Here is a 57,671-nt window from a genome sequence, read left to right as displayed (position 1 = left end):
TAGGCGATGCGCCAGGCAGCGGGGCCATCAGGGCGTTGGTGCCCATCCACAAAATCATACAGATGGCAACAATCACGGTAGGCGTGGCCAACAGTGTGGCGCGCGTCACCGGTATTGATGGCGCACGCTGTGCTTGCTTGCCCTGATGTGCCAGTTCGCGGCGTCCGACTCGTGCCCAGTGGAGACTGGGCGCGTGGTACACGCTGACCGGGTCGATGACGCTGAATGCCCGCAGCGCCTCCCGGAAGCGTCCGGAAAGTGCCAGTTGAATAGCAGCGTGATACTGCGCTTCGAAGTGCTGCTGTCGCTCAATCGCGTCGCACTTGTGGCGTGCGCCGGGGAAATCTGGGGCGAGGTCGAGAACGCGGCCGAACTTATGGTAGGCGTCGGCGCAGTTGCCGATCGCCAACTGGCGGGATGCTTCGTCATAGAGCTGCGAAGCCAGGCGGCGCTGTTGTAGAGAACGATTCGTCATACTCGTCAGTGATGTCGGTTCTCGTCCGCTGATTGGCATCCCAAGCCCGGCTCTGGGCTTCATATGATGGACTGGAAGACTCGCGCGCGGCCCGGTCCTGGCCGAGCCGCAAGACGGTGGTCGCGAGCGTGTCCCCACCGACCTGCGCGGCCCCATTGTATCACGAAAGAGCGGCGGGTGTCTAGTGCAATACCAGGCGAGCGATGACCATGCGTTGCACTTCGGATGTGCCCTCGCCAATCGCCATGAGTCGCTGATCGCGATAGATGCGCTCTACGGGATACGCGCTCGAATAGCCATACCCGCCGTGAATCTGCATCGCTTTGTAGCACACGCGTTCGGATGCTTCGCTGGCGAATAGTTTGGCAATGGCGGCCTGGCGCGTGTACGGCTGACCCTGCTGGCGCACCCAGGCGGCCTGGTATACGAGCAGCCTGGCGGCCTCGATGTCCGTGGCCATGTCGGCCAGCATGTGCTGGATTGCCTGGTGCTGGGCAATCGCCGTGCCGAACGTATGCCGCTCGCGCGCGTAGGAAAGCGCCTCGTCGTATGCGGCCTGCGCCAGTCCAACACACAACGCGCCGATGCCGATGCGCCCACCGTCGAGCACAGCCAGCGTCTGCTGCAGGCCGCGCCCGGCGGTTCCGAGCAGATTCTCGCGCGGCACGTGCACATGATCGAAGCGGACCGCATGTGTGGGGGAGCCGCGCAGCCCCATCTTGGCTTCGGCCGGGCCAATCGTGATGCCTGTTGCCGAAGTAGGCACGATGATCTGGCTGAAGCCACCGCGTCCCGCCGACCGAACCAGCACGACGATGAGGTCCGCGATCGACGCATTGGTCGTCCACATCTTGGCGCCGTCGACGATCCAGTCGTCGCCATCCAGCATGGCGGTCGTCGAAATTGCGGAAAGGTCCGAGCCTGCGCCCGGTTCTGTCAGCGCCAACGCGCCCAGTCGCCCCGTGCCCGTCGCCAGCGGGCGCAAGAAACGTTCCTTTTGCTCCGGGGTTCCAAACAGCGCGATAGGCGCGCTGGCCAGTCCGTTGTGGGCGGCAATCGCCAACGCCGTGCTGCCGCAGCCCCAGCCCATCTCCTCGATAGCGATGGCGGCGCTCACAGCGTCAATGCCCGCGCCGCCGTACTCTTCCGGCGCATTCAAGCCGAGGAGTCCAAGCGGCCCCATCTTGCGCACGGCAGCCCAGTTGAACTGTGCGGTCCGGTCGGTTTCGGCGGCGCGCGCCTTGAGTTCAATGGCCGAAAACTCATGTACCGTGTGCCGGAACAGTCGTTGCGTTTCGTCGAGCGTAAAGTCCATAGTCTATGCGAAGCGTGCGAGGAAGACGCCGACTTCGTACAGGATGATGATCGGCAGCGCAACGATCGCCTGGTTCAGCGGGTCCGGTGTCGGCGTAATCAGCGCGGCGATCACGAAGCCGCCCACAATGGCAAAACGGCGAAACGCTTTGAGTTGGGCCAATTTAACGACCCGCGTCTTGGCCAGGAAAAAGATGATCAGCGGCGTCTCAAAGGTCAGGCCGACCCAAAACAAGAGACTGCTTACGAAGTTGATGTAGTCATTGATCGACGGCAGCGGCTGCGCGATATCGAGGTTGAAGCTAAACAGGAACCCGACGGCCACCGGCAGAACCAGCAGGTAGCAGAAGACGACGCCAATGACGAATAACAATGTCATGCCCGGCAGCAGTAGATACACATACCGCTTTTCGTGCGGTAGCAGCGCCGGCATCAGGAACGCCACGAATTGGTAAATGATGAACGGGATGGCCAGCCCCAGTCCCGCGTAGACGTCGACCATGAAGGTCGTAATAAACAACTCGGTCGGCTTGGTGAAGATTGGACGCAGCTTCTCGCACGGCTTGAGATACGTGACGGGCAGAATGGTGCCAGCGGGTAAAATGACCGTCGTGCTCACTGGCGTGCTATCCGTGCCGATCCGAACTGTCGTGGTGATTGGCACATCTTGTGACAACTGCAGCGTGCTCACGAGCGTCTCGGTCTGCACGCACGCGACGTTGTCGAGCGGACGCAAAAGCAAACGGAACAGGTTATCGGAAAAGACAAAAACGAGCAGCGTGCAAATCGCGACGGCGATCAGCGCCTTGAACATGCGCGAGCGCATCTCCTGCAGATGCTCCGACGCGGCGTACAACAACTGGATGCCGTTGAAGAACGGGCTTTGCTCGCTGCGCCAGCGCTGGCGCGCCTGGTCCAGCGTAATCGGCGCGCCGCCGTGCTGGCTGCGCTGGAAGTTGCTCCAGGTGAGCCACAGCGCCTCAACGCCTTCCGGCAACTTCCGCGGTCCGATCAATAGGATCGCCAGCAAGATCAGCAGGACTATCGAGATAATGTCGCCCATGAGGGGGAGTTAACGCTCGCTTTGGGCGCGCTGGGCAAAGTCATTGAAGTGCTCGACCAGCGTGCCGAGTGCGCCGTTCACGAAGCGGGCGCTGTTATCGCCGCCGTACAACTTGGCCAGCTCGATGGCCTCGTTGATGGCAACTTTTCGGGGTGTTTCCGACGTGTACAGCAATTCGTAGGCGGCCAGCCGCAATACGTTGCGATCGACTATGGCGACCTGGTCGAGCGGCCATTCGGGTGCAATCTTCTGCACCACATCGTCCAGCGCCGACCGGCGCGCCGTCACACCGGCCAGCAACTCCAGGGCGAACTCCTCGGCGTCCCGCGGCAGCGGCTCTTCGGCCACGCGCTGCTCGAACGCGGTCAACGCGTCGTGCCCGGTCTGATCCAGTTCATACAGGCACTGCAGGACCGTGATGCGCGCGCGGCGGCGTGGTTGCATCGAACAGATCAGAGCGCCTGTGGCGCCGCCGGCTCGTCGCCGACATCCTCGACGTGCACGTTCACTTCGCGCACGGTCATGCCAACCGTGTCATGGATGGCGCGCGCCACCTCGGCCTGCACCGAGCGGCTCGTCTCCAGCATGTTCACATTGCGGTCAAGCACCAGGTACAGGTCGACCACGACGCCGTCGGCGTCGATGGCGATCGCCACGCCCGGCTCGACCGCAACACGCCGCAGCAAGCGCTCCATGGTCACCGGGCGCGTTGCGCTCACGCGCAGCACGCCGGGAACCGCCAACGCGGCGCCGCCGGCGACGGTGGTCAGCACCTGGGGTGCAATACGGACGGTACCTGCTTTTCTGTCTTCCATACCTCGCGCTCCCGCTGGCGTGCTAGAAGGCCATGCCTCCGTCGACGCGCAGCACCTGCCCGGTGATAAAGCCGGCCTCGTCGGACGCCAGAAACGCGACGGCATGGGCCACATCGTCGGCCGTGCCGAAGCGCCCCAGCGGCGTCAATTTGATCATCTGTTCCTTCAATTCCGGCGGCAGCGTGCTGGTCAGGTCGGTCGGGATGAAGCCCGGCGCGACCGCATTGACGGTGATGTTCTTGGCGCCGTACTCTTTGGCCATCGAGTAGGTGAAACCGATCATGCCCGCCTTGGCGGCCGAATAGTTGGCCTGGCCGGCATTGCCCGACACGCCCGCTATCGACGTGATGTTGATGACGCGCCCGAACTTCTGCCGCATCATGGGCCGCAAAACGGCCTTGGACATGTTAAACACGCTCTTGAGGTTGGTCGTCAGGATGAAGTCCCAATCTTCTTCCTTCATCAGCGCCAGCAGGTTGTCGCGTGTCGTGCCGGCGTTGTTGACGAGGATGTCCAGCCGGCCGAAGGTATCGGTCGTGAACTTGACGACCCGCGCCGCGTCGTCGCTGCGGCTCACATCGCCGCGTACCGCGGCGGCTGCGCCGGCGCCGCCCGCTGTGATCGTCTCGACGACTTCCTGCGCCGCGGACTCGTTGCTATTGAAGTTGACGACCACTTTCGCGCCGAGCGCGCCGAGCTTGATCGCGATCGCGCGCCCGATGCCGCGCGAGCCGCCGGTCACCAGCGCCACTTTGCCCGTCAGGTTGATCATCTGTCCCGTGTCCTCTGTGGCACTTATGTCCCGGCCGACTGGATGCTGGCCAGGTCTCCGAAGTTCACCAACCGCGCGCCGCGCGCAATACGCTTGTTCAGGCCGCTCAGCACCTTGCCGGCGCCCACCTCGGCGATCGTGTCGACGCCGTGGGCGGCCATGCTCTCGATGGTGCGCGTCCACTGAACCGAGGCCGTCAGTTGCCCAACGAGTTCCGCGCGCACAGCCTCGACGCTTTCGAGTGGTTGCGCCGTGATATTGGCCACCACCGGTATGCGCGGCGCGTGGAACGGCGTGGCGTTCACGGCGCTGGTAAAATCGGCCACCGCCGGCCGCATCAATTCAGAGTGAGCGGCGATGCTGACATCGAGCGCCGTGACGAGCTTGGCCTTCCGCTGTTTGGCAGCGGTCATCACCGCCGCCACGCCCTCGCGGGTTCCAGAAATGACGACCTGCCCCGGTGAGTTGTAATTGGCGACCTGCACCCCGCCGGCTGCCGCGCACAGTTCGTTTATCGCGGCGTCGTCCAGCCCGATGATGGCCGCCATCCCGCCCGGATTGGAAGCGCCGGCGGCCTTCATCAGCCGCCCGCGTTCGCGAACGAGCCGCAGGCCATCCGGCAGCGAGAGCGCCCCGGCCGCGTATAGCGCAGCGTACTCGCCGAGGCTGTGACCGGCGACGAAGGCCGGCGACTGCGCCGGCAGGCAGGCCAGCACGGCGGCGCTCATCGCAAACAACGCCGGCTGCGTATTGACCGTGTCGTCCAGTTCTTCCTTGGGGCCGTCAAACATGACCCGCGATAGCGCGAAACCGAGGATCCGGTCAGCCTCTTCGAACACCGCCCGCGCCGGGTCGAACGCCAGCAGATCCTTGCCCATGCCGACAAACTGCGAGCCTTGTCCGGGGAATACCAGCGCAATAGTCATGAGCGAGAGTCCAGAGTCAATAAATAAGCCGTGCAGTCTGCATGTTGCATGAAAGCACGGCTTAGTTGCAGCAGACCGGAAACTACTTGGCCTTCTGCTCTTCCATCTCGAGCACTTCGACGCCATCATATGTGCCGCAATTCAGGCAGACGTGATGCGGCAGCCGGAATTCATTGCAGCGCTGGCAGCGCACAAGCTGTGGGCTTTTGAGCGCCAGGTGGCTGCGGCGGCGGTCGCGTCGTCCCTGCGATAATTTTCGCTTTGGGTGCGGGGTCATTCGCGATCAACTCCTTTCCGATGTGTTTCGCGTTCGCTTTGTTAATTTGCGTTTAGCGCAGCAGGTCACGCAGGGCCTCCCAGCGCGGATCCGTGCCTTCGACACGGCAGCGGCAGGCGCCCTCATTCCGGTTCTGGCCGCAGGTCGGGCACAGCCCGCGACAAGCCGGACGGCAGACCGGATGCAACGGCAGGTTCAACAGAATACGCTGCCGGATAACTTCGGTCAGATCGAGTATATGATGGTCATCGATCAGGTTGTCCTGATCAAAGGGATCCACCGGCACGCTTGCGCCGCTGACAATATCGATGCTCGGCTTGAACTCGTCTTCGAGTTCGAACTCCACGACCTGGGCGAACTCGTCCAGGCAGCGGTCACAGGTCAGCATCACCTGCGTCGTCATCGCTCCGGTGACCAGCACGCCCTCAACCGTGCGCAGCAACTTGACAACCCCTGCCAGGTCGTCGATGGCGCCGGTTTCGCGGTCAAGCTCCGCGGCAGGCACCCTGATGGACTGCTTGCGCGCGGCGCCGGTGTGCTCTTTCATCAGTTGAGCGACATTGAATAGCATGAAACCTCCTTCCGGCGACAGGCACTTGATTATTATATGAAAGAGTGCGGCGTGTGTCAAAACACGGTTGCCGTAACAAGTGAACCAGCCGCGGCGGCGGCGCGGCCGCAGGCGGAAATGCAGGCGGGCGAGGCATCGCGCCTCGCCCGCCTGCCGCCTGCTTGTCCGGGTTAGTTGCGCAGGCAGGGTGCTGGCTGCGTTCCGCCATCGCGCCAGCCGCACCACTCGAAGGTCGTATTGTAGTTGCCCTGGAATCGGGTGGCATTATAGTCGTTCAGGAAGAAGCGAATCGAACCTGTGGAACCGCCGACGGTCCAGGTGCCGTTGAGGACCACATTGGTGGGTGGATACGATACGGTGCCGTTTATCGTGCCGTTCGCGGTGCCATTATTATAGGTGCCGCTCACGGTGTTGTCGCCACGTTGGACGAGCGTCATCGTGCGCGTGCCGCCCGACAGGCGAATGCTCCACGGTCCGGAGAAGCCGCACCCGGGCGGAAGCGTGGCGGTGCTTGTGTGCTTTGCGCCGCACCAATCGGTGGTCCCATTGAACTTACCCGTGAATGACGCCCCGTCGGCGCCCATGTTGAACTGGATCGATCCGGTGCCGCCTGAGATCGACCAGGTGCCGTTAAACGTATTGGCCGTCACTGTGCCGGCGATCGTGCCGCCCTGTCCCAAGAAACCATTGTAATACGTGCCGGTGATCGACGGGCCGCCCTGATTAAGATGCATGCTGCCGAAGTTCGTCGTCCAGTCACCGCTGAAGTTGGCGACGAAGATGGCCGGAGGCAGTGTGGGCATCGGCGTCGCGGTGGCCGGCTTCGGCGTCGCCGTCGGCGCGGCCGGCGCGGCGGTGGGGGCGGCCGGACAGTTGAGCGTTGCGGATGCCTGGTTGGAATCGGGCGATGGCGGCGCGGTGATCTTGACGTGACCGCCAACCACGCCGTTGGTATTGAACGACTTGGAGGTGTTGACCGTCTGCTTGCCGGCCGCACCGAAGTTCAGGGTGCTGGGCGTGGTGCTCGATCCGTCGCTGAACTCCCATACATACGTAATACTGCCGACCTGTGAAACTTCGATCTCCGCTGAGAAGCTCAGAGTGGTGGGGCAGCTATTGGCCGACGCTGGCGACACTTTCGCCGTGACACCCTTGATGGCGAACGGCACCGGGATCAGCGTCGGGGTCGGAATCGGCGTGATGGTCGGCGTCGGGGTGAACGGCGCAAACGTCACCAGCGGCAGCGGCGTGGGCGCCGCCTGCAGAAACTTTGCGATCTCCCGCTGCCGGTCCGATAGCCAGCCGCCAATGGTCGGCAGCGTGAGCGCCGCGACGCCGACGCACACGACGAGCGCGGCCAGCAGCAGGATGATCGGAATCAGCCGCGCAAAGTTGAACCCGCCGACCTGCACGAGCGTGCCTTTGGCCTGCGCGGTCTGCTCCAGACCGGGGACATGCAGCTCGACCGTAAACTCGTTCGGGCGGCGCGCCTCGCCGGCCAACAGCTTCGTGGTTGGGCGCGCTGTGACCCTGGCTTGCGCCGAGCCGTTCGGCGGCAGCCGCAACTGTGCCGTACTCAGCCTTAGCTCGACCAGGTTGGCGGCATCAAAAGCGCGCAACTCAACATCGAGGGCCGTGGGGCGCGTGTTAGTCGCCTGCACATTAAACGTTGCCGCGCCGGTCGACGACTGGCTGCCTGGCGCCAGCCGAATGGATGGCAGGATGGTCTGGGTCTGCACATACTTCCCGCTGGCCTGCGCGCCGGTCAGCAGACTTCCGCTCGGCTCCGCACTCACGGTGAAGTTGTTGATGATCGATCCCGGCTCGGCCGTCAGCTTCTGCGGCGTGACGAGCAGGCTGGCCTGCGCTTCGCCGCCGGCCGGCACGGCCACGGCCGGCGGATTGATCAGGTAGCGGCACGCGTTGTTGCCGTCGGCGGCCACGAGCCGCACATTGGTCTGAATGGCGCTCGGATTCTTGACGCGGATCGTGTACGTTGCCCTGTCGGGCGCGGTTACTTCGGCCGGGGCGATGACGAGTCCGATCGTGGGCGTGCGCTGCTGCACGAAAAGCCCGGAGGCCGTCGCGGCGCGGGCCGTGCCTTCCGCCGCCGTCGCCGTGACAGTAAACTGGAAGTTCTGCGTTTCGACGCCCACCAGCCCTTTCGACGCGCGCACGCTCAATTCGCTGGTTGCGTCGCCGGATGGCGGCACGTAGATCGTCGCCGGATTGAATGTATATGCGAGTGCCGCATCCGGATCGGAGGCAAAGAACGACACATTCAGCGGCGTCGTGCCGCTCTGCGTTGCACGCACGCGATAGGTGGCGCCGTCCTGGCCCGCCGCTTGCGGCGGAACGATTTCCAACGTTACGCCACCGGCCTCACCGACCTCAAGCACGAGGTCGATGTTGGCAGCCATGCCCGGGGTATTGCGCTCGGTGCCGACGAGCGTGATCGGGTAGCTGCCGGTCGGCGCCTCGGAGGGCGGTGAGATCGTAACGCGGCCCGGCACGGTGCTCGTCTTTGGCAGATCGAAGGCAGCCGGCTCCAGCCGGATCCAGGCCGGCGGCAGGCCCTGCAGCTCCGCGTCGATAGCCAGGGCGGTACCGCCGGTGTTTCGCCAGATGACGTTGATCGACTGGCTGCCGGAGGGCAGGACGGTAATACTGTCGCGGTCAATCGACAATTCGAGCTGGCCGGCACCCGGCGAGGCCGCGCGCCGGGCGGGCACGCCGGTGAATGCCGCGACCGGCGGTGGGGGCGCAGTCCGGCGCGACTCGGGCATGCCGGTTGGCGGCGGGTTGCCTGCGCCCGTCGCGACAAAACCTGGCGTGCCGCCTGGCTGGCTGCCGGGAGCGGCGGTGACGTTGAGGCGCAGCAGCGCGCGTGCTTCATCGGACGTGTCGCTCTGATTGATCACGCGCACGACCGTCGGGTACGTGGCCGGAATGACGCTGGCGGGCAAACTCAAGCGTATGGTGGCGTTGGCCGTGCTGCCCGGAAACGCAGCCACCTGATCCGGCTCGAACGTGACCCACGAGGCATCGGCGCCGGCCAGCGACAGTTGATACTGGCCGACAAAATCGCTGCGGTTCTCCACGGCAACACGTACAGTCGCCTGGCTGCCTGCCTGCACGGAGACGAGGGGCGGATCAACAGTCACGACGGTAGTGGGCATGAACTTTCCTCAACTTGGGAGGGTATCCGCTATCGCGGCATGTTATTGACAATCACGATGGCGAACGCAAAGCATGCAATCAGGGCTAGTGTGAGCAGGCCGATGATCAGCGCCCACGGTACCGGCTTGACTGGCGCAATCTGCACGAATTGCGCCGAAGCCGCACCTGGCTCAGCCAGGCCGTCAGTCGCGGCGGCCGCAACCCGAAAATCGTAGCTGTGCGCTGCGCCGCCGGCGGCCAGCATGCCGGCCGCACGTACGCTCAGCGACACGGGGCGCTCGGACTGCGGCGCCAGCACGACCTGCTCCGGATTGAAGCGGAACGAGAGTCCTTCAGCGGCTTCACTGACGGCCAGCCGGGCGTTCACCGGAATCGGTCCCGGATTCCCAACGCGCACCTGGAATATGCCCGTGAGCGGCGCACGCATTTGGGCCGGTGCCACCGAGACGATCAGGGTGGCCAGCGCGCCCTGCGCAAACTGGCCCGCGACGTCGCGCGGCGCCGCGTCGACGGCGTTACCGTCGCGTAACGTATATGTGCCGGTGGTCGCCACGTTGAAGGCGACCGCGCGCTGGGCGACGGTCATCTGCTTGGCGCGCGCCGTGACGACGAGTGTGCCTTCGCCGCCAGGCGGGACCGTAAGCTGAAACGGCTCGAACTTGTACCAGAAATCGCCGTTGCGGTCCTGGCCGCTCGGGTGCACCAGCAGCACAGCGTTGGCGCCGTTGATGACGCGCAGCGGATAACGCCGCTCCTGCGGCAGGTCGCCCGCTTGCGGCGTCGTGAGACGCAACTGATAGTCGCCAACCAACTGCACGTCGAGCGTGACGTTCGTCACGGCGCTTTCGCCCGGCCGTTCCTGCGATACGCCGGCCACTTGCACGCCGTAACTGCCGGCCATCGCCTCGGCCGGGTGTGCGGGTGGCGAGATGATCACGCGTGCCGAGGCAGTGCCTTGTGCGAAGACCGGCAGAACCGGCGGAACCATCTGCACCCAGCGGCTATCGATGCCTTCGACGCGCAATGTCACCTGATCGACAAGCGTCGTCAGGTTCTGGATGGTTACGACGAACTCGACGCTCGAGCCGGGCGCGACGCTGACACGATCGTGATTCGCAGACAGGAGAACCGATGCCATGCAACCGTATCCTTGCGGCGAGATGGGTGCGCCGTGTGGCGCGCACCAGAACTAGTAAAAGACGTAGGTTGGCGTTAATGACACCGGACATGGCGCCGTAATCGCCGACAGGCTATTGGCTGCGTAGTTGGCCACGTATACGGTGTCCGTCGGCGCAAAGTACGCGATACCCTGACCGCCTTCACCGACGGACTGCTTTCCGACCGCATAAGAGCGTACGGCCGTGGATAGCGTGTTGTCCAGCGCGTACAAACGATCCTCGGCCGGCACCATCACGCCGACGCAGCGGCCCATGTACTCAAGCCCATACGGCGCGTTCCTGAACGGATAGCTCCGGCCGGCGATGCGCGCAAACCCGTATACCCGTTTGCTCTCCAATGCCGAAACGTAGCCGTAAGCCGCATTATCGGACATGCTCAGGTCGAACAGGCTGGCGTCGGCGAACTTATCGGAACCGCCGCCATCTACACAGTACAGGCGCACCACCTGCCCGTCGCGACTGACGCCGTAGACCGCATCCGTCTGCGCATTATAATGCACGTGCGCGGGTTGGCCGAAACCGATCGGGATGGAAGCGACCTGGCCCGTATCGACCCGAATGCACGAGTACAGATTCGAGCCAAAGTTGGCGACAAACACGACGCCGCTGTTTTCGTCGACTGCAAGACCCCACGGCAGTGCGCCGACCGCGTAGGTCCGGCGCACGCGTTTGGAATTCAGGTCAATCTCCGTCACTGTCGCCTGCTCGCGGTTACTTACGTATGCCAGCCCGGCCGCCTGCCAGATGGCGATGCCGTTCGGGCTGGGGATGTCGGCGATGCGGGTCAGCACGCGCGACACGTTGCGGCCGTCCACCTCCGCCACCGAGTTGTCCATGCGGTTTGTGACCCATACGTTGCCGCTTTTCGCGTATACCGCGATATTCTGCGGCGTTCGCAGATAGGGGGTCGCGGTGGGCGTGTTGGTCGGTGTGGCCGTCTGGGTCGGCGTTTTGGTCGGCGTCCGCGTCGCCGTGTTCGTCGGCGTCTGTGTTGCGGTGGGCGTGTTTGTCGGCGTCGACGTGAAGGTTGGCGTGGGCTGCAACGTCCCGGTTGGCGTATTGGTTGGCGTATTGGTCGGCGTGGACGTCGGCGTTGGCATGGGCGTGTCAGTCGGTAGCGGCGTTTCGGTCGCCGCCGCCGCGGCGAACTGCGTCACGGTGGCTGGGGGCACAGTCGGCGCCGGTTGCGGCCCCAGCGCGAGAAACGATCCCAGCATGCAGACGATGCATGCGAAGATGGCCATAAGCAAGCCACCGAGCATGCGCATGTTCGGGCTTTTGGGCAGCGAGTTGCTAATTTGGTCGAACATGGATCCTCGTCAATTTCGCGTGCAGCAACTCTACGGTTTCGGGGTGCCGTAGACCGGCGTGACATTGGGCGGGCAGGGATTCTTGATCGCCGTCAGGCTGTTGGCGCCGAAGTTGGCCACGTACACCGTGTCGGCCGGCGCAAAGTAGGCGAGGCCCTGGCCGCCTTCGCCCACCGTCTGTTTGCCGAGATTGAACGTGCGTACTACCCCGCTTAGCCACTGATCGAGCACGTATAGCTTGTCTTCGGCCGGCACGACGGCGCCGACGCACGTCTTGATCGCTTCCACGGCGTACGGTTCGTTCGCAAACGGATAACTATTGGCCCCCATCGAACCGACGAAAAACCATTGAACGCGCTGACTGCCGTTGGTGGTAACGAATACATGGTTGCTGTTTTCGCTTGAGGCGATGTCGAATAGGGTGCTATCGGCAAACGACTTAACGATCTGGCTGCTTCCGCAGGTCAACTGCACCACCTGCCCGTCGCGGCTGACACCGTAGATGGCATCGACCCGCGCGTTGTAGGTCACATGGGCTGGCTGCGTGATCTTGCTGGCAATCGCCAGCACGTCCCGCGTGGCCGGGCGGATGCACGAGTAGCTGTTGGAGCCAAAATTGGCGACATACACCGCGCCATGGCTCTCATCCACGGCGATGCCCCACGGCAGGCTGCCGACTGCAAACGTCTGCCGCACCTGCTTTCGATTCAGGTCGATCTCCGTGACGGTCGATTGATCGCGGTTCGTTACGTAGGCCAAGCCGGCCGCCTGATAAATGGCGATACCGTTCGGGCTCGGCACGTTGGCGATCCGTGTCAGCACGCGCGAGACGTTGCCGCCATCGACCTCGGCGAGCGAGTTGTCGGTCCGGTTCGTCACCCACACATTGCCCGTCTTTGCGTACACCGCCAGGTTCTGCGGACCGCGCAGGTAGGGTAACGCGGTGGGCACGGTGGTCGGCGTCCACGTGCTCGTCGGCGTTCTGGTCGGCGTGCGGGTCGCCGTCGGCGTGACGGTTGGAGTGGCCGTGGTCGTCGCCGTCGGTGGTTGGGTCCCGGTCGGTGTGGTCGTCGGGGAAGGCGATGGCGTCGACGTCGCTGTCGGCGCTGGCGTGTCTGTGCTGGTGGGCGACGGTGTTTCGCTGTCCAGGGCGGCCGGCGTCGCGCTCGACGGCGCGACCGTGGCCGCTGGTTGCGGGCCGATGGCTATGTACGAAGCCAGCATGCAGCCCAGGCAGGCGAAGATGGCCAGCAGCAGGCCGCCGAGCATGCGCATGTTTGGGCTGCGAGGCAATGCGGTGCCGAGTTGGTTGAACATGAGAACCTACGCCGCAGGTCATCGCGAAATCCATCCGGCCGCCGTCATGGCAACTGCCCTTCGATAGGCTCGTCCGGCGCCGTGCCGGCAAATCAAATTGTGACTAATGCGGAAACAACACCTGGTCGACGAGATAGCGCATGAAGTCGGCGATGGCGCGCGACAGGCCGCCAAACGGCGAGATCTCGATCAGCGTTCTGACAAATGCCGGGTTGATCACCGAAGTCAGCAACGCAACCAGGCGTTCGTTGCGCACCGGCGGCTTCTCAATCACTTCGATGCCGGCCAGCACGAGCGTCGCAAGGAACGAGATGAAGATGAAGAACAGCAGCCAGCGCGCGAACCAAAGGAAGAGCTTAAAGCCGCCGCCGGTGAACCCGCTCAGGTCGACGCCCGGAATCTGCGCAAGCGTGCCGTTGACGACCGGCGGCACGGCCGCGCCTTCCACCGTGCCGGTCACCGCGAATTTGTGCACGCGGCGTTGCTCGCCCTTCATCAGGCTGTCCTTGGGCTTCGCCGTGATGGTGGCGCTGCCCTCCGAACCCGGCGCGAGGTTGATCTCGCTCGGGCTGAACGAGAACGACAGCGCGTCGGCTTCGTCGGTCGCCGCCAGCAAGACCTGGACCGCCTTTGGGCGCGGGTTACTGGCTTTCACGACGAACTGCGCCGAGCCGGTGCTGCTGATCTGCGCCGGAATCAGCGCCAGCTTGACCGGCTTGAGCGTCTGCTGAACGAACTTGCCCGTGGCGGTCGCCACCGGCACCAGTTCACCGGCGCGCGTGGCGTTTACCGTGAACGCATACTCCTTACTACCTTCGCCCTCGAAGTTGGCCCGCGCGCGCGCGCGCAGCGTAACCTGTGCCTCTGCGCCTGGCGGCAGCACCACGCGCGGCGGCTGGAACGTGTACTCGCAGCCCAGTTCCGGATCCTCGCCGGAGAAGACCAGCGTCGTCTCGACACCCGACGGGTTGACGGCCAGCACGGTGTAGCTGGCATCCAGTTCGGCGCTATTGACCTGCGGGCGCAGGACGACGCGGAGCGGCGACGCGCCAACCTGAGTCAGGCGGGCGTCGGCGACTTGCGGCGGCACGCGGCCGTCGCGCTCGGTCGCCGTGACACGGAAGGCGATCATCTTTCGCTCGCCGGGATTGAGCACCGCGCGCGGGCGCACGCGCAAAATGCCCGCCACGGCTTGCTTGGCCGGCACGAACACCTGCGCTTGCTCGAACACATAGTCGCACGCGCCATCCGGGTCGGCGGCCGACAGGTTCAGCCATAAATCCGTGTTGCTCGTCGGCGTGCTGCTCAGCACCACGCGGAAATCGCGCTGTCCCTGCGCCTCGATATCTTTCGGGTCGATCGCCATCTGAAACCCGGCGCTGGTCGTGACGTCGACCTTCAGCGGCAGATCGGTGCGCTGGTTCAGGTTCAGATAAGAGAATGTGCGCAGGACAAATGGGTACGAACCGGCCGCCGTGTCCTGCGGCGGTGTGACCGTCAATGTCGCGTTGCCGGTCTCATCCGGGTTCAGCGTGACCTGCGCCGGCTGCAACTTGACCCAGGCCGGTTTGATGCCGGCGATGCTGAAGGCAAACGTATCGAGCACCGTGCCTGCATTGTGCAGCGCCAGCTTCCATTGAACGGCCGGTGGGGGCGCACCTTTGATTGGCTCGGCGACGACTTCAATCTGTGCGGCCGTCTGCGTGCGCTGTGCGCTGCTGTCCGCCGACGAGGTCGCGGGCGGTGCCGCCGGCGGGGGCGTGAATGGCTGCCGCGGACGGGACTCGGGCATCGACTTTGGCGGTGACGCGGTCGGCGCGCGCCGCGCCGACGATTCCGGCGCGGTGGTTGGCGGAGGAGGGGGCACCGATCGCTGCGGCGGTGCAGGCGGCACGAATGTCGCCGGCACGTCCACGTCCAGTTGCGTTACGCCGCCCGATCCGCTTTGCGTTGCGGCGCGCACCTGCACGTGATACACGGCGCCGGTTGCGTCGGCTGGCGGGTTCACGCTAATGTCAGCCTGAATGTCCTGCATCGGAAACGCCGACACCTGTTCGGGGGAGGCCGATACCCATCCGGCGGGCACGCCCTCGATCGTGATGGTGTAGTTTCCGACTTCCTCAGTGCGATTGCGGACGGTCAGCCGGACCGTGGCCGATGCGCCCGGTTTGACCTGAACGGCTGCGGTGTCGAGTTTGAGGGTCACTGAATCAGGCATGAGTGCACCACCTGGCGGTTCGCATGAGCTTGACTTACGCCTTTTCGATGCGCAGCGTGTACGTTGTGTGAGCGGGCTTTTCTTCTTCGATAATGCGCCGCACGCGGTCCGGGTCGATCGTCGACGGATCGGGCAGACGGAACACGACCGTGAAGTGATACGGGTTGCCGTCTACGGCGTCCTCGCTGATCTCAGGTTCGGCATCCATGTAGATGGCGAGATAATCGCGCAGCGCGCTCCGGGTGCCACGCCGGCGATACAGATCGGCTGCGCGCAGAATCAACTGCCGGCGCCGCTCGACGGGCCAGTTCTCATCGAGCGCCAGGTCCACCCAGGTGCTGAGCCACGGCAGCATGTCGGGTGGCGTGAGGCGCGGGTCGAAGTACGCCCACAGCACCGCGATCTGCTGCGACAGCGGCTGCCACGTATCGTCAAAGATATTCAGGAAGCTGCCGAGGAACGGATCGTCGGCGTACAAGGACGGCAAGTACGTCATCAAGCGGCTGGGCTTGCCCCAGAGCGGCACAAGCGGATTGCGCGCCGATCGCTGCACTGGCTGACTCATGAGCGTAACCTTGCCATGCGAGTTAGGCCGAGTAGACGTTGTGATAGTACGAAACTATCACGCCGTTGGGCGGAACGTTGATGACCTGTTCTGATTTGCCAAGTCGCTGGCCCTTCGGATCGGTCAGGTTGATCGGGTACAGATCGAGGCCCGTGGCGTAGTCCACGCCCGGCACTTCCTGGATCAGCGCATACACCTTATCAATCGTCAGTGGTTTGCCGAAGGGCCAGCCGCCACCGCCGCCGCCATACATCGGGTTCAGGAATCGGTAGAGCGCCGCCTTCACGTCGCGGCGCACGCGTTCCGGCTCGGCTTTGGGCGCGACGCGGATGCGGGTCTGCACCGTGACCCAGACGTACTGCGGCTCGCCGATCTGGATGCGCGTTGTCAACATACGCCGCTCGTCCAGGTACTCGCGCAGGCGGAACTCGGTGGACGGTGTCAGCCGTAATTGTGCCTGCAGGACGCCCTCGATGCCGGCCCGCCGGTTCTCCTGCGCCAGCGCCTCATGCAACTCGATCTGTCGCTCCAGTTCGCTATCGGTCAGCGCCGGCAGCGCCGGGATGACGAGGATCTGCACCGTGTTGGGCGGCGGCGCCGAGGGATCGTCGGGGCGCGGCTGCAGGCAGCGCACGCGGCCGACGCCTTCGACCTCGCGGGCAAGGTACTCATAGTCCTCGGATGTGACCGCGCGGAAGCGGGTGCGCAGCAGCGACGGGGCGCGCAGCTTGGCGTCATCGAGGCTCTGTGCTTCAAGGCCGCCGGTAATGTCGGCACGGTTGGTGACCGACGCGACGTAGGGGAGCGTGGTTTTCAGCACCTTGACGCGACCGGCAGCCACATTGCCGCGCACGCCGCCGCCGATGCGGTAGCGTCGAATACGAATCTGGCTGGCCTGCGGCGGGATCGCGCCGAACTGCGGCTCCGCGCCGTTGCGCTGGCGTACGGCGGGACCGAAGCTGACCTCGCCCGTTATGGAATCGAGCATATAGTGCCGGTCTTCCGGTCCGGAATCGCCGAAGTGCGGCACCATCGTCCACGGCTCCCAGTTGTTGGCGGTCACGGCGACTTCCACAATCTCATCGCTGCCCTGCGGCTTGAGGATGTTGCGATTCTGCAGGCGGAAGCGCTGCGCCGGCTGCCCGGCGCTGTAGCCGAGCACTTCGGGACCCACCGGTTGCGCGTGCGTGACCGGCACCGTGATGCCGATCGTGTACGCCGACGCGCGGCGGATACGCGGCGCGCGCGCATAGGGCGCGCGGCCGGGCGGCAACTGGTCGAGCGGTGCGCAGCGAATCCACGTGCGCGCTTCGCGCATGCGGTCCGGCCGGGCCGGCTGGCAGGCATAGGGCAGATGCAGTCGCACTTCGCCGTTCTGGTTGAGTCCCAGCGTCGTGTCCGAGGCGACCTCGACCGTTTCCCACTTGAACTCGTTGCCGCGCCAGACTTCCCACTTCCACGGCGGGCGCTCGGGATCGATGCCGATGCCCACCCGGTCGCACTGGAATTGCAGGACAAGCACATGACGGCTCAGATCGGCGTCGAAGCCGAGGTACATCGCGTTGGACGCACGCGGCGGGTTGGCCCACACATCGAGCGCCGTTTCGCCGCGCGCCGTGGCGGCCTGATCCTGGAACTCGTCGCCGTCGGCGCTCGTCAGCAGCCAGCGCACTTGCGGGGGCAGCACCTCGGCATCCGTATCGGTTGTGAAGACGACGGCCTCCAGTGTTTCCGTGCGTTCCGTGGCGGTCTCAGTCCAGGCCGGGATGATAGCGCGGCGGTCCGGCCGGGGGGCGGCGGAAAGCATGAACGTGACATCGCCGCGCGCCGGCTGCGCCGGCTGCAGTCCGACGCCGAGCAGTTCCAGAAAGGTGACGAAGTTCTTGTCCGGCACCTGGTTGAGCCGGAAGATCATCTGCTCCGTCATCCAGGCGAACAACTCGATCAGCGTGACGCCCGGATCGCTGACGTTGTGATCGGTCCACTGCGGCGCGTAGCGCGGGATACGCCGCTTGGCTTCATCGACGAAATCCTGGAACTTCCGATCGTCTAGGTTTGGGACGGGCAAGGCCATGTTGACTCCGTAACCGTTATTCACCCGGAATGCGATAGAACGGATAGACCAGGCTGCGCTGGTCGTGTGTGGCTTTGATGCTGTACTGCACGTCAATCAGCAGCATGGCCGGCTTCCGCCGGTCGGTGCGCGCGACGACGTCGGTCACCTCGATGCGCGGCTCCCAGAACTTGAGCGCGTCGATGACGAACATCTCGGCCATGCCCATCGTCTCGGCGTTGAGCGGGGCGAAGACCAGTTCGTGCAGGCGGCTGCCGAATGTCGGGCGCATGACGCGCTGGCCGATCGGCGTGCCGAGAATGATCCAAATCGCCTGCTTGATCTTTTCGTCATCGGAGGCGGTGGCGATGCCGCCGCGACCGTCCGGCCGCGGCGGGAAAGCCCAGCCGGCGCCGATGAAATCACGCTTGTTGGTCACGAATGCTCCCGGTCGATCTAGTTCAGCTTGATCAAGCCGCCGGTGACTTGAACGGTTGCCGAGCCGCTAATGTCCACCATCGACCCGCTAATCTTCGTCTGGGCCGGGCTGCTGATTTCGGCGCCGGCGCTGCCGCTCAGTTTCAACTGCGCCTGCGAGCTCATGTCAACGCCGCTGGTGCCGGCAATCTTGAAGTCGGTCTGGCTGTTCATGTCCATGCCCTGCATCGCCTTGAATGTAATCTTGCCCTTGGACTCGATCTTCAGGTCGCCATCCACCTTGATTTCCATTGAGTTGTCCGACGACTTCATGACGATCTTGTTATTGCCGGTCTTGTCAACGATGCTGATCGCCTCGCTGCCCTCCGTGTCGTCCAGCGTGATCGTGTGCCCGCTGCGCGACTTCAGCACGCGCTTGTTGACCTTGCCGTCGCCGCCGACCGCCTCGCTGGCGTTCATCGGCAACTTGTCCTTGCCGTTCCAGAGCCCGCCGATCACGAACGGCCGGTGTATGTCGCCGTGCTCGAAGCCGATCAGCACCTCGTCGTCCACCTCGGGCAGGTACATGAACCCGCGGCCGTCGCCGGCCATCGGTGTGGCCACGCGCGCCCAGGCACTGACGTCGCTTTCGGACAGGAATGGCAGCTTCACGCGCACGCGGCCCATCTCCTCCGGGTCTTTGTTGTCGGTGACGATGCCGATCGCCAGATTCATCGCCGCGTTGGATGCGGGCGGCACGACGTCTTGAATCAGGCTGGCGAACCCGCGATCACGCTTGCCGCTGATTGCGAAATGCGTCTTGAGGCCCTGGTCCTTCGTCCAGTGGTGCGTTGCCTGGGTGACGTAGTATGTGCCGTTGAAGCGCTGACCCACGCCAGCCACTTCGACCTGTTTGCCGGCCTTGATATCGGCGTTGCCATCGACTGCGCCGTCGGCCTCCACAAAGGAGGCCGCCATCTCATCAAGCAGCGCCTGCGCCATTTTCTCGGCTTCGGATGCCGAGCGCACAAACTCGTCGACGACGGCGTACTTTGCCTCGCCCCACGCTTGCTGGGCGACTTCCGCGCCCGGCTGGCTGATGCCGATCTGCGGCGCACCCTGACCGCGCGTGGCGCGCCCGACAACCTGCTCCTTGGTCTTCGGGTTCCAGCCGCGCACCTCGACCTCGTTGACCTGCTCGCTGGTGCTCAGGCGCGGGCGGAACGAGCGCAGGCTGGAGCCCCATTCAACGCGCACGGGAGTGCCCGATGTGCGTGTGGCGTGAAAATGCAGCTTGTCGTCGTCAACCCACATCTCGTAACCGACGCGCGCGGCGCGCTCCCACAGGAAGTCGGCGTTAGTCTGGTTGTTCTGGTAGACATACGGATGGATTTCCGACGTCTCGTCGACGTCGCTGGGGTTCAGCGCCGCCTCGCGCGCCAACTGCTTCACGATGTCGGAATCTTTCATGTTGGTGAACGCGCGCCGCTTGCGCCCGCGATACAGCGCGTGCGAGAGATCATACCCGCGCACGACGAGCGTCGGCGACGCTTCGTTCAGATCCGGCTCGAGTGCGGCGATCTTGCCGAGCAGCAGCTTCTTCGCCGGGTTCTCGCCGTACGAGATCTCAACTTTCTTGCCCTCGCGCAGCGTGGCGTCCTCCAGCCACTTCATGTCGTGGTTGCCCAGGTGCAGCGTGAACATGCTCGGCAGGTGCAGGCTGTGATCCACCTTCACCTCCTGCAGATCGCCGATCATGTCCTCGCTGATGGGCGATCCTTCAACCTTGATCGAGATCGGCGAGACGTTCTGTCGTTCTTCAGGCATGGTCTGTCATGCTCATTGCGGGATGGCCAGCATCATGCCGGGCCGCAGTTCCAGCGGATCGTGAATGCCGTTGGCCTCGGCGATCCGCCGCCACTGGCTGGCGTCACCGTATTCCTGGTAGGCGATCCAGTCGAGCCGGTCGCCCTCCTGCACCACGCGCACACGGCGTCCCGGTTCACCGATCGAGGTTGGGTTCGTGCCCTCGAGGTTCTCAGGGTCTTGCACCTCTTTCATCTGTAGCGTCGCGCTGGCGCGCACCGGCAGGCCGCTCGGATCGAAGAACGTGTACTTGATCTGGCAACTGGTGATGTAGCAGTCAAAGTAGTTCTTCGTATCCTTGCCCCAGAACAGGCGGCACTTGGGCGGCTGGCCCATCTTGCTGTTCTTGCTCTGTCCCTTGAGCTGCGGGTCGATCATCATGAACTTGAACAATTGGTTGGTGCGCCGGCGCACGTCTTCGATCTGCACGTCATCGCTTGGCATCGTGGCGTCGAAGAACAGTTCCATCTGAAGCGCGCGCGGGTCGCCGCCGCCAAACTCCCACTTGGGGACGTTCGCGCTTTTGTTGCCCTTCATCTCCCATTTGTTGGCCTTGGAGAGTGTGTATTCGCTCGGGTTGAACATGAACTCAACCGACGAGTCCTTGAGCGAACCCTCTTGCGCCACGATGCGCCCGCGCTGTACCGGGCCGCCTTCACCGGGCGGCGCGCCTGGTGACTCTTCCTCCGGCGCATCGGCGGGCGGCTCGCCATCGGGACCGGCAGAAGGCGGCCCACTGCCACCGGGTGGTGCGCCACCGTCTGGACTGGCGCCGCCATCGGGGCTACCACCGGACGGTGGGCTGCTACCTGGCGCAGCCGCCGGAGCGCCGCCATCGGGCGCCGGCTGCGGCGCATCGCTCCCGGAAGGAGTGGCGGGCGGCGTGCCGCCATCACCGGGTGAATTGGGATTGGTCATGCCGAATGCCTCATCGGTTCTCGTGCAGCCTGGTTTTCACGTGACAGCACGTATACTGTACGGCCTGGCGAGCGCCCCTTGCCTGTCTTGCATGGCCTGTGCGCGTCCCGCCTATGGCGCGACGTCCGCCGGCTTTGTGGCGGGCACAGGATGAAGCTCGAAGGCTGCAGTAGGGGCCTGTTGGTGACTTGCCGCGCATAGCACTTCAACTGCTCCAGCCTGGGTGCTTCGCGCGCGTAGCGATCTGGCTGATAACGACCTTGCCTCCGCGCTGCTCACGACGTTCGCGGTATTGCTCATAGGGGCGACCCTTGCGGCGCCCGGTGCTGGGTCGGGGCAAGCCCGGCCTCTACAACAAACCTCATGCCGCATGGCATGCCGCGCGCTGCATGGGCTTCTCAGCATGACGCTTCCATTTGCAACAGCATCAAGTGGAATCACTGATTGCTGCAGCGGCGAGCGTCAACTCGCATGACGCCTTGGCTCCCGTGCCGGATTGTTCCGCCGCCGCTCGCGCTCTAATAGATCGAATGCCGCGTCAACTCGCCACGCAAACGCGTTTTCAACAGCTCATATACATCCTGAGCGATCTTGTCAACGTTGGTGGCAGGCGCTGCTCCGCCCGGAGCGCTGCCACTACTACCCCCACCGCTGCCGCTTGCGCCGTCCGATCCGCCGCCACCACCCGCAGGCGCCGCACCACCGCCGGCCGCCGAAGCTTGCCCGCCGGCCGCCGGTCCCTGTGCAGCCGCCGCGCTACCACCGCCTGCCTGCGCCGCGGGAGCGCCGCCTGTGCCAGCCGGCGGCTGGCCTCCGGCTGGACCGCCACCGCTTTGTGCAAGCCGACCCAGTGCGCGGGCGGCATCGAGCACTTCCATGCGCGGGGCCTGCGGCCAACCCTGCTCAATGATACGCGTGACCTGTTCTTCCTGCTGGCGCGCCGTCTGTTCGCCTGCGTCCGTCGCCGTCGGCTGTCCTTCTTCGCGGAAAGCGAGCGCCTGCCCGACGTGTGCCAGTTCGTGCGCGACCAGCGCGAGCCCGCGCGTGCTGCGCAGATCGAGCCGGCCCGGCGCGAAGACCACCCGCTCGCCGGTGGTAAACGCTTCGGCACCCAGCTCGGCAGCAACTGCCGACGTGTACAGCCGTACCCCCGAAAGTTCACGGCCAGCCAGTATCTCCATCGGCCGCCGCACCTCGATGGGTATCGGCGTGCCGCCGCCCATGCTGGGCAGGTCCGACACGCCCGCCAGCGCCGCCTGCCGCCGTGCGGCGGGCAAGCCACGTACCACACGCTCGGCCGCCGATTCGACCGGGAGCGCCGCTTCGGTCAACGGCGACAGCATCCGTTGAACTGCAGCGAGCACCGGCCAGTCCCGCGCCAATTGTGCGGATACGGCGTTGACCGGGCGTGCGGGCGCGTCCGTTGTGTTTGCCATCAGGCTGCCTGACTGCACCGCGGACGCTGTGGTGCGCCGAACGGATCGGTGCACGGTGTGGGCAGGCATGGCGGCTGCCGCCTGTTCAATCACCGGCTGACTTGGGGGTTCCGTGCCGCGCACTGCGGCGTTCGACTCGGCAGCCAGCATAAGCTCCGTTGGCGGCACTTTGGCGATCATGCTCTCGACGGGCCGCGCGATTGTTATCGGTTCGAGAATGGTCTGCGCCGAAGGAGCCGGATGCTCTTCTCCTATGGGAGGCAATGTTGGACTCGCCTGACGGGCCGTTGTTTGCGCGGCCGCCGGTCGCGCCACGCGGCGCACGACGAGCGGCGCAGCGATTGCAAACGACCGCGGCGCAGCATCGACAGTTGCAGTGAACCCGCCAGCCGCGTATGTTATCGCCGGCGTGACCACGCTAAAAGGCCAGGGCGGCGGCGTTGGCCGTACCTGTGCTGGTGCGGCTACACCAGGCGCTGGCGCTGCCAGCGCGGGCGGCTCACTGCCCGGTGTACGTCGCGCGACAGGTCGTTCGTCTGCGGTCATCATCGGGGCGGAGGCTGCGGCTGACGACGCTGCGGTCGGTTGTTCAGCCGTGCGAGGTTCCTCGCTTGGCGTTGCCGTCGCCTCGATCGGCCGCGCCGTATTGGGCGTGCCAAGCTCGCCAGGTGAATCGCCGACGGCGCGGCTGAGCCGCGCACGCGCCACGACCGTCCGCCCCGATGCCGTGCGCGCCTGCGCGCCACTCTGGGCAACCGTCCATGCCGCCGGCAGGCTGACCGGCACGAAGTCGCCGGCCGTCGACGCAATCGCCGCTTGCGGTTCATCGCCAAGCGATTCGAAGAGCTCAGGCGCGTCGCTTTGCGCCAGCGGTTCATCAGCCCAATCGGGCCACACGGTCTCTGTGGACTCGGTCTGTATGCTGGCTGAACGCTGAACGACCGGCCGGCGCGAAACGGCGTGTTCGGCCTCTGCATCGCGCCGGCGGCGCGACCGGAAGGCGTAGTGGGTGGACAGCCCGAACCACGGGTCGATGCGCGCCGTCTGATACCACGGCCGCGCCAGCGACGTCGTGTAGCGCCAATGCCCGATCGCCATGTGGTCGATGGCCGCGAGGCGGCTGATCGCCAGCGGGCGCAGCGCCGCGAGCGCCATCGGTGCGCGCGCGGTCTGCGCGACCGTGATTGGCGTGCGCGATGCCCAACCGGGCGTCAGTATGGTGCGGGTTGCCATGGTCTGCGAATCGATTGGCCCGTTGACTCTACTGGGCGAAGTCCATGCCCTGGTGCGCGAGCACCAGCGTCTCGATAGCGATCGCGTTCTGCTCGGCGTTGAGCGCCGACGCGCTCCATTTGACCGGGTACGCGTCGATGAACGTCCACGCGCGCAACGGGCTCTCGCCGGACAGGTCGTACAGTGTGACGGTCACGGTTTTCGGATCCACCGGGCCGTGGACGGTTTGCTGCACCCACTCCCAGAGCGGCTCGCCGTCGGTGGCGATGCCCTTCTTCAGCGTGACGTTGGTGAACTTGAAGCGGCCGGGCAGCCGGTGCACGCGGGAGTTCAAGCCGCCTTCTTTGTAGTCGAACGTCTCCTGCTCGAATTCAAGCCCGGAGCATTCTGAGAAGCGGGCCACCTGCAGGCCCTGCACTTCAACGTGAAAGCGGAATGATGGTGATGGATCGGGACCGCGCGAATATGGCATCGCTAACGTCCTCCGGTTCGCTCTTGGTGTACCAGCAGATCGCGGCGCATGAGTTCATACACGCGGTCGGCGACGGCGCGCGCATCGACCGGCGCGGCCGCGGCGCCGCCGGTCGGAGTGGAGGCAGGCGCACCACCGGCCGGCGCTTGCGCCGGGGCGGCGGCTTCCCCTGCGGCGGCCGCACCGGTGCCGAGCGGCGTCATCGGCGCGGCCGGCTGCCCCTGCGTCATCTGTGCGATCACCACGGAAAGATCAAGCATTGTAGTCGGTGCCAAACACCAGGTCCTGAAGCGGTATGCCCTTGGACTGCGACGGCGTTTCGTTCATCTGCCTGTTGATCGTGGATATCTCGTCGATGAAGCGCTGGCGGTCGCCGTGTGTCAGCGCGAGAATCGCATCGAGGTCCCAGTGGAAATGATATGCGACAAAGGCTACCTCCTCGAACAGGCTATCGAGGGGGTAGCCTACGATCCCCCCGCCGGGTTGGTCTCCACCTGGAACGTGTGCGCGCAGTTCGGGCACGTCACGTTCATGGCGCTCTCGCCGTCGCTGTTGATCCGGCGATAGAAATCCTGCAGGTACGCCAAGTCGCCGGTGAACAGCTTCTCGATGATCGTCGTATTGATTTCGGACAGGTCGCCGAGGCGGGTGATCACGCGCGCCAGGATCGCCACGGTGAGGTACGCCTGGTTGTTCCGCACGCGCATGTCGCGCAGCGGCGCAATCTCGTCCATTGCGGTGGAGAGGCGCATCAAGCCGGACTTATGGACCTTGCCGTTATCGTCCACGTAACCTTTCGGCAAGCTGAATTCGAATTCCTGCTGCAGCGGGCTGACTGGTGGCATCGTGCGCTCCGGCATCATTGGATGGGGAAGGCGGCCGGCTTGACCGCCTTCCCCGCAACGGTTAACCAAGAACCTACGTGGCGCGGTAGACGCGCTCGCAGATGATCTCGACCTCTTCCATCGAGACCTCGTTCGAGTTCGCGTTCGGCGCCGGGCCGCTGACCTTCAGCGGCCAGGCCTGCTCGAAGTTGAACTCGGCGATCGGCGAACCGTCCTGGTCGCACATCAGGATCGAGCCGTTGGTGCGCGCTTCGTTCACCTTGCCGTCCTCGACCATCTTGCGCCATTTCCACATGCTCATGTCGTTCGTCAGGCCGCGTTTCAGCGTGATGCGGCCGAACTTCATGCGCCCGGGCACCGCATAGTAACCGGGGTTGCCCTTGTCGTCGGCGAACTTGTACTCCGCCACTTCGTGCTCGGCCGAGACGACGGTGCACTCGCGGAACGAGCCCGCCATCTTGTCGCCGAACTTCACCACAAACCGTGGTGCGATTAAGGGGTCTTTGCGTCCTGCCATTGGAAAATCCTCCTGTGATGTTCGCTGTTAGGTCGGTCGCGCCGAATCGCTTGCGCGGCGACTATTCGCTGGCCGAGCCCGCGCCGTCGGATTTCTGGCTGACGCGGAAGACGACAAATTCGGCCGGCTTGACCGGCGCCATGCCGACCTCAACGATACAATAGCCGAGGTCGCGGAGCTCCTTTGGGTTGGTTTCCAGATCGCACTTGACGTAGAACGCTTCTTCGGCGGTCGCGCCGAACAGCGCGCCGCTGCGCCAGACGACGTTCAAGAACGCCGACACGTCGCGGCGAATCTGCCGCCACAGCACCTGATCGTTCGGCTCGAAGACGATCCACTGCGTGCCCTGCAGGATCGATTCCTCGACGTTCGCGAACAGGCGGCGGACGTTGATATAGCGCCACTGCGCGTCGCTCGACAGCGTGCGCGCGCCCCAGATGCGGATGCCGCGGCCGGGGAATGCCCGAGTGCAGTTCACGCCGATCGGGTTCAGGAAGTCCTGCTCGTTGCGCGAAATGTTGTTCGCGAGGCCGATCGCGCCGCGCACCACTTCGTTGGCGGGCGCCTTGTGCACGCCGCGCTCGCCGTCCACGCGCGCATACACGCCGGCGACGAAACCGCTCGACGGGATCGTCGCGCCGGCGACCTTGATCCACGGATAATACAGCGCGCCGTACTTCGAATCGAAATTCATCCGGTTCTTGCGCCAGTCAATCGCTTCCTGCACGTTCAGCTTCGACGGCATGTCCAGAATCGCGAAGCGGTCCTTCATCGCCTCGCAGTGATTCAGGATGGCGGTTTGCACGGCCTTGACGTCGTCCTCGGACGCGGCGCCCGCTTCGAAGGCGGCGATGATGTCCGGGCAGGCGACCAGCGTCACTTCGTCGATTGCCTCGAGACCGGCGATACCGGTGCGCTGCGCCGCATTGCCAACGAACACCTTGTTGGCGCCCTGCGCCTTGAGCGCGTCGGCCATGACCGGCTTGGCCGATGCCGCAGCCGGAGCCAGCGCTGCTTTCGAGCCGATGGCCGGCACGCCGCTCGCGCCTTCGACGATTTCCACGTTCAGCGCGTTGTCGGTGTCCTTGGCTACGGCGTCGGCGACGGCGCGCTGACCCTTAGCGGGTTTGCCGGTCGTCAGGTTGCCAATCGTCTGAGGCGCCGCGCCGCTTCGCGTGATGACGAGGTTGAACGAGCCATCTGGCGCATCCGACGCTGCCGCCTGCGCTTCGACACTGATCTTGTCACCTTCCTTCATCGGCCCACTGGTGGCGACGCGCAGCAGGCGCTGGCCTGCGGCGTTCAACAGGTACGCCTCGCCGGACGTTAACTGCGGCACCGCGCCGCCCGCGCCCTTGACCGGCAGGCCGACCACGAACATGCCCGTGCCGCCATTCAGGAAATAGCCGAACACGGAATGATGCAGATAACCGCCGGGCACGGCCTGGTCGAAATCACCGTATGTGTTTGTGAATTCGGTCCAGTTGGTAATCAGCGTGGGTGCAGTCGGCGTCGGCTGCACGACTGTACCCTGGCCCGGCTTTTCGACCTTGATCGAATCGGCGACGAATCCCACAAGCGCCAGCACCGATGTGCCGGCCGACTCGATGGGGCGCGCGCCTTTGTCGACTTCTTCGACGTATACGCCAGGCGATTTGTAGTTGAACGGCATGGATCCTCCTTCTTAGGATTCCGGTTGGTCTGATTTACGTACTGGGTCACGGCACGGTCAGGGTGGCGGGGTCATGATGGGGCCATGGCCACCTCCACTTCATGGATGAAGGCGGGCATGATCTGTCCCCGCTCCCCAATCTTCACAGCAAAGGGGTAGTTCTTCGGCGCCTGGCCGGCGGCTTCGACGATGAGCGTGTATTCGCCGGCCGGCACCGTACCGAACAGATAGCGACCGCTGGCGTCGGTCTCCACGGTGGGCCCGAACTGCTCCGGGCCGCGCGGCGTCTGTCCGACGATGCGCACGGAGACTCCGGCCACAGGCTGTCCCTTCGGATCGCGCACAATGCCGGCCAGCCGCAGCGGCAGCAGTTCCCAGCCGGGGCGCAACTCCGACATGTAATATTCGCGACCGGTATTGTCGCGGCGAATGACCGGCATGCCGAGTTTGATGCCCTGCGCGAAGACCATCGGCGACACCGTCACCTGGTTCAGGTCGAGCTCGAGCGTGACGACCAGGTTGATGGCCGGGCGCAACTGGTTTTCCAGCGCGCCCCAGAAGTCCGATACGTTCTTGAGGATGCCGTCGGGTTGCGCCACCTCGGTGCGGGCCGGGCGCTGCAATCGGCGCATGTCGCCCACCAGCACGTCGTCCGGCAGCGGCGAGTGGCGGAAGAGCGTTTCCAGCACGCGCCAGAGCAGGCGATGCTGGTCCTCGGCCGCGCTGGTCCAGCAGGTGATCATGTACGAGACGTCAATACGCACCGGAATGCGCTTGCGCGTGACCTGCCCGTTGGTGCCCGACTCGACATCCCAGTCCATCTCGCGCAACTGCCGGTTTTCGCGGATGTCGAACAGGTACAGGTTGACGGTCGGGCGCGTGACAGGCGTCGACCACTCGCGCGTCGGGATATCGAAGCTGATATCCACTTCGGACGGGTCGAGGGCGGCCTTCTTGAGCAGCAGCGCCTTCAGCGTTTCGTCCAGGTCGTTGATCATGTGGCTGCGGCGGCTTCTTCGTCTGGTTTCTTGTTCTCCGCGGCCGCCCGCGGCGGCATCTCATCTTCTTCGGGCGCTCGCTGCACGGCCTGGCGCTGGAGCGTGTCTTCGTCCTCCTCCGCAGCCGCCTCGCGCTGCACCGCGCCGCCGAAGCCGACCTGCTGCCCCACGTGCGTCATCTCATGGGCCAGCAGGCCCATGCCGTCGCTGCTCGTCGGGTTGTATTTGCCTTCGGAGAAGAAGATGTCCTTGCCGACCGTGAAGGCCTGCGCATCGAGTTCGCGGTTGAGCGTCTTGGCCTCGCCATCGGTGTGCACCCGCACGTCCGACAGATCCGCGTCGAATTGCGACTCCATGGGGGCGCGCGCTGTGTCGGGCAACGCCTGGCCGGAGCCTTTGCGCTGTAGGACTTCATCGACCATGTCCGGCTGCGACAGGCCGACCATGCGGCCGGGCGCGCCCTTGGACTCGGAGACCACGCGCTGCACGTATGCATTGCCTCGTTCCTGCTGCAGACGGCTCAGCGCCTGGGCGCGCATCGAACCGTCGGCGCTCGACAGCGCCGAGGCAATCTGTGCCGGCTGCGTGCCCGCGTTCTGAACGAAGGCGCGGCTCATCGCCTCCGCTTCGGTCTCGCCGGGCGCTTCCTGGAACTCGGCCGGTTTGGTCTGTCGCGCGCCTTCGCGCTCGTGCTGCACTCGATCATATTCGTTGGACATGATGGCCTCCCGAATTGGCCGCACGCGAACGGACAAGCGTTCGCGTCATCGGCCTGCTACTCGATGCGACCGTCCTGCGCCGCGCCAATCACTGCATCCATTTGCAAAGCGAGCAACCTTAATGGAGTGGCCGCGGGATTGTCGTCGTTCCACGGCTCGACCGTCACCTCAGCCCGTCGCCCGTTGTCATGCGCCAGCCAGGTGCAGACGCCGCCGTGGGCTGTTGCCGCTGGCGTTGCGGCGCTCGCCGCGCGCTCAAAGATGCCCGACGCATGCAGGTGCTTGCGCACGTCTGCGATCTGGCGCGGGCCGAGCCGCGTGACAGCTTTCCACGCCTGCTCGCCGATTCGATCTTCGACGCGCCCATCAGCGTAGATCCGAAGCGCCGATGACCGTCCTCGGACCGGATATGTTGTGTAGCTGACCAACACGTCGTCGCTCATCACGCCACTGCCGTACCCGGAGGACCAGGCGGACGCACGAGGTCCACCGGGCTAAGCGGCCGGCGGCCGGGGCCGCCGTACTCGAACGCTTCGGGTGTGGCGACCGCGTTGAGCGCCTCCAGGAATGTCGCGTAGTGTTGCGGGCGAACCACGTTTCCCACCGACATGATGTTATCGTTGTTCTCGTAAACTGCGCCCTGCACGCCGCCGCCCATCGCGCTGGCCAGCGCGCCATGTTGGGCCGGCTGCCCGATAGTGCCGGGCGTTCCCGCGCCGGGCGCAAAACCGCCCGCCGGCGAGGCGTACTCGTCTCCGAGGCCGAACATGTGCCCGGTCTCGTGGATCATGGTGACCTGCGCCTGCCCGCTGCCGACCTGAATGTCCACCCGCCGCCACTCGTCGGCGGCCGTCGCGCCCTCGGCGCCGACGCCCGATGCGTCGATCCGGCTGCCGGCAATCCGCTGCCCGCTCGACCGCAGATAGGCGGCGACGTTCTGTGCACGCCGGTCGGAGATGCGCTGGTTTGCCGCCGGGTTGCCGCCGGCGCTGGCATGGCCAATGAGGTGCACGGGCGCGCCTTCCCCGACGCGGCCGCGCTGAAAATCGGCGATGAACTTGTTAAGATAGGTTGGGCCGGGATCGCCGGCGCCGAGCGAGGTTGCGCCGGTTGCCTGTGCGACGGAGACGCCCCCGGATGGGTATTCGAGGCGGTAGTTCAGGAAATCGAGCGGAGCACCCAGGGCCGAACTGGCAAAGCGCGCCCGGTAGCCCGTTCCAGACGCGCCAGAGTAATCCACTGAAGCGCCCATATCGGAAAAGCCGCTGGTCGACTTGTAGACCGTCGCCTTGCAGTGATCAGTTGCGCGATGGCCGTCATGCACGTCCATCTCAACGCGCACGCTGGCGCTCAGATCGGGCCAGCGTCTGGAGTGGAAGTAGTGCTTGCCGCCCCACGCCGTTTGCGCCGCCGTCGCGTAATCGCGCGCCCACTGAGTCTTGGCGCCCGCGTTCCACTGCCAGTTGGCCGTGACGTCGGCCACCCGCGAGGGCGCGTCGGGATGCAGGGTACGAATTGTTCGGGCCGCACCGGCAAAGTCGGCCGTGGCGGGCGCGATGGCGCCGGTCGCGGCATCGGTAATATTGATGCCATCCAGGAAGTTGATGCCGACTCTCAGCCGGATCAGTAGTTCCCCGCTCGACGGGTCAAACCGTGCATTGAATCCGCCGCCCTGCGTGGTGGTCGCGCGGGTATCCAGCCCGTTTGCATTGGGCATCAAACCGCGCGCGATGAAGGCGCGGCGTGCGGTTTGTTCGGCATCGGGCTGGCGCTGCACGATTTGGCGCTGAACGAACGCATTGCCGTGCGCTTGCTGTAAATCCGACACGGAACGGGCGCGCGTAGCAGAATCGGCGCGCGCAAACGCGACACTGTCTAGCGGCAGTGCGGGCTCAGACACAACGGACTCGCCGGGTTCCGCAGCAGCGGCTTCGCTGCGGCGCACGGCCAATGAGTCGCGCTCGGAACTGTTTGATTTTCGCTTGCGCCTGAGGCGGCGCAAGCCAGGTTCACTGGTCATCGAACACGCTGCTCCCCCTGCAAGGTGATCGATCGGTCACAGACAGTTTAGCGACAAATGTCAGATGTGACAAACGCCTAGCTTGCGTCTCGCGGCGCAAATCCGACATCGCTGGCGGCCGGTTCGTTCCCGTTCTTGCGTGAATTCTGAAGCGCCACCTCGGCCATGGCAACGGGCGCGTTGCCGGACAGTTCCGGCATTGGCGCCGGAATGCGCTTCTCGAAGTCGAGCCAGACGCGCTTGTCCTTGCGGCAGTCGTAATTGCGGCAGACGTGCGGGCGGTTCGCGTGGATCGTGCAGCCGCGCGTCGGCGTGTGGCTGTGGCTGCAGTAGCCGTCGTCATTCTGCCGGATCCAGTACGGGTTGCCGTAGTCCCAGCGCGCGATGCCTTCGTCCAGGTCCTGCTTCGTCAGGAAGAATCGGAAGGTGCAGCAGCGCGCCTGACAGAGCGGTATCAGGCTGGCGCAGTCGATGATGATATTCTCGCCCGACTCGTACTTGTCGCCCAGATCGGCCAGGCGCACGCGCGGCACGACGACCTTGCCGACTTCCTCGCGCGCGCGTTCGAGCGGGGCCTCGATCTCGTCCGCCTGCAGCACGCCTTTCTCAACCAGCAAGTCGGTCAGCGCCTGCACGTAGGCGATCGCCTCGTTGCCCTGGTCCTGCATCACGGACATCATCACATGGGCGAAGCGCAGTCCCCGCTCCATGGCGGGGAATGGTTCCGGCGTACCCTGCGTATCGGTCACAGTATGGCCTCGTGTGGGTGGTTAGCTCTTAGCCTTTGACGTAGTCGAAGTACTGCTCGAAATCGTTGGGAACGACCAACTTGCCCATCTTCTGGAATTCGTAGCTGGCGCCGCGCACCAGGTGGCGCATGGCGATCGGCGCGCCCTCGTCTGCAGCCAGGAACGCGGAGGCCAGCACGATGTTGCGGATATTGCCGCCGGTGATCTTGAACTTGCGCGCCAGGAAGTCGAAGTCGATATCGCCGTCGCGCGGCGCCTGCGCGGGGAAAGTGCGCCGCCAGATCTCGAACCGCTCGGTCTCCTCGGGGAACGGGAAGTCCACCATGAAGTGAATGCGGCGCACGAACGCCTCGTCCATGTTCTTCTTGATATTGCTCGCCAGAATCACGAGCCCATTGTACTCTTCTGTGCGCTGCAGCAGATAGGCGGTCTCAATGTTGGCGTAGCGGTCGTGCGCGTCCTTGACCTCCGACCGTTTGCCGAAGAGCGCGTCGGCCTCGTCAAAGAACAGGATGGCGTCGCTGTCCTGCGCTTCGCTAAAGATCTTCTCCAGGTTTTTCTCGGTCTCGCCGATATACTTGCTCACGACGGCCGATAGGTCGATCTTGAACACATCGAGCCCGAGATCGTTTGCGATGATCTCGGCCGCCATCGTCTTGCCGGTGCCGGACGGTCCGGCGAATAGCGAGATCAGCCCCTTGCCCATCGCCAGTTTGCGATCGAAGCCCCAGTCGCCGTACACGATCGGCCGTTGGCGGATCGTCATGCAGATCATCTTCAGCGTGGCCAGTTGCTGGCGCGGCAGGACGATGTCATCCCAGGTGTACCGAACGTTCAGCTTGCGGGCCAGGCTGGAGAGCCGGTGCTGGGCCTGGTTGCGGCAGGCGTTGTCGATATCTGCGGCAGTGATGCGCCCCAGCGGGTCGCGCACCCAGGCGAGCGTGCGCGCGCGGGCGACGGCGTCGTGAATCTGCCCGGTCGTCAGGCGGAAGCGGCCGGTAAGCGCCGTCAGCGCCGTGTCGCCGATGATGGGAGCGTCGTCACCGAGTGCGTTCGCCCAGACCCCGCGCCGCTCGGCGTAGGTCGGATCTGGCAACTCCAGGCGCAGATATGGGCGGTGGCCGAGTTCGTGCGCCGGCTCCCACGCCTTGTGCGCCAGCAGGACGACCGGCACGCTGCACTGCGACAGGCTCTGCACGAAGGCGCGGTGATCGCCTTCGTTGTCCTGTGTTTCATTCAAATGAAGGAACGCATCCACGTCTTCCCAGCACAGGATGCCGTCTACGAGCAGCGCTTCGCGCTCGGCGAGCCGGAATGTCGATTCGCGGTGCAGGTTCTTGGCCACCAAGTCGATTGCGCTGACGGAGATCAACGGGCGGCCGAGCTCGGCCGCCAGCATGGTAGCCGCTTCGCGGCGTCCGGTGCCGTAACGCCCGTGCAGCATCAGGATGGGCGGTTCGGCGCGCCATGCTTCGCGCCAGTGCGCAGTCCAGCCGCGCAGCAGCGATTGAGTTGATGTGCTCAGTGCGCCGCCAGCAAGCGACTTGATGCTCAGGATCGGGGTGAGGCGAGCGTCCGGTTCATCGTAACCAAACAGATAGCGCGCGACCCGTTCGTCCAGTTTGAGGTACCGCCCGATCAGGACGGGGCGCCGCGCATTGGGGTCCTCGTGCAGCGTGACCAGTTCCCAGCGGATCAGTGGGGCGTCGGGCTCGAAGCAGCGGCGAGCGGCGACGCGCTCACCCACCGACCGGCAGAGCAGGCGCATCACCAAATCAACAGTGGGTCGCTTCTTGGTCACATCGTCCTGCAAGTACGCGTACAGCCGCTCGTACTTGAGGCTGATTTCAGCCGCGAGGCACAGCACCAGCACCTCGCGCTCCAACTCGGAAAGCCCGAATGTACGGCACATGCTCTCCAGTCGCAGCGTCTCGCCGCCGGCGAGCGCCTGCGATTCGAGTTGCGCGACGCGCTCGCCGGACGTGCGCAAGGCGGCGTCGAGCGCAGCGGCGAAGTCCGACTGCAACTGCGGCCCGACCAGCGGCCCGGCGACCGGGCCGACCTCCGCCAGCAGGCCGTCAACCTCGTCGTTACTAATATAGAGGCCGCGGAACTCGTCGTCCTGCTGCGGCTGGCGCAGACGAAACTCGACCACCTCGCGCCGGATGCGCAGATCGAGCCGCGCCAGCAGGGCGAGTATGTGCTCCAGTGAGATGCCAGCTTGCGGGTTCATGGCTATCGGGCGCTCGGTTAGTGCGCAGATTATCCGAGTGCCGACTTGAGATCGCGAAGTGCGCGCAGGTGCTCGTCGACCGTCGCGAAGCCGGCGCCCATCGTGTTGATCGTCACTTCGCCCGCGCCGGCGGGTTCCCAGGCTCGCACAGCGGTCGCCCATGCGGCAACGTCGCGTCCGCGCAGGGCGGTGCCGCCCATGATGCCGACTTTGGCGCGGGCGCGTCCCGCGCCGTCCATTTCCGCGTGCAGGCGCTCGATGCGCGGGCGCATCGCCTCGGCGGTCCCGAAGATGATCCAACCGTCGGCGATTCGTGCCACGCGCGCGACCACGGCATCGGCGCCCGGCTCGGCGCGCCCGCCGCCGCCCATCCAGATCGGAATCGGACGGCGAACCGGCAACGGGTTCAAGCCGGCGTCGGGGATCGAGTGCCAGCGCCCGGCATATGTGACCAGTTCGCTCGTCCACAGGCGACGCAGGACATCGACTTGCTCTTCGATGCGGCGGCCCCGGTTGTGGAAGTCCTCGCCGAGCGCCTCGTATTCGACGGCGTTCCAGCCGATGCCGATGCCAAGCCGCATGCGGCCGCCGCTCAAGACATCGACCTCCGCGGCCTGCTTGGCAACCAGCGCCGTCTGCCGCTGTGGCAGGATGATGACGCCGGTGACCAATTCGATTCGCTTCGTCAGCGCGGCGAGGTATCCATAAAGGACGAACGGCTCATGGAACTGGTTCTGGTGGTTGTAGACGCCAGTCCAGCCGCCCGGGCGGTCAGCGTTGGCGCCCAGCACATGGTCATAGGCCAGCAGGAACTCGTAGCCCATGCCTTCGACAGCCTGCGCATAGTCGCGAATTACGACCGGATCGCTGCCGATCTCATTCTGGGGAAATGTTGCACCGACACGTAGCATGTTTTGCCACCTCCCGGTATGGTGCATTGATTATAGCGTCATTCGTCAAATCGCAAGTCAGGGAAATGTGCCGGGACGGGCATTCATGCAGGGAGAGGGCTCACGACTGCGACGATCAGGGGCGCAGCACGCTAATAGATCATGTCGCCGCGCACGAAGGCGCGGGTGCGCTCGTCGCGCGGGTGTTCGAAGAAGGTCTCGGTATCGCTGACCTCGACCAGTTCGCCGGCGAGCATCAATCCGACGCGTGTGGCCAGACGGCGCGCCTGAAAGATGTTGTGAGTGACGATGATGCTGGTCATCGCGCGCCGGGCATGCTGATCGCGGATGATCTGCTCGATCAGCGAGACGTTATACGGATCGAGGTTCGCGGTCGGTTCATCGAGCAGCAGCGCATCGGGCTCGACCACCAGCGCGCGCGCCAGTGCGACACGCTGCGCTTCGCCGGCGGACAGCGTCCGGGCCGGCACGCGCTCCAGGTGCGCCAGTTGCACGAGCGACAGTGCGCGCTGGACTCTGGGCGTAACGTGCCGCACGCCGCGCGCCCGCAAACCGTAGGCGACATTATCCCCGACCGGCTCGTTGAGCAGGATCGGCCGCTGGAATACCAGGCTGATGCGGCGGCGTGTGCCAAGCGATGGCGCGTGCGTTGCATCCATGACCGCGGAATCAAATTGCACCTGGCCGCCGGTCGGTCGCTCGACGGCTGCCAGCACGCGCAGGAGCGTGCTCTTTCCCGCGCCGCTGGGCCCCACCAGCGCGAATATCTCGCCACGCGCGATGCATAGCGGGGCACTGATCGATACGGCGGGCGCTGCGCGACCGGGATAGCGGACTTCGACCGGACCGACCTCAAAGAGTATGTCGCGCACGCTTTCAGCTCTTGACCGGCGTGCCGCGTCCCTGCATGGCGAGCACGGCCAGGTTGATGATGAAGGAGATGGCCAGCAGAATCACGCCCAGTGCGATTGCCCGATCGAATTGACCTTGCCGCGTTTCCAGCACAATGGCCGTCGTCAGCACCCGGGTCGAGCCTTCGATGTTGCCGCCAACGAGCATGACCGCTCCGACCTCGGAGATGACGCCGCCAAAGCCGGCGACGAGCGACACCACGACCCCGACGCGCGCTTCTTTGACGACCGCGATGGTGGCCTGTGTGGATGTGGCGCCCAGCGCGAACAACTGCCGGCGCAGATCGGGGTCAACGCCCATTACGGCGGCCATCGCGAAGCCGGCAATCAAGGGTAGGGCGATGATGATCTGGGCAATGATCATCGCACTCGGAGTGAACAGCCAACCCAGGAACCCGAACGGGCCCTGGCGTGAGAGGAACAAATAGACGAACAGGCCGACGACGACCGGAGGCAGGCCCATGCCGGTGTAGATCAAAGCGATGGCCAGGCCCTGGCCGCGAAAGCGACCGAGGCCCAGCCATGCGCCCAACGGCAATCCCCCGATGGCGGCAAAAATCAAGGCGACGCCGGACACCTGGAACGATAGCGTGATGGCTTGCCACAGCCCGGCGTCGCCGCCGGCAATTAGTTCCAGCGCCCGCATGAGCCCGGTTCCAAGATCATTCAATCGCTTTGTGCCCTAACTATTGCGCTTTGGCGCTTGGCCGGAACAGCGCTTGCCCGTACTTGTCAATCCCGTACGTGCCGATCAGAGCCTGCGTTGCAGGCGAGGTGATCCACTGCGCGAACTTCTCTGCGAGGTCGTTGTTCACCTCGGGGTGCTTCTTCGGATTGACCGGGATGATGCCATAGGGGTTGAAGAGGTTGGCCGAGTCCGTATTCTCTTCGATCTTCGTGCCGCCCACCATGACGGTCAACCCGCTCAGGCGCGCTTTCTGTGCGAGCCACGTTGCGCGATCGGTCAGCGTGTATGCGCCGCGCTCGTTCGAGAAGGTCAGTGTTTCGCCCATACCCTGGCCGACGGACAGGTACCAACTGCCCTTGGGGTCGATGCCCGCTGCCTTCCAGATGTCGAGCTCCTTGGTGTTCGTGCCCGACTTGTCGCCACGGGAAGCGAACGGCGCGCTCGCGGCGGCGATTTTCTTGAATGCGTCCGCTGCGCTGCCGCTGCTCATGATGGCAATCTTTGCGGGGTCGCCTGTCGGCCCGACCAGGATGAAGTCGTTGTACATCACATCGCGGCGGTTGATGCCGTCGCCGGACGCGACGAAGGCATCTTCAAGCGCACGCGCATGCGCGAACACGACATCGGCGTTGCCGTCGGAGCCGAGTTTCAGCGATTGGCTGGTACCGACGGCGATGACTTTAACTTTAACGTTGTACTGCTTCTCAAAGACCGGAATAATCACGTCGAGCAGTCCGGAGTCCTGCGTGCTGGTGGTCGTGGCAAGCAGCAGTGTGCCCGCCGTGCGCACTATCGGGACCGCCGTCGGGGCCGGCGTGCTGGCGGGAGTCGCCGCCACCGGCGCCGCAGCGGCCTTGGTTGGCGGCACGGAGGTGGGTGTGGCGGCCGGGGCGCAGCCCGCGACAATCAACAGGGCGATGCTGAGCGCAAGCAGCACGGTGCGCAGCTTCATACTGAATCTGAACTTCATGACGTTTCTCCGCTGATCAAAGCGAGTTAGGAATGATGGCGTAGTTTAGCTATAGCGCACGCAGCCGGCTTCGCTGAGGTCATAGCCGCCCAGCGCGCTGACCGTCTGCTGAAACGATTCTTGCGCGATCTGGCGACGGAAACACTCAACTAACGGGTGCTGGCGCGGGAGCACGATCTCGAAGCGCTCGCTGAGTACGGGCACGAAATCCAACCCGAAGGCGCGGGCGGCGGCTTCAATGCCGAGCCCGGCGTCGGCGTGACCGTTGGCCACCGCGGCAGCGACCGCCGTGTGCGTGGCCTCTTCATGTGCGTAGCCTCGGATGCGCTTCGATGGAATGCGGTCGCGCCGTAACATTTCATCCAGGTGACCACGCGTGCCGGAGCCGCGCTGCCGGTTGACGATGCATACGTCGCGCCGGGCCAGGTCGCTCAGCTTGAAGATGCGCTTGGGGTTGCCGCGCGCGACGATCAGCCCCTGCGTGCGATGGGCCAGCGTAATGAGTGCGCAGGGCGCGTCGGGCAGGAGGCCGCGCACCTGCGGCAGGTTGTAGTCGTCGCTGGCGCTATCGTGGAGGTGCGCGCTCGCAAAGTGCACTTCGCCGCGCCCGAGTGCCAGCAGTCCGGCCAGGCTGCCGACCGCGCCAAAGCTGAGCGACATGGCGGGGCTGGCGCGGCGCGTCTGGGCCAGCAATACGTCGAGGCACACATCATGACTGCCAAGCCCGATAAAGGAGTCGGTCCCCGGCCCGGTGTATACGATGGAAGCGCTGCTGCCCGACTGCCAGCGCAGGCGCTGCACCGTGAAGGCCGCTTCCAGTTCGGACAAAGAGAATCCGCGGGCGACGCTATCGCTGATTAGTCCGGCGACCAGCAGGCGCAACTGGCTGTCTCGTTTCTCGCGCCATTGCGCGGTCTGCGGGTGGGTCACCACGCGCGTGCCAAGCCGTGAGCGGCCGTCGACCAATCCCTCCTGGTGGAGGATGCGGTAGGCGCGGCCGACCGTGTTCGGGTTGACGCCCAGTTCGTGCGCCAGGTCGCGCACCGTAGGCAGTACATGGCCGGCCGGCCATTCGCCGCGAACAATGCGCGCACGCACTACATCGACGATCTGCTCGAAAATGGGCGAAGGGTTGTCGGGGTCGAGGCGGATACTCATGCGGTTCGATTTGTATGATTCAACATAGTACAAATATAGCAAATCACGCGCCGGGCGTCAACCGGCAGGGCCTTTCCAAAGTCTTGGTCGAGGCTACCCCCCATCCCAACCTTCCCCCGTTCGCAACGGCAGCGAACAGGAGAAGGGGCCAATCCCCTCTCCTGCGACGCCGTATTTGCGTCGCGGGGGAGGGTTCAGCAATTCTCAATTTGGCTTTGTACGGGTACTTTCCAATGCCGCTTGCGACGCCCCCGCGCGCGGGGGGGGGAAGGGGCAGGGGGTGAGGGGGCATATTGGCAGCCGACTCCAAAATGAGAATTGCTGGGGAGGGTTAGGGTGGGGGTAGCACTGACTTTGGAAAAGCCCTGCGTCAACTGGGCTATTGCGCCCACCGAAGTTCGCGTCTGTGATATACTCCACCTGTTTTCTCACTCCGCTGCGAAGGCGTCTACCGTGAAATATCGCAATATCATTCTGCTGGCGATCGCGCAGGCGATCGGTAATTCGGGTCTGTCCATGATCACGCTGCTCGGCGGTATCATCGGGGCCGCCATCGCGCCGACGCCGGCGCTGGCCACGCTGCCGGCCTCGCTGACAATCGGCGGCATGGCGTTCTTCACACTGCCGGCCAGCGTCCTGATGCGCCGCTTCGGCCGCAAGGCCGGCTTCATGCTGGGCTCATCGTTTGTGATGGCTGCCGGCCTGCTGGCCGCGTACGCGCTCAGCCAGCAGAGTTTTGTGCTGTTTTGCGCGGCGACCCTGCTGGTTGGCGCCAACACGGCGTTCGTGCAGCAGTATCGCTTCGCGGCAATCGAGTCGGTCAACAAGCAGTGGGTGGGGCGCGCCGTATCGATCGTCCTGGTGGGCGGGATCGCCTCGGGGTTCATTGGTCCGGAGATGGCGCGCCGCGCACAGGACCTGCTGCCGGTCAAGTATGCCGGGTCGTTTATCGGACTGAGCGTGCTGTCGGTCGTAGCCGCCAGCGTGCTGTTCTGGCTGCAGTCCACTGCCCAGCGCGACACATCGGCGGCGGGTTCGGAGCGCCCATTGCGCGCGATCGTCTCGCAGCCGATGTTTCGCGCCGCGGTGCTGGCTGGCGCGGTCGGCTATGCGGTAATGAGCTTCATCATGACGGCCACGCCGGTCTACCTGCACAGCGCCCATTATTCGCTGGATGAGACGGCGACAGTCATCCAGAGTCATATCGTGGCGATGTTCCTGCCCTCGCTGTTTACCGGCTTTCTGATCGACCGGTTTGGCCTGCTGCGCGTCATGTCGGCCGGTGTCCTTTGCCTGGGCGTTACGGTAGTGCTGGCGGTCGGCGACCGCCAGTACATCCACTACTGGGGCGCGCTGGTGCTGCTCGGCATCGGCTGGAACTTCCTGTTTGTCGGCGCGACCGTCCTGCTGCCGCGCAGCTATTCGCCCGCCGAGCGTTTCAAGGCGCAGGCCGCCAACGACTTCACCATCTTCGCCGTGCAAGGGGTGGCGTCGTTCTCGTCGGGCACCGTGCTAGCGCTCGCCGACTGGAACATCCTGAATCTGAGCACGCTGCCGTTCCTGGCGATCGCGTTGTGGACGATCTTCACTCTGCGGCACGACCTCAAGCTTGCGCTGCAACCGGCGCGATAGAGGCGATGCATACACATCCTACCGAGGTCAACCGTGAATAACTCCCTGGATCTGTTTCGACTCGACGAACGTGTGGCGATTGTGACCGGCGGCAGCAAGGGGCTGGGCAAGGCGATGGCTGCCGCGCTGGCCGGCGCGGGCGCGCGTGTTGTCGTTGTGTCGCGCCATCTCGACGAAGCGCAGGCGGCTGCCGGCGAGATTCAGGCCGCCAGCGGCCGGGACTGCCATGCCGTCTGCGCTGATGTGTCCAACACGGCCAATGCCGAGCGCGTCGTCGAGGAGACGCTGGCGCGTTGCGGTCGCATCGACATACTGGTCAACAACGCGGGCATCAACTTGCGCGGCCCGATTGAAGAGATCGAAGCCGACGATATGCGGCACGTCTGGGAAACCAACCTGCTGGGGCCGTGGCTGATGTGCCGCGCCGTGGCGCGTCCGATGAAGGCACGCGGCTGGGGCCGCGTCATCAACATCGGGTCGCTCATGAGCGTGGTCGGTTTGGGCGATCGCACGCCTTATGCGACGAGCAAGGGCGCGCTGGCCGCGCTGACGCGCACGCTGGCGCTGGAGTGGGCGACCAGCGGAATTACGGTCAACACCGTCTCGCCGGGCCCGTTCGTCACCGAGATGAACATGGCGATCTACGACGACCCGGCGCGCTACCAGTGGTTTGCGTCGCGCGTGCCGATGGGGCGTTGGGGCAAGCCCGATGAACTGGCGGGCGTGGTCGTGTTCTTCGCGTCGGAGGCGTCGTCGTTCGTGACCGGCGCGATGCTGATGGTGGATGGCGGCTGGACCGCGCAGTAGGGGTGCAAAACAATGCGCCTGCACGCATAAGAAAAGCCGCACGTGTAGAGCGTGCGGCTCATCGAGATCGGCGACGTGTGGAGCGGCGCCGATCATGCGCCTGGCAGGATTCGAACCCACAACCACTTGATCCGAAGTCAAGTGCTCTGTCCAGTTGAGCTACAGGCGCTCTAACGCAAATGGCTGAGGGCTGGCGGCATGTTGAAGCGGCTGCCATCAGCCATCAGCCATTTGCACTGGGTGAGCAGTGGGATTCGAACCCACGATCTCTTGGGCCACAACCAAGTGCCTTAACCACTCGGCTATGCTCACCACGTAAAGGCATTGTAGCACACTCTGGCAGATGCGCAAGTTTTTGACAAAGCGGGCTTTGCTCGTTATAATATCTGCCAGATGATTTGCGGAAAATAGAAGGCTTCATAATCTTCCAGCGTTCGCCCCGGGCGAAGCTGGATTTTTTGTTCGTCATTCTCCCTGCGGAGGCACGCATGCGCATCGATACCCATACGCACCACTACCCGATGCCGTATCTCGATGAGATTGAGCGGCACCCAAGCCCGGCGTGTTCGGTGACGCGCGATCCGTCCGGTCGCCGTCTGGTTCATTATGCCGGCGACTACAACATCGTCGCCGACGGACACATCGATCTGGAGGCGCGCCTGTCGGAAATGGAGCGCACCGGCGTCGATATGGGCGTGCTGACGCTGACGACACCCGGCGTGCATGTCGAAGAGCGCACGCGCGGTATCCAGCTTGCGCAGATCGTCAATGATTCGTACGGCGAAGTCCAGAAACAGTACCCGGATCGTTTCGTCTGCCTGGCGACCTTGCCGCTGCAGGACCCCGCAGCATCGGCCATCGAGTTGGAGCGCGCGGTCACCAAGTTGGGACTGCGCGGGGCCATGTTGTTCGCGAACGTCAACGGCAAACCGATTCATCACAAAGCATACTGGCCGATCTACGAGACGGCCGAACGGCTGAACGTGCCGTTGATGATTCACCCGACCTCGCCGCCGGGCGTCGAGGCGTTCCAGGAGTATCGCACGACCGCGCTGGTCGGATTCCTGCTGGACACGACGCTGTGCATCACGCTGTTGATGTTCGAAGGTGTGATGGAGAAGTACCCCAAGATCAAGTTCATGCTGAGCCATCTGGGCGGCACAATACCCTACATCGCCGAGCGAATTGACCGCGGCTACGATGCGTATCCGGAAGTGCGGGTCAACCTGTCGCAGCAGCCGTCGTTCTATTTCAAGCGCAACTGCTACTACGATACCGTGGCATTCGAACCGCGCGCCCTGCAGTTCGCCATCGAGTTCGCCGGCGCCGATCACATGACGCTGGGCAGCGACTACCCGCACCAGATCGGCGACATGGAGAAGTCGGTCAAGGTCATCGAGAACCTACCGATTGACAACGCCGTGCGTGAGCGGATCTTTGGTGGCACGGCGAGCCAGCTTTTGCGCATGGTGCCACGGGTTTAAGTTTTGACAGTTATCGGGCACTTGCGTATAATAGTAATCAAGGTTTTCATGCGTTACGGGTGGCGGTATTCCGTCAACCCGTCATTGCGTTTTATTTGGTGCTGCTAACCGATTTGGCCACCGGGAGGAAGAGTGTCGGAGATAAAAGACTTTAATGCAATTCGGATTGGGTTGGCGTCTCCCGAAGCTATTCGCAACTGGTCGCACGGCGAAGTTCTCAAACCGGAGACAATCAACTATCGCCGCCTCCGCCCGGAGCGCGACGGCTTGTTCGACGAAGCAATTTTCGGCCCCACGAAAGACTACCAGTGCTATTGCGGCAAATACAAGAAAATTCGCTATAAGGGCATCGTTTGCGACAAGTGCCACGTTGAAGTAACGCGCTCGTCCGTGCGCCGCGAGCGCATGGGGCACATCGAGCTGGCGTCGCCGGTGGCACACATCTGGTATACGCGCCGCGTCCCGTCGTACCTCGGGTTGCTGCTCGACATGTCGCGCCGCAACCTGGACCGCACGCTGTACTTCGCGCAGTATGTGGTCGTCGCGGTGGACGAAGATGCGCGCCGCAAGTCCGTGAAGGTGCTCGACGACGCCGAAGCGCGCGAGATGAAGCGCGTCAAAGAGGGGATGGTCGAGAAGATCGACAAGGCGAAAGCGCGCCTGGAAGACGATCTGGCGAAGAAGCGCGGACAGCGCGAGGCCAATCTGGAGCGCTTGGAGACCAAATACAACGATCGCCTCCAGGAGATCGATGGCGAGTTGCACACCGTTGAAAAGCGCCTGACGGACGACCAGGGCACGACGGTACGCAAGCCGATCGAGTACCCGCGCGGCAGCAAAGAAGTGCTCGTGGCCGAAGGCGAAACGATTGACCGCAAGCACCTGCGCCGCTTCAAAGAACTTGAGAAGGGCGAGAAGAGCGAACTGCAGGACAAGCTCAAGGACGACCAGGCTAACAGCCGCGCCAACTATGACGTGGAGCTGGAACGGATCAAGGCCGAGGCCCAGGAGCGTTTTGGTCACCTGGACGACGAGCTTGATCGCGAGCAGCAGGCGGTGCAGACCAAGTACGAAGATCTGCGCGATGAGCTGCGCTCACTGGCCGTCATGGACTTCATGACGGAATCGCGCTTCCGCGAACTGAATGATAAGTACCCGGGTGTGTTCCGCGCCGGCATGGGCGCCGAGGCGCTGTATGAGATCGTGCAGAATATCGATCTCGAGCGGATGGCGAAGGAATTGCGCGCCGAAATGCGCGCGACGCAGTCGCGCCAGCGCCGCAAGAAGGCGACCAAGCGCCTGGCGGTGGTGGAGGCGCTGCGCAAGTCGGCGAACCGCCCGGAGTGGATGATCCTGACCGTGTTGCCGGTCATCCCGCCGGAACTGCGCCCGATGGTGCAGTTGGACGGCGGTCGCTTCGCGACGTCCGACCTGAACGACCTGTACCGGCGCGTCATCAACCGCAACAACCGCCTCAAGCGCCTGCTGGAACTCGGCGCGCCCGACGTGATCGTGCGCAACGAGAAGCGCATGCTGCAGGAAGCGGTCGACTCGCTGATTGATAACTCGCGGCGCGGCAAGGCCGTCTCGCTGCGCGGCAAGCGCAAGCTGAAGTCGCTGTCCGACATGCTGAAGGGCAAGCAGGGGCGCTTCCGCCGCAACCTGCTCGGCAAGCGCGTGGACTACTCCGGCCGCTCGGTGATCGTGGTCGGCCCGCATCTGCGCCTGCACGAGTGTGGCCTGCCGAAGCGCATGGCGCTGGAACTGTTCAAGCCGTTCGTCGTCAACAAGCTGGTCGAGAACAACTTCGCGCACAACGTGAAGGGCGCCAAGCGCATCATCGAGCAGATGAAGCCCGAAGTCTGGGAAGTGCTTGAAGAGGTCGTGCACGACTATCCGATCCTGCTCAACCGCGCACCGACACTGCACCGCCTGGGCATTCAGGCGTTCCTGCCGACGCTGGTGGACGGCGATGCCATTCAGATTCACCCGCTGGTCTGCGAAGCGTTCAACGCCGACTTCGACGGCGACCAGATGGCCGTGCACATCCCGTTGTCGGAAGCGGCCAAGGCCGAGGCGCGCGGTCTGATGCTGTCGTCGCACAACCTGCTGCGTCCGGCCAACGGCGAGCCGATTGTTGGTCCCTCGAAGGACATGGTACTGGGCTGCTATTACCTGACCATGGACGAGGAGGGGCCGCACAAGGGCGATGGCAAGACGTTCGGCTCGATTGACGAGGTCACCTTTGCCTATGAAGCCGGGCAAATCGGCATTCATGCCAAGGTGAAGTACTGGTTTGTGGCGCCCGGCAAGAAAAAGGGCGAGGTGATTGAAACGACGGTTGGGCGCTGCCTGTTCAATGCGATCGTGCCCGAGGACATTCGCTTTTGCAACGACACCTACGACAAAGGCAAGCTCAAGAAGCTGATCTCGGATTCGTTCTACAAGCTCGGCGCGGACGTGACGGCCAAGTTTGTGGACGACATCAAGGATATCGGTTTTAAGTTCGCCACGCGTTCCGGCCTGACGATCGCGCTGAGCGATATCAATGTGCCGGAGACGAAGCAAGCCATCCTGGACGCGGTCGGCGCGCAGGTGACCGAGGTCGAGCGCCAGTACCGGCGCGGCCTGATCACCGAGGACGAGAAGTACGTCAAGACCGTCGAGTTGTGGACGAAGGCGACGGACGACGTGACCGACCAGGTGCAGAAGGCGATGAACCCGCGCGGGCCGATCTACATCATGGCCACGTCGGGCGCGACGAAGGGCGGCTTTCAGCCGATTCGCCAGTTGGCCGGCATGCGCGGCCTGATGGCCGACCCGGTCGGACGCATCATCTCGCTGCCGATCCGCTCGAACTTCCGTGAAGGCCTGACCGCGCTGGAGTACTTCATCTCGACGCACGGCGCGCGCAAGGGTCTGGCCGACACCGCGCTGCGCACGGCCGACGCCGGCTACCTGACGCGGCGCCTGGTGGACGTGGCGCAAGAGAGCATCATCAACTCCGAAGACTGCGGCACGGAGAAGGGCATTATTCTGCGCGCCCCCGCGCCGGGTTCCGGTCTGGCGGGTCTGGCGGAGCGCGTGCTCGGCCGCGTAACGGTCGGCCCGCTGCGCCACCCGAAAACGAAAGAGATTCTCCTTCCCGACGGGGAGATGATCATTGAAGACCATCTGGAGATGATCAAGCACGCCGGAGTCACCGAGGTCCGCGTGCGCTCTCCAATGACCTGCGAGTTGCGCTACGGCATCTGTGCCAAGTGCTATGGCCGCGACATGGCTCGCAACGGCCTGGTGATGATCGGCGAAGCGGTGGGTGTCATTGCCGCACAGTCGATCGGCGAACCAGGCACGCAGTTGACGCTGCGCACGTTCCACACCGGCGGCGTGGCCGGCGAGGCGGACATCACGCGCGGCCTGCCGCGTGTGCAAGAGCTGTTCGAGGCGCGCAACCCCAAGGGCGAGGCGATCGTCGCCGAGATTTCGGGCACCGCGCACGTCGAGCGCGACGGCGATCAGCGGTTGCTTAAGATCATCTCGTCGTCGATTGCCCGTGACGAGTACGACCTGCCGGGCAACTACAAGGTGCTGACCGAGACGGGCGAGCAGGTGGACGACGGCGCGGTGCTGGCCAAGCGCGGTGAAAAGGAGATCGTCGCCAGGTTCGGCGGCAAGATCACCGTGGGCGACGGCAAGATCGTCGTGCGCCGCGAAAGCCGCGACGAAGTGGAGTACGACGTGCCGCCGACCGCGCGCCTGCGCGTGGAGGAAAATGACAAAGTGGCGGCCGGCCAGCAACTGACCGACGGCGCGCTGAACCCGCATACGATCCTGAAGATCAAGGGGCGCGAGGCGGTGCAGCAGTACCTGCTGGACGAGGTGCAGAAGGTGTACCGCTCGCAGGGCGTGGCCATCAACGACAAGCACATCGAAGTGATCATGCGGCAGTTGCTGCGGCGCGTGAAAGTGCGCACGGTCGGCGAGTCGCAGTACCTGAGCGGACAACTGGTGGACGCGCTGGAATTTGCCGAGATGAACCAGAGCCTGCTCGCCGAGGGCAAGCGCCCGTCGACGGCGGTTCCGCAACTGCTCGGCATTACCAAGGCGGCGCTGAACACCGAGTCGTTCCTGGCGGCCTCGTCGTTCCAGCACACGATCAACGTGCTGGCCAGCGCGGCGATCGAGGGCAAGCGCGACGATCTGCACGGCCTGAAGGAAAACGTCATCATCGGCAAGTTGATCCCGGCGGGCACCGGCTTCAAGTTGCTCGAAGGGGCGGCGGCATTGTCGGCCAACCCGGGCATCAGCACGGCGCTGTCTTTGCCGGATGCCGACGATGACGAGTTGGATGATGAAGACTAGCACCGCCGGCGCGCCAATCATGCGACGCGCCGGCTGAACGACGAAACCCAGACTCCAAAAGAGGAGCTTAGCACCCGACGTGACAGAACAGGATCAGCAGAATCAAGTACCCAACCCAATGGAAGACCTGCTCCGGCAGAGCGAGTATGACTTCGTTCCGCCCAAGGCCGGCGACATCCGCCAGGGCAAGATCGTCTCAATCGAATCAAGCCGCATTGCCGTCGACATTGGCGGCAAGAAGGAGGGCATTATCCCCTCCGGTGAGATTGAGAAGCTGGCCCCGGAATTGCGCGCGCGGCTGGCCGTGGGCCAGGAGCTCAATGTCTACATTGTGCGCGGCGAGACCTCCGATGAGGAAGCTGTTCTGTCCCTCAATCAAGCCAAATCAGCCGAAGACTGGATCAAAGCTGAGACGATGCACAAGTCGGGCGAGATTTTTGAGGGCGTGGTCAGCACGTTCAACAAGGGCGGCCTCATCGTGCCGTTCGGGCGCCTGCGCGGCTTTATCCCCGCCTCGCAGGTGGCTTCGCGGCCGCCTGGCGTGACGGTGGTCCAGCAGGCCCCGGCGGCCGAAGGCCAGCCCCCGCAGCCGATTGACGATAGCTGGCTGCAGAAGATGGTCGGCATGAAGCTGCCGCTGAAGGTGATCGAGGTCGATCAGGCCCGTCGCCGCCTGATCTTCTCGGAGCGGCAGGCGGTGCGCCAGTGGCGCAAGTCGCAGCGCGAGCGCCTGATGGAAGAGTTGCAGGAAGGCCAGGTTCGCAGCGGCCGCGTCAGCAACCTGACGGATTTCGGCGCGTTTGTCGATCTGGGCGGCGTGGACGGCCTGATCCATGTGTCGGAGATCTCCTACGAGCGCGTCAAGCACCCGTCGGACGCTCTGCACATCGGCCAGGAAGTCAGCGTGATGGTGATGCGCATCGAGCGCGACAAGGGGCGCATCGGCCTGAGCATCAAGCGCACGCGCCCCGATCCGTGGTCGAACATCAGCGACCGCTACCAGCGCGGCCAGTCGGTTGAAGGCACCGTGACGAACGTGACCGACTTCGGCGCATTCGTGCAGTTGGAGCCGGGCGTCGAGGGCCTGGTGCATGTCAGCGAAATGCAGGGCCAGCCCCGCCTGCGCACGGGCGAGCACATCGCCCTGCGCATTCTAAACGTCGATCCCATCAAGCAGCGCATCAGCCTCGAGCCGAAGTTGTCCGACGGCGAGGGCGACAAGCGCTAACGATTTACAGAGAAGCGCGGAGCAGTCGTTTTGTACCACGCTTCTCTTTTTTCTGCTGGCCGATTTCTCACGAGCAAGGAGGTGACAACGCATACATGACCGTTCTCATCAGACCGGGCGAATCCCAGGAAAGCCTTCTCAAGCGGTTCCGCAAGGAAGTGGCCGACAGCCGCGTCCTCAGCACTTATCGCAAGAAACGCTGGTATGTTTCCAAAAGCGAGGAGAAGCGCAAGGCCAAGCAGCGCGCCACGCGCAAAGCTCGCCGCAAGGAACAGCAGGCGCAACAGCGCGAGTATTAAGTTTCTAGCACGGGCCGGGGGCCGTCGCGCAGCGCGCGGCGCCCCCGGCGCCGGATGGTGTCATGGGCATCGGAACCGTCAAGCAAATCGATATCGACCAGACGATGCAGGTCGCGTATCTCGATTACGCGATGAGCGTCATCGTGGCCCGCGCACTGCCGGACGTCCGCGACGGGCTCAAGCCGGTGCAGCGCCGCGTGCTGTACGCCATGTACGACATGGGGTTGCGCCACAATTCGCCGTACAAGAAATCGGCGCGTATCGTCGGCGAGGTGCTGGGCAAGTACCACCCGCACGGTGATGCGGCGGTCTACGATGCGATGGTGCGGCTGGCGCAGGACTTCTCCATGCGTTACCCGCTGGTCGACGGGCAGGGCAACTTCGGATCGGTCGATGGCGACAGCGCCGCCGCCATGCGCTATACCGAAGCCCGGCTGTCGGCCATCGCGCAGGACGTGTTGAATGATATCGAGAAGGACACGGTCAATTTCAGCGACAATTTCGACGGCTCGCTGAAGGAACCGGCCATCCTGCCGTCCGCGCTCCCCAACCTGCTGGTCAACGGCTCAACCGGCATCGCCGTCGGGATGGCCACGAACATCCCCCCGCATAATCTCAGTGAAGTTTGCGACGCCCTCAGCTACCTGATCGACAACTATAAACAACTCGATCGGATCGATGTCGACGATCTCATGAAGTTCGTGCACGGCCCGGACTTTCCGACGGCCGGTCTGGTGTACCGCTACGCCGGCGGCAAGGATTCCGAGGACAATATTAAGCAGGCGTACGCCACCGGCAAAGGCCGCGTGATCGTGCAGGCCAAGACGCACTTCGAAGAGCTGTCGCGCGGGCGCTCCAGCATCATCATCACCGAATTGCCGTACCAGGTAAACAAGACCAGCCTGATCGAGCGCATCGCCGAGCTGGTGCGCGACGGACGCATTGACGGCATCAGCGACCTGCGCGATGAGTCGGACCGCCAGGGCATGCGTGTGGTCATCGAACTGACGCGTACCGTGGGCCCCGAAGCGGTGTTAAAGCAGTTGTACAAATACACGCCGCTGCAAACGACGTTCGGCATCACGATGCTGGCGCTGGTGGACGGCGAGCCCAAGCTGCTGCCGCTGAAGCGCGCGCTGCAATTGTTCATCGAGCACCGGCGCACGATTATCACGCGCCGCTCGGAGCACGATCTGCGCAAAGCCGAGGAGCGCGGGCACATCCTGGAAGGGCTGCTGATCGCACTGGCGCACCTCGACGAGGTGATCAAGACGATCCGGCAGGCGCCGGACACCGACACCGCGCGCGAGCGATTGATGAAACGCTTCAAGCTCAGCGAGCGGCAGGCCACGGCCATCCTCGACCTGCAACTGCGACGCCTGGCGGCCCTCGAGCGGCAGAAGATCGAGGAAGAGCACAAAGAGATCAAGCAGCTGATCGCGCACTTGAAAGATCTGCTGGCCCACCCGCAAAAGATTCTCCTGCTGATCAAGGAGGACATGGCCGATCTGAAGGCCATCTACGGCGACAAGCGCCGCTCCACGATTGTGGAAGGCGAGCTGGGCGAAGTGAAACCGGAAGACCTGATTGCCGATGTGCCTGTGATGGTGATGGGTCTGCAGAACGGCCGTGTCACGCGCCTGCTCAATCCGGGGCGGCGCTCGCGCGCGGAAAAAGAGCTGGCGTGGTACGGCCTGGCCAACAACCGCGACGAGCTGCTGCTGCTTTCGCAGCGCGGGCGCGGCTTCCGCGCGCGCGTATCGCAGATCCCCGATCAGACGCAGAACGCGGATGGCGTGCCGGCCGGCACGCTGGCATCGATCGAAAGCGATGAGCGCCTGATCTGTGCCGTGGCACTGCCGCCGCTGCCGGAAGGCGCGGAAGCGTATCTGGTGACTGCGTCGAAGCGCGGGCAGGTCAAGCGCTCGGCGTTGAGCGAACTGGGCGGCACCCGCGCCAGTGGCACCGTCGCGATGAAACTGGACGACGGCGACGAACTGGTTGGCGCGGCCATAAGCAACGGCGCGGATGAGTATTTGCTGGTAACGAGCGACGGCAACGCCATCTGCTTCGGCGAGGATCAGGTGCGACCGATGGGCCTGGTCGCCGGCGGTGTGGCAGGCGTCAAGCTGGCCGACAATGCCACCGTGGTCGGTTTTGGCCTGGCCAGTGCCGGCACCGATCTGGTCACTGTATCGGCATCCGGCCACGGCAAACGCACCAAGCTGTCCGAGTACCCCAGGCAGAACCGCCACGGTGTCGGCGTCCGGACGGCAGAACTCAATGCACGCAGCGGCCCGCTGGTCGGCGCGTGGGTGGCCGGTGATGAAGACCAGGCCACCTTACTGTCGGCCAAAGGCACCGCGCTGGTGACGCAGGCCAAACTCATTGGCCGGGCCGGCCGGGTCAAGAAGGGCGCGACGCTGGTCGAACTTAAGCAGGGCGACACGGTTCAGCGTCTCATCGCGCTGGCCGCGCGCGCAGCAATTACGGGCGGCACACCCGCAGCGGCGCCCGAGCCGCCCGCGAAAAAAGCGCCCACGCCACCATCAGACGACAACAAGCCGGCGGGCACTCAGCCCGCGACGTCCTTGAACAAACCAGCATCCCGGACCGAGAAAACCTCGGGTCCGTCCCATCAGCCGAAGAGTGCAAGCACAAGGAGGCGGAGATGAGTGGTTTCAGGGTAGGCGATAAAGTCGTGCATCCTGCGCACGGCGCCGGCGTTATTTGCGGCATCGAGACGCATAACGTCAGCGCGGCCGAAAGTGGCAGTAGTTACTATGTGATCAGCCTCATGACGGCCGGCACGCGGCGCGTGCTGGTGCCGGTCAACAATGTGCTGATGATCGGGCTGCGCTCGGCCATGGTGCGCAGCAAGGCCAATGAAGTGCTCAATGTGATCGACGGCCGCCCGACGGCATGCCCGAACAGCTTCACGGAGCGCCAGGCCCACCTGTCCCAGATGCTCAAGTCAGGCGATCCGAAAGTGTGGGCCGAGATCGTGCGCAACCTGCACTGGCGCGGTCTGAAGAAGAAGTTGTCGGCCACGGATCAGGATTTCTACACCCGCGCGCGCGACATGTTGGCCGGCGAGATCGCGCTCGCCGAAAGCTGCACCATCGAAGCGGCGATCAAGCGCATCGAAGAGCGCCTCGTCACCCGCTTCGGTGCCGCCGAGTAGTTCGCGCCGTTTCGCTGCCGGTTCGACCCGGACTCCGCTCGGCTCTGCGCGCGGTGACAGCCATTCTGCGTGAAGGACGGCTCGTAGCAGATAACCAATAGCCGGTCACATTCGTGATCGGCTTTTTGATTTGTGTGTGTCATCGGCCTACACGATGACGTAGTCGTCGGTAATCTCCAGCGCGCGGTCGATGATCGCGAGACCTTCGTCCAGTTCTTCCTTCGTGACGCACAGCGGCGGATTGACGAAGAACGTGTTCCAGCGCACAAATGTGTACAGCCCGTTGGCGCGGAAGAACTTGTTGACCTCGGCCATCGGCCCCATCTGTGCCGCCGTGGCATTGAACGGCGCCATGGGCTCCCTGGTCGCGGGGTCGCGCACGATCTCGGCAATGGAGAACAGGCCGAGGTAGCGCACGTCCCCGACCGACGGGTGCTTCTGTTTGAGCGCTTCCAGTTGCTCGCCCAGGTATTTCCCCATCGCCTTCGCGCGCTCGATCAGGCGGTCTTCTTTGTAGACATTGATGCACGCGATGCCGGCCGCGCAGCTCAGCGCGTGGCCGCCGTAGGTCAGGCCGCCCCACAGCACATGGTCGTCGAAGTGCCGGGCAATGCGCTCGTTGACGATGGTCGCGCCGAGCGGCGCGTAGCCGCTGGTCAGGCCCTTCGCCACCGTCATGATGTCCGGCGTCACGCCCCAGTGGTCGCAGGCGAACCATTCGCCGGTGCGTCCGAACCCGCTCATCACCTCGTCCACGATCAGCACGATGCCGTGCCGGGCGGTCAACTCGCGCAGTCCCTGCATGTAGCCGTCGGGCGGCACGATGATGCCGTTGGTGCCGGCGACGCCCTCGACAATGACCGCGGCCACGTTCTGCGGCCCCTCAAACTGGATGATGTCCTCGATGTGGCCCAGGCAGTCGAGCGTGCAGGCCGGCTTGTCCCCGCACCAGCGGCAGCGGTAGCGGTAGGGGTCCATGGCACGCACGACGCCGGGGATGCCCGGCTCGCTGGGCCAGCGGCGCGGGTCGCCGGTCAGCGTCATGGCGCCGGCCGTGGCGCCGTGGAAGGCGCGGTAGCGCGCAATGATCTTGTGCCGTCCGGTGACGAGGCGCGCCATCTTGATGGCGTTCTCGTTGGCTTCGGCGCCGCCCAGTGTGAAGAACGACTTCCGGAGGTCGCCCGGCGTGATCTGCGCCAGCAACTCGCCCAGTTGGCCGCGCACGTCGGTGGCATGGTACGGCGACACGTACGACAGGCGCGCGGCCTGATCCTGTATCGCCTTGATCACGCGCTCGTCGCCGTGACCGATGTTGACGTTCATCAACTGCGAGTTGAAGTCGAGGTAGCGCTTCCCGTCGGCGTCCCAGAACTCGGAGCCTTTGGCGCGCGTAACGGCGATTGGCTGGTAGTTGGCTTGTGCGCTCCACTCGAACAGCGTGTATTCCTTGTTGAGCCGGTTGATCTCGGCGGCGTTCATGGTCATAATCGGGCCTCGTGCGTGGGGTGGCGCGGCCTACATGCGCTTGAGCAAGTCGTCTTTCTTGGCCGCAAACTCGGCATCGTTTATGATGCCTTTCTTGCGCAGTTCGTCGAGCTCGGCAATCAGTTCGGGGATGTCGCCCTTGGTGGGCGCGTCGCTTTCCAGAATCCGCTTTTCCCGGGCGCCCACATCGTTCATGACGCCCATCGCTTCTTTCTGGTTCAGCATCTCGCGCTTGAAGGCGACCGGCCCGGCGATCTGCTCGAAGTGGTTGATGCCCACGTCGCTGCCGGTAATGATGTCGACATTGCCGTAGTCCAGCAGCCGGCCAAGCCACGATTGGACCATGACCACGTCATTGACCTTCTCCAGCGACGAGTCGGCCACATTCTTGTTCAGTATGCCTTCGACCCGCATCACGCGGCGGTTGGTGACGATGTACTGCTCCCGCGACCATACCAGGATCGTCATGATCAACTGCACGATCGGCACGATGACGAGGGCGCCGAGGAAGGCAGCCAACGGCATAAACATGCTGCCAATGATTGATGCAACGATGATGACAATCGCAACGAGGCCGGTCCAGAATAGCGTACGGGCGATCACAATCATGTGCTTGCGCGTGGTAAACACGACGCGCTCGTTATTGCCCATCAGACTATCGACGTAGCTTGGCATGTGGGTGCCCTCCAGTGGTTGCGTCAGGCTCAAAGGATAACCTTGCCCAGCGCTGACGTGATAAGTTCCACCGCCAGTTCGGCGGTGTGATTGCGGGTGTCAATCACAGGGTTGATCTCGACCATGTCCATGGATACCAGCGCGCGGGCCGCGGCGATATGCTCCATCGCCAGGTGCGATTCGCGGTAGGTCGCTCCGCCGCGCACCGGCGTGCCGACGCCGGCCGCCTCGACCGGGTCCACGAAATCGATATCCATGCTCGCGTGGAAGCCGGCCGTGCCGCGCGTGGCGATGGTGATCGCTTCCTCGATGACGGCGCTCATGCCGCGTACGTCGATCTCGCTCATCGGAAAGACGCGCAGCCCGGCATTGCGGATCAGGTCGCGCTCGCCGGGATCGAGCTCGCGCACGCCGACGAGCGCGCAGTGCTCGATGGCGACCTTGGGCCCGAAGTTCAGCAGGCGCGTCAGGGCGCTATCGCCAAAGCCGAGCGTGGCGGCGAGCGGCATCCCGTGAATGTTGCCGCTGGGCGTCGTTTCGGCCGTGTTCAGGTCGCCGTGTGCATCGAGCCAGATCAGGCCGATCTTCTGTGCCTGATTGCGATAGTGCGCCGAGGCGCCGGCAATACTGCCGAGCGCGATCGAGTGGTCGCCGCCCAGCGCGATTGGCAGTCCGCCGCGCTCCAGCGAGTATTGCACCTCTTTGGCCAGTCCCTTGGCGGCCGCCGCAATTTCTGTCAGGTAGCGCTGGCGCGGGTCGCCCACCTCGGCCAGTTCCTGCAGCGAAATGGGGATGTTGCCGCGATCTTCCACCGCGATCTGCATGCGCTCGATCGCCAGTTGCAGCCCGGCGATGCGCACCGCTGACGGTCCCATATCGACGCCACGCCGACTGGCGCCCAGGTCCATCGGCACGCCGATCAGGTGCACGGCATGGAAGCGCGACGGCAGCGTCGATGCGGCCTTGCGTTGGGTGACGTCGGCTAGCGAAATGTCGGCCCGGTCGGAACTCAAGATCGGTATGCTGCCTCGCGAGGGTGGTTGCGACATGTTGTCTTCCGTGCCGGTCTGGAATTAGCGTGCCATCGTATCCCGGTTACGCGCACATTATACTCAAAACTCTGCGGGGGCGACAAGCCCGACGCGCTTTACGCTCGCCACTCTGTCGGGCCGCGTCGCAGGAATTGCCCTGTACCGGGCGCGCCGCGCCACTGCCCGCCCTCGACGATGGCGCGACCGCGCAGAAACACCGTGCGCGGGCCACCGATCGTCTGCCAACCCTCGTACAATGAGTAATCTGATCGTGTCTTCTGTGTGGCCGCCGAGAACGTATGACGCTGCGCTGGATCCCACAACACAATGTCGGCGTCCGCGCCGGGTACGATGACGCCTTTGCGCGGGTACAAGCCAAAGATGCGCGCCGGGTTGGTCGCCGTCAACTCGACGAAGCGCGCCGGCGTCAGCCGCCCAGTGCCGACGCCAAAATGCCAGAGCAAGCGCATGCGCTCCTCGATGCCGGGCACGCCGTTGGGAATGCGCCGAAAATCGTCGCGCCCAAGCTCCTTGCCTTTGGCGCCGAACTTTCCGCCATCAAAGTAGAACGGGCAGTGATCGGTGGACACGACCGACAGCGTGCCATCGGCCACCGCCTGCCATAGCGCCGCCTGGTCGGCGGCAGTGCGGAAGGGCGGCGAGCAGACGAACTTGGCGCCCTCGAAATCCGGCGCGGCGAGGTTGTCGCGCGTGAAGAAGAAATATTGCGGGCATGTCTCGCCGACCACGGAAACGCCCTGCGCGCGCCCGTACCGCAGTGCATCCAACGACTTGGCGCAGGTCATGTGCACGACATACAGCGGCGACCCGGCCAGCGCCGCCAGCATGATCGCGCGGTGGGTCGCTTCGGCTTCGCACCAGTCCGGTCTTGTCGCCGCATGGTACGTCGGCTGCGTCAGCCCGCGGCTGGCTGCATCGCGTGCCAGCACGTCAATCGCGTCGCCGTTCTCGCAGTGCACCAGGGGCAGCATGCCGCTGCCGGCACAGCGCCGCAGCGTCTTGAATAGCGCCGTGTCGTCAACCTGGACGCTACCCTTATACGCCAGCAGGAGTTTGATGGACGATACGCCGTCGGCCAGCAAACCGGGCAGCTCGTCCAGCAGCTCATCGCGGAAGTTCGACACGTTGGCGTGGAAGCCGTAGTCGATGCACGCTTTGCCGTCTGCCTTGCGCTGCCACGCCTCGACGCCGTCGCGCAGGCTGCCATCGCGCGGCTGGATCGCGAAGTCGATGTGCGTCGTGGTGCCGCCGAACGCCGCCGCCCGCTGTCCGGTATAAAAATCGTCCGACGAGACGGTGCCGCTCACCGGCAGGTCGAGATGCGTGTGCACGTCGATGCCGCCGGGCAGGACGAACAGCCCCGAGGCGTCCACGCTGTCGGCGCCGCCGGCGCTCAGGTTGGCGCCGATGGCCGCGATTGTCTCACCGTCGATGAGCACATCGGCCATGACCGTAGCGCCTCCGGTGACGACCGCACCGTGCTTGATCAGAATGGTCATTGGATTAGCGGGCAAATCGCTCGAATTCCGGGGCGTAAATCCCGGCGTACAGATCGTTTGCGGGCGCAATGTAGTATTCGGCGTCGTCAAACGCGCGGTCCGTAAACGTCGCCGGGACATCCTCGTGCAGCACGAACGGCGTTGCTTCGTCGCTTTCGCCGCTCACGAGGATCGACGCCGTCGCCAGGTCGTCGGCCACCGCCTTCTCGGTGTAGCGCAACGGTTTGCCGTACAGGTCGGGCTTGCCGACCTGGCTCTCGACGCCTTCGAAGCCGCTCCATGCCAGGGCGATGCCGAGCACGCCACGGCGAAAGGGCACCACGTGCGAATCGGTCACGACGATGCCCAGTTGGGTTATGCCAAAGCGCTGGCGCAGCGTGTCGCGGAAAGCGCGCGCCCACTGCCACGGCGCGCGCGGCCAGAGCACCGCATAACCGTCCGGCACATTGGACAAGTCAATCCCGGCGTTGGCGATGAAGATCGAGTGGCGGAGCGTGACATAGACGAAGCGCGCCTGAAACAGACTGTCGGATTCGTCGAGGATCAGTTGCGCCAGGCCCGGATACGTCTTGAAGTCCTTGGAATATGCCAGTTGAGGCAGACTGCGCGCCGCTTCGCTGACGACAACATCGGCCAACTTGACGCAACGGGACTGTTCAAGCGCCACGACTTTGGACGTCACGCATAGGATATCCCGATCGCGCAGTGCGCGCGGCAGCGCATCCAGCAGCACGGGCAGCAACGCCTGTCCGATCTCGATGCGCGGCGTCTTGACCGCAGTCGTGAGCATAGAGCGGGCTCCTTGTGGCGACACCCGCGCGCGCCGGCGCAGATGCCATCATCCAATGGGTTGGTCGGCGTGCCGTGCCAGACCGTGTGGCAGTATAGCATACGGAGATACGACTCAGCAATTCTCATTTTGGAGTCGGCTGCCAATATGCCCCCTCATCCCCCGCCCCTGCTCCCCCGCGCGCGCGGGGGAGCAGGGGCAAAGCTAACGGGGAGGTGCGCGGCGGCGCAGCCGCCGCGCACCTCCCCTAAGAATCTCGCCCCCTCCCAACGAAGTTGGGAGGGGGTCGGGGGGGAGGGCAGCGCCACTTTTTCGGCGGGCCAGCTTGCGTGACAAGCGCCTGAGAGCCAGCGCATCGCAAGCGGCATTGGAAAGTACCCGTACAAAGCCAAATTGAGAATTGCTGG

At 64.4% G+C, this 57,671-nt stretch carries 50 protein-coding genes and 2 tRNA genes (1 of these 52 running past the window's edge); 8 read left to right on the top strand and 44 right to left on the bottom strand.

The window, feature by feature from the left end; translation table 11 throughout:
• The 37 genes from HZB53_02605 to HZB53_02425 form a co-directional block, all read right to left on the bottom strand.
• On the bottom strand, positions 1-475 hold the 5' portion of the coding sequence (locus HZB53_02605; protein MBI5876514.1) for a cupredoxin domain-containing protein. The gene continues 797 nt to the left of window position 1, outside the view; only the first 475 of its 1,272 coding nucleotides appear in the window; the start codon lies at positions 473-475; its stop codon lies off the left edge, out of view.
• Between the two features lie 181 nt (positions 476-656).
• The gene (locus HZB53_02600; GenBank protein MBI5876513.1) at positions 657-1,790 is read right to left on the bottom strand and encodes an acyl-CoA dehydrogenase family protein; all 1,134 of its coding nucleotides are present in this window, start codon (positions 1,788-1,790) and stop codon (positions 657-659) included.
• A 3-nt stretch (positions 1,791-1,793) separates the two neighbouring features.
• Complete coding sequence (gene tatC / locus HZB53_02595) at positions 1,794-2,852, bottom strand: twin-arginine translocase subunit TatC (GenBank protein ID MBI5876512.1); 1,059 nt, start codon at positions 2,850-2,852, stop codon at positions 1,794-1,796.
• Positions 2,853-2,861: 9 nt separating this feature from the next.
• Positions 2,862-3,296, bottom strand: coding sequence for a transcription antitermination factor NusB (nusB, locus tag HZB53_02590; protein ID MBI5876511.1), 435 nt, complete (start codon positions 3,294-3,296; stop codon positions 2,862-2,864).
• Between the two features lie 8 nt (positions 3,297-3,304).
• A complete protein-coding gene (locus tag HZB53_02585) occupies positions 3,305-3,667 on the bottom strand; it encodes an Asp23/Gls24 family envelope stress response protein (GenBank protein MBI5876510.1) in 363 nt (120 codons plus the stop codon).
• A 22-nt stretch (positions 3,668-3,689) separates the two neighbouring features.
• On the bottom strand, positions 3,690-4,439 hold the full coding sequence (fabG, locus tag HZB53_02580; GenBank protein ID MBI5876509.1) for a 3-oxoacyl-[acyl-carrier-protein] reductase: 750 nt from the start codon (positions 4,437-4,439) through the stop codon (positions 3,690-3,692).
• A gap of 23 nt (positions 4,440-4,462) precedes the next feature.
• Positions 4,463-5,365 carry an ACP S-malonyltransferase gene (gene fabD, locus HZB53_02575; GenBank protein ID MBI5876508.1) on the bottom strand — a complete coding sequence of 301 codons (903 nt, stop codon included), beginning with the start codon at positions 5,363-5,365 and terminating at the stop codon, positions 4,463-4,465.
• A gap of 82 nt (positions 5,366-5,447) precedes the next feature.
• Entirely contained in the window at positions 5,448-5,642 is a 195-nt protein-coding gene (gene rpmF / locus HZB53_02570) for a 50S ribosomal protein L32 (protein ID MBI5876507.1), read from the bottom strand.
• A 52-nt stretch (positions 5,643-5,694) separates the two neighbouring features.
• Positions 5,695-6,213, bottom strand: a complete 519-nt coding sequence (locus tag HZB53_02565) for a DUF177 domain-containing protein (GenBank protein MBI5876506.1) — start codon at positions 6,211-6,213, stop codon at positions 5,695-5,697.
• A 170-nt stretch (positions 6,214-6,383) separates the two neighbouring features.
• On the bottom strand, positions 6,384-9,392 hold the full coding sequence (locus HZB53_02560; GenBank protein ID MBI5876505.1) for a hypothetical protein: 3,009 nt from the start codon (positions 9,390-9,392) through the stop codon (positions 6,384-6,386).
• Between the two features lie 29 nt (positions 9,393-9,421).
• Complete coding sequence (locus tag HZB53_02555; GenBank protein ID MBI5876504.1) at positions 9,422-10,531, bottom strand: hypothetical protein; 1,110 nt, start codon at positions 10,529-10,531, stop codon at positions 9,422-9,424.
• A gap of 51 nt (positions 10,532-10,582) precedes the next feature.
• Positions 10,583-11,881 (bottom strand): YncE family protein, encoded by a 1,299-nt coding sequence (locus HZB53_02550; protein ID MBI5876503.1) that lies wholly within the window; start codon positions 11,879-11,881, stop codon positions 10,583-10,585.
• A 30-nt stretch (positions 11,882-11,911) separates the two neighbouring features.
• Entirely contained in the window at positions 11,912-13,198 is a 1,287-nt protein-coding gene (locus HZB53_02545; protein MBI5876502.1) for a YncE family protein, read from the bottom strand.
• A 103-nt stretch (positions 13,199-13,301) separates the two neighbouring features.
• On the bottom strand, positions 13,302-15,416 hold the full coding sequence (locus HZB53_02540) for a hypothetical protein (protein MBI5876501.1): 2,115 nt from the start codon (positions 15,414-15,416) through the stop codon (positions 13,302-13,304).
• 34 nt (positions 15,417-15,450) lie between these two features.
• Entirely contained in the window at positions 15,451-15,981 is a 531-nt protein-coding gene (locus HZB53_02535; GenBank protein MBI5876500.1) for a DUF2313 domain-containing protein, read from the bottom strand.
• Between the two features lie 22 nt (positions 15,982-16,003).
• Entirely contained in the window at positions 16,004-18,055 is a 2,052-nt protein-coding gene (locus HZB53_02530; GenBank protein ID MBI5876499.1) for a putative baseplate assembly protein, read from the bottom strand.
• 16 nt (positions 18,056-18,071) lie between these two features.
• Positions 18,072-18,473 (bottom strand): GPW/gp25 family protein, encoded by a 402-nt coding sequence (locus HZB53_02525; protein ID MBI5876498.1) that lies wholly within the window; start codon positions 18,471-18,473, stop codon positions 18,072-18,074.
• Between the two features lie 17 nt (positions 18,474-18,490).
• Positions 18,491-20,278 (bottom strand): VgrG-related protein, encoded by a 1,788-nt coding sequence (locus HZB53_02520; GenBank protein MBI5876497.1) that lies wholly within the window; start codon positions 20,276-20,278, stop codon positions 18,491-18,493.
• Between the two features lie 12 nt (positions 20,279-20,290).
• Complete coding sequence (locus HZB53_02515; protein MBI5876496.1) at positions 20,291-21,235, bottom strand: LysM peptidoglycan-binding domain-containing protein; 945 nt, start codon at positions 21,233-21,235, stop codon at positions 20,291-20,293.
• Between the two features lie 518 nt (positions 21,236-21,753).
• Positions 21,754-23,904 (bottom strand): DUF4157 domain-containing protein, encoded by a 2,151-nt coding sequence (locus HZB53_02510; GenBank protein ID MBI5876495.1) that lies wholly within the window; start codon positions 23,902-23,904, stop codon positions 21,754-21,756.
• Between the two features lie 28 nt (positions 23,905-23,932).
• On the bottom strand, positions 23,933-24,376 hold the full coding sequence (locus HZB53_02505) for a phage tail protein (GenBank protein ID MBI5876494.1): 444 nt from the start codon (positions 24,374-24,376) through the stop codon (positions 23,933-23,935).
• Between the two features lie 2 nt (positions 24,377-24,378).
• Positions 24,379-24,636 carry a hypothetical protein gene (locus HZB53_02500; protein MBI5876493.1) on the bottom strand — a complete coding sequence of 86 codons (258 nt, stop codon included), beginning with the start codon at positions 24,634-24,636 and terminating at the stop codon, positions 24,379-24,381.
• The gene (locus tag HZB53_02495; GenBank protein ID MBI5876492.1) at positions 24,629-24,847 is read right to left on the bottom strand and encodes a hypothetical protein; all 219 of its coding nucleotides are present in this window, start codon (positions 24,845-24,847) and stop codon (positions 24,629-24,631) included. Before HZB53_02495 ends, HZB53_02500 begins: the two co-directional genes overlap by 8 nt.
• Complete coding sequence (locus HZB53_02490) at positions 24,841-25,203, bottom strand: phage tail assembly protein (GenBank protein ID MBI5876491.1); 363 nt, start codon at positions 25,201-25,203, stop codon at positions 24,841-24,843. Before HZB53_02490 ends, HZB53_02495 begins: the two co-directional genes overlap by 7 nt.
• Before the next feature lie 91 nt (positions 25,204-25,294).
• Positions 25,295-25,738 (bottom strand): phage tail protein, encoded by a 444-nt coding sequence (locus HZB53_02485; GenBank protein ID MBI5876490.1) that lies wholly within the window; start codon positions 25,736-25,738, stop codon positions 25,295-25,297.
• 61 nt (positions 25,739-25,799) lie between these two features.
• Positions 25,800-27,410, bottom strand: coding sequence for a phage tail sheath family protein (locus tag HZB53_02480; protein MBI5876489.1), 1,611 nt, complete (start codon positions 27,408-27,410; stop codon positions 25,800-25,802).
• 71 nt (positions 27,411-27,481) lie between these two features.
• Positions 27,482-28,408, bottom strand: a complete 927-nt coding sequence (locus tag HZB53_02475) for a DUF4255 domain-containing protein (GenBank protein MBI5876488.1) — start codon at positions 28,406-28,408, stop codon at positions 27,482-27,484.
• Entirely contained in the window at positions 28,405-29,127 is a 723-nt protein-coding gene (locus tag HZB53_02470; GenBank protein MBI5876487.1) for a DUF4157 domain-containing protein, read from the bottom strand. Before HZB53_02470 ends, HZB53_02475 begins: the two co-directional genes overlap by 4 nt.
• A gap of 56 nt (positions 29,128-29,183) precedes the next feature.
• Entirely contained in the window at positions 29,184-29,570 is a 387-nt protein-coding gene (locus HZB53_02465) for a hypothetical protein (GenBank protein MBI5876486.1), read from the bottom strand.
• Entirely contained in the window at positions 29,570-31,027 is a 1,458-nt protein-coding gene (locus HZB53_02460; GenBank protein MBI5876485.1) for an OmpA family protein, read from the bottom strand. Before HZB53_02460 ends, HZB53_02465 begins: the two co-directional genes overlap by 1 nt.
• A 197-nt stretch (positions 31,028-31,224) precedes the next feature.
• On the bottom strand, positions 31,225-31,896 hold the full coding sequence (locus HZB53_02455; protein ID MBI5876484.1) for a YkgJ family cysteine cluster protein: 672 nt from the start codon (positions 31,894-31,896) through the stop codon (positions 31,225-31,227).
• 28 nt (positions 31,897-31,924) lie between these two features.
• On the bottom strand, positions 31,925-34,129 hold the full coding sequence (locus HZB53_02450; protein MBI5876483.1) for an ATP-binding protein: 2,205 nt from the start codon (positions 34,127-34,129) through the stop codon (positions 31,925-31,927).
• A 29-nt stretch (positions 34,130-34,158) separates the two neighbouring features.
• Positions 34,159-35,067 carry an LLM class F420-dependent oxidoreductase gene (locus HZB53_02445; GenBank protein MBI5876482.1) on the bottom strand — a complete coding sequence of 303 codons (909 nt, stop codon included), beginning with the start codon at positions 35,065-35,067 and terminating at the stop codon, positions 34,159-34,161.
• 104 nt (positions 35,068-35,171) lie between these two features.
• Complete coding sequence (locus HZB53_02440) at positions 35,172-35,912, bottom strand: ATP-binding cassette domain-containing protein (GenBank protein MBI5876481.1); 741 nt, start codon at positions 35,910-35,912, stop codon at positions 35,172-35,174.
• 4 nt (positions 35,913-35,916) lie between these two features.
• Positions 35,917-36,621 carry an ABC transporter permease gene (locus HZB53_02435; GenBank protein ID MBI5876480.1) on the bottom strand — a complete coding sequence of 235 codons (705 nt, stop codon included), beginning with the start codon at positions 36,619-36,621 and terminating at the stop codon, positions 35,917-35,919.
• 16 nt (positions 36,622-36,637) lie between these two features.
• Complete coding sequence (locus HZB53_02430) at positions 36,638-37,591, bottom strand: substrate-binding domain-containing protein (GenBank protein ID MBI5876479.1); 954 nt, start codon at positions 37,589-37,591, stop codon at positions 36,638-36,640.
• 63 nt (positions 37,592-37,654) lie between these two features.
• Positions 37,655-38,767 (bottom strand): GntR family transcriptional regulator, encoded by a 1,113-nt coding sequence (locus HZB53_02425; GenBank protein MBI5876478.1) that lies wholly within the window; start codon positions 38,765-38,767, stop codon positions 37,655-37,657.
• A gap of 453 nt (positions 38,768-39,220) precedes the next feature.
• On the opposite strand from HZB53_02425, the gene HZB53_02420 reads away from it, so the two are divergent.
• Positions 39,221-40,399 carry an MFS transporter gene (locus HZB53_02420; GenBank protein ID MBI5876477.1) on the top strand — a complete coding sequence of 393 codons (1,179 nt, stop codon included), beginning with the start codon at positions 39,221-39,223 and terminating at the stop codon, positions 40,397-40,399.
• Positions 40,400-40,432: 33 nt separating this feature from the next.
• Positions 40,433-41,206 carry a glucose 1-dehydrogenase gene (locus HZB53_02415; protein ID MBI5876476.1) on the top strand — a complete coding sequence of 258 codons (774 nt, stop codon included), beginning with the start codon at positions 40,433-40,435 and terminating at the stop codon, positions 41,204-41,206.
• Positions 41,207-41,301: 95 nt separating this feature from the next.
• Here HZB53_02415 and HZB53_02410 read toward each other — a convergent pair.
• Positions 41,302-41,375, bottom strand: a tRNA-Arg gene (locus HZB53_02410).
• 70 nt (positions 41,376-41,445) lie between these two features.
• Positions 41,446-41,518 (bottom strand) — tRNA-His (locus HZB53_02405).
• A gap of 176 nt (positions 41,519-41,694) precedes the next feature.
• Between HZB53_02405 and HZB53_02400 the strand changes: the two genes are divergently transcribed.
• The 6 genes from HZB53_02400 (at position 41,695) to HZB53_02375 (ending at position 51,763) form a co-directional block, all read left to right on the top strand.
• On the top strand, positions 41,695-42,690 hold the full coding sequence (locus HZB53_02400; GenBank protein ID MBI5876475.1) for an amidohydrolase: 996 nt from the start codon (positions 41,695-41,697) through the stop codon (positions 42,688-42,690).
• 132 nt (positions 42,691-42,822) lie between these two features.
• Positions 42,823-47,052 (top strand): DNA-directed RNA polymerase subunit beta', encoded by a 4,230-nt coding sequence (gene rpoC, locus HZB53_02395; GenBank protein MBI5876474.1) that lies wholly within the window; start codon positions 42,823-42,825, stop codon positions 47,050-47,052.
• A gap of 118 nt (positions 47,053-47,170) precedes the next feature.
• Positions 47,171-48,280 carry a S1 RNA-binding domain-containing protein gene (locus HZB53_02390; protein ID MBI5876473.1) on the top strand — a complete coding sequence of 370 codons (1,110 nt, stop codon included), beginning with the start codon at positions 47,171-47,173 and terminating at the stop codon, positions 48,278-48,280.
• Between the two features lie 95 nt (positions 48,281-48,375).
• Positions 48,376-48,579, top strand: a complete 204-nt coding sequence (gene rpsU, locus HZB53_02385; GenBank protein ID MBI5876472.1) for a 30S ribosomal protein S21 — start codon at positions 48,376-48,378, stop codon at positions 48,577-48,579.
• A 62-nt stretch (positions 48,580-48,641) separates the two neighbouring features.
• Complete coding sequence (gene gyrA / locus HZB53_02380; GenBank protein ID MBI5876471.1) at positions 48,642-51,254, top strand: DNA gyrase subunit A; 2,613 nt, start codon at positions 48,642-48,644, stop codon at positions 51,252-51,254.
• Complete coding sequence (locus HZB53_02375; protein ID MBI5876470.1) at positions 51,251-51,763, top strand: hypothetical protein; 513 nt, start codon at positions 51,251-51,253, stop codon at positions 51,761-51,763. The genes gyrA and HZB53_02375 overlap by 4 nt, the downstream gene beginning before the upstream one ends.
• A gap of 147 nt (positions 51,764-51,910) precedes the next feature.
• Here HZB53_02375 and HZB53_02370 read toward each other — a convergent pair whose 3' ends face one another.
• From HZB53_02370 to HZB53_02350, 5 genes are all read right to left on the bottom strand, one after another.
• Complete coding sequence (locus HZB53_02370) at positions 51,911-53,248, bottom strand: aminotransferase class III-fold pyridoxal phosphate-dependent enzyme (GenBank protein MBI5876469.1); 1,338 nt, start codon at positions 53,246-53,248, stop codon at positions 51,911-51,913.
• Between the two features lie 30 nt (positions 53,249-53,278).
• Positions 53,279-53,923 carry a PH domain-containing protein gene (locus HZB53_02365; GenBank protein ID MBI5876468.1) on the bottom strand — a complete coding sequence of 215 codons (645 nt, stop codon included), beginning with the start codon at positions 53,921-53,923 and terminating at the stop codon, positions 53,279-53,281.
• Positions 53,924-53,952: 29 nt separating this feature from the next.
• Positions 53,953-54,972, bottom strand: coding sequence for an arginase (gene rocF / locus HZB53_02360; protein ID MBI5876467.1), 1,020 nt, complete (start codon positions 54,970-54,972; stop codon positions 53,953-53,955).
• Between the two features lie 98 nt (positions 54,973-55,070).
• Positions 55,071-56,474, bottom strand: a complete 1,404-nt coding sequence (hydA, locus tag HZB53_02355; GenBank protein ID MBI5876466.1) for a dihydropyrimidinase — start codon at positions 56,472-56,474, stop codon at positions 55,071-55,073.
• Positions 56,475-56,478: 4 nt separating this feature from the next.
• The gene (locus tag HZB53_02350) at positions 56,479-57,264 is read right to left on the bottom strand and encodes a coenzyme F420-0:L-glutamate ligase (protein ID MBI5876465.1); all 786 of its coding nucleotides are present in this window, start codon (positions 57,262-57,264) and stop codon (positions 56,479-56,481) included.
• Positions 57,265-57,671 lie beyond the last annotated feature (407 nt).

The sequence above is a fragment of the Chloroflexota bacterium genome (assembly GCA_016235055.1).
Classification (GTDB): domain Bacteria; phylum Chloroflexota; class Anaerolineae; order JACRMK01; family JACRMK01; genus JACRMK01.
This window is presented reverse-complemented; position numbering and strand designations above follow the sequence as displayed.

Coding starts and splice junctions, on each gene's coding strand:
- HZB53_02500 (MBI5876493.1), bottom strand. CDS start 24,636: ATGCTTGATCTTTCCGTGGTGATCGCACAGATGACGCAGGGGCAGCCG.
- HZB53_02470 (MBI5876487.1), bottom strand. CDS start 29,127: ATGTCCAACGAATATGATCGAGTGCAGCACGAGCGCGAAGGCGCGCGA.
- HZB53_02350 (MBI5876465.1), bottom strand. CDS start 57,264: ATGCTCACGACTGCGGTCAAGACGCCGCGCATCGAGATCGGACAGGCG.
- HZB53_02520 (MBI5876497.1), bottom strand. CDS start 20,278: ATGCCTGAAGAACGACAGAACGTCTCGCCGATCTCGATCAAGGTTGAA.
- HZB53_02400 (MBI5876475.1), top strand. CDS start 41,695: ATGCGCATCGATACCCATACGCACCACTACCCGATGCCGTATCTCGAT.
- HZB53_02485 (MBI5876490.1), bottom strand. CDS start 25,738: ATGGCAGGACGCAAAGACCCCTTAATCGCACCACGGTTTGTGGTGAAG.
- HZB53_02560 (MBI5876505.1), bottom strand. CDS start 9,392: ATGCCCACTACCGTCGTGACTGTTGATCCGCCCCTCGTCTCCGTGCAG.
- rpmF (MBI5876507.1), bottom strand. CDS start 5,642: ATGACCCCGCACCCAAAGCGAAAATTATCGCAGGGACGACGCGACCGC.
- tatC (MBI5876512.1), bottom strand. CDS start 2,852: ATGGGCGACATTATCTCGATAGTCCTGCTGATCTTGCTGGCGATCCTA.
- HZB53_02515 (MBI5876496.1), bottom strand. CDS start 21,235: ATGACCAATCCCAATTCACCCGGTGATGGCGGCACGCCGCCCGCCACT.
- HZB53_02535 (MBI5876500.1), bottom strand. CDS start 15,981: ATGAGTCAGCCAGTGCAGCGATCGGCGCGCAATCCGCTTGTGCCGCTC.
- HZB53_02545 (MBI5876502.1), bottom strand. CDS start 13,198: ATGTTCAACCAACTCGGCACCGCATTGCCTCGCAGCCCAAACATGCGC.
- HZB53_02600 (MBI5876513.1), bottom strand. CDS start 1,790: ATGGACTTTACGCTCGACGAAACGCAACGACTGTTCCGGCACACGGTA.
- HZB53_02510 (MBI5876495.1), bottom strand. CDS start 23,904: ATGGCAACCCGCACCATACTGACGCCCGGTTGGGCATCGCGCACGCCA.
- HZB53_02465 (MBI5876486.1), bottom strand. CDS start 29,570: ATGAGCGACGACGTGTTGGTCAGCTACACAACATATCCGGTCCGAGGA.
- HZB53_02370 (MBI5876469.1), bottom strand. CDS start 53,248: ATGACCATGAACGCCGCCGAGATCAACCGGCTCAACAAGGAATACACG.
- nusB (MBI5876511.1), bottom strand. CDS start 3,296: ATGCAACCACGCCGCCGCGCGCGCATCACGGTCCTGCAGTGCCTGTAT.
- HZB53_02365 (MBI5876468.1), bottom strand. CDS start 53,923: ATGCCAAGCTACGTCGATAGTCTGATGGGCAATAACGAGCGCGTCGTG.
- HZB53_02390 (MBI5876473.1), top strand. CDS start 47,171: ATGGAAGACCTGCTCCGGCAGAGCGAGTATGACTTCGTTCCGCCCAAG.
- fabG (MBI5876509.1), bottom strand. CDS start 4,439: ATGATCAACCTGACGGGCAAAGTGGCGCTGGTGACCGGCGGCTCGCGC.
- HZB53_02480 (MBI5876489.1), bottom strand. CDS start 27,410: ATGCCGTTCAACTACAAATCGCCTGGCGTATACGTCGAAGAAGTCGAC.
- HZB53_02375 (MBI5876470.1), top strand. CDS start 51,251: ATGAGTGGTTTCAGGGTAGGCGATAAAGTCGTGCATCCTGCGCACGGC.
- rocF (MBI5876467.1), bottom strand. CDS start 54,972: ATGTCGCAACCACCCTCGCGAGGCAGCATACCGATCTTGAGTTCCGAC.
- HZB53_02540 (MBI5876501.1), bottom strand. CDS start 15,416: ATGCCTGATTCAGTGACCCTCAAACTCGACACCGCAGCCGTTCAGGTC.
- rpsU (MBI5876472.1), top strand. CDS start 48,376: ATGACCGTTCTCATCAGACCGGGCGAATCCCAGGAAAGCCTTCTCAAG.
- HZB53_02475 (MBI5876488.1), bottom strand. CDS start 28,408: ATGATCAACGACCTGGACGAAACGCTGAAGGCGCTGCTGCTCAAGAAG.
- HZB53_02565 (MBI5876506.1), bottom strand. CDS start 6,213: ATGCTATTCAATGTCGCTCAACTGATGAAAGAGCACACCGGCGCCGCG.
- HZB53_02505 (MBI5876494.1), bottom strand. CDS start 24,376: ATGCCATATTCGCGCGGTCCCGATCCATCACCATCATTCCGCTTTCAC.
- HZB53_02445 (MBI5876482.1), bottom strand. CDS start 35,067: ATGCACCATACCGGGAGGTGGCAAAACATGCTACGTGTCGGTGCAACA.
- HZB53_02550 (MBI5876503.1), bottom strand. CDS start 11,881: ATGTTCGACCAAATTAGCAACTCGCTGCCCAAAAGCCCGAACATGCGC.
- HZB53_02555 (MBI5876504.1), bottom strand. CDS start 10,531: ATGGCATCGGTTCTCCTGTCTGCGAATCACGATCGTGTCAGCGTCGCG.
- gyrA (MBI5876471.1), top strand. CDS start 48,642: ATGGGCATCGGAACCGTCAAGCAAATCGATATCGACCAGACGATGCAG.
- HZB53_02530 (MBI5876499.1), bottom strand. CDS start 18,055: ATGGCCTTGCCCGTCCCAAACCTAGACGATCGGAAGTTCCAGGATTTC.
- HZB53_02430 (MBI5876479.1), bottom strand. CDS start 37,591: ATGAAGCTGCGCACCGTGCTGCTTGCGCTCAGCATCGCCCTGTTGATT.
- HZB53_02425 (MBI5876478.1), bottom strand. CDS start 38,767: ATGAGTATCCGCCTCGACCCCGACAACCCTTCGCCCATTTTCGAGCAG.
- HZB53_02585 (MBI5876510.1), bottom strand. CDS start 3,667: ATGGAAGACAGAAAAGCAGGTACCGTCCGTATTGCACCCCAGGTGCTG.
- fabD (MBI5876508.1), bottom strand. CDS start 5,365: ATGACTATTGCGCTGGTATTCCCCGGACAAGGCTCGCAGTTTGTCGGC.
- hydA (MBI5876466.1), bottom strand. CDS start 56,474: ATGACCATTCTGATCAAGCACGGTGCGGTCGTCACCGGAGGCGCTACG.
- HZB53_02450 (MBI5876483.1), bottom strand. CDS start 34,129: ATGAACCCGCAAGCTGGCATCTCACTGGAGCACATACTCGCCCTGCTG.